The organism is Lutimonas vermicola, assembly GCF_038433205.1.
Classification (GTDB): Bacteria; Bacteroidota; Bacteroidia; order Flavobacteriales; family Flavobacteriaceae; genus Lutimonas; species Lutimonas vermicola.
In genome coordinates, this window is record NZ_JBCDNA010000001.1 from 1,326,446 (window position 1) to 1,378,610 (window position 52,165).

Annotated in this window: 46 protein-coding genes (1 of these 46 only partly in view); 24 read left to right on the forward strand and 22 right to left on the reverse strand. The window is 37.6% G+C overall.

The annotated features are described in order from the left end of the window. The 7 genes from lolA1 to AABB81_RS05960 form a co-directional block, all read right to left on the reverse strand. Positions 1–17, reverse strand: partial view of an outer membrane lipoprotein periplasmic chaperone LolA1 gene (lolA1, locus tag AABB81_RS05930; protein WP_342159251.1) — the 5' end (the start) only. It extends 649 nt beyond the left edge of the window; the window shows 17 of its 666 coding nt (coding positions 1–17); its start codon is at positions 15–17; its stop codon lies beyond the left edge, outside the window. Further along, the gene (locus AABB81_RS05935; protein WP_342159252.1) at positions 4–2,430 is read right to left on the reverse strand and encodes an FtsK/SpoIIIE family DNA translocase; all 2,427 of its coding nucleotides are present in this window, start codon (positions 2,428–2,430) and stop codon (positions 4–6) included. The genes lolA1 and AABB81_RS05935 overlap by 14 nt, the downstream gene beginning before the upstream one ends. A gap of 67 nt (positions 2,431–2,497) precedes the next feature. After that, positions 2,498–2,869: a diacylglycerol kinase family protein gene (locus tag AABB81_RS05940; RefSeq protein WP_342159253.1), complete on the reverse strand. Its 372-nt coding sequence runs from the start codon at positions 2,867–2,869 to the stop codon at positions 2,498–2,500. 42 nt (positions 2,870–2,911) lie between these two features. Continuing rightward, positions 2,912–3,412: a thiol peroxidase gene (tpx, locus tag AABB81_RS05945; protein WP_342159255.1), complete on the reverse strand. Its 501-nt coding sequence runs from the start codon at positions 3,410–3,412 to the stop codon at positions 2,912–2,914. Between the two features lie 97 nt (positions 3,413–3,509). Next, entirely contained in the window at positions 3,510–3,767 is a 258-nt protein-coding gene (locus AABB81_RS05950) for a DUF6952 family protein (RefSeq protein ID WP_342159256.1), read from the reverse strand. Positions 3,768–3,791: 24 nt separating this feature from the next. Next, positions 3,792–4,100 carry a thioredoxin family protein gene (locus AABB81_RS05955; protein ID WP_342159257.1) on the reverse strand — a complete coding sequence of 103 codons (309 nt, stop codon included), beginning with the start codon at positions 4,098–4,100 and terminating at the stop codon, positions 3,792–3,794. 41 nt (positions 4,101–4,141) lie between these two features. After that, the gene (locus tag AABB81_RS05960; RefSeq protein WP_342159258.1) at positions 4,142–4,780 is read right to left on the reverse strand and encodes a peroxiredoxin; all 639 of its coding nucleotides are present in this window, start codon (positions 4,778–4,780) and stop codon (positions 4,142–4,144) included. A 270-nt stretch (positions 4,781–5,050) separates the two neighbouring features. Between AABB81_RS05960 and AABB81_RS05965 the strand changes: the two genes are divergently transcribed. Further along, positions 5,051–6,913: a helix-turn-helix domain-containing protein gene (locus AABB81_RS05965; protein WP_342159259.1), complete on the forward strand. Its 1,863-nt coding sequence runs from the start codon at positions 5,051–5,053 to the stop codon at positions 6,911–6,913. Between the two features lie 127 nt (positions 6,914–7,040). Then, positions 7,041–7,727: a hypothetical protein gene (locus tag AABB81_RS05970; protein ID WP_342159260.1), complete on the forward strand. Its 687-nt coding sequence runs from the start codon at positions 7,041–7,043 to the stop codon at positions 7,725–7,727. 132 nt (positions 7,728–7,859) lie between these two features. Here the strand turns inward: AABB81_RS05970 and lpdA are convergent, their stop codons facing one another. Beyond that, positions 7,860–9,248, reverse strand: coding sequence for a dihydrolipoyl dehydrogenase (gene lpdA, locus AABB81_RS05975; RefSeq protein WP_342159261.1), 1,389 nt, complete (start codon positions 9,246–9,248; stop codon positions 7,860–7,862). 63 nt (positions 9,249–9,311) lie between these two features. After that, complete coding sequence (locus AABB81_RS05980) at positions 9,312–10,547, reverse strand: ABC transporter permease (protein WP_342159668.1); 1,236 nt, start codon at positions 10,545–10,547, stop codon at positions 9,312–9,314. Between the two features lie 74 nt (positions 10,548–10,621). Between AABB81_RS05980 and AABB81_RS05985 the strand changes: the two genes are divergently transcribed. Next, positions 10,622–11,821, forward strand: coding sequence for an exo-beta-N-acetylmuramidase NamZ family protein (locus tag AABB81_RS05985; protein WP_342159263.1), 1,200 nt, complete (start codon positions 10,622–10,624; stop codon positions 11,819–11,821). A gap of 24 nt (positions 11,822–11,845) precedes the next feature. On the opposite strand, the gene AABB81_RS05990 is transcribed toward AABB81_RS05985, so the two are convergent. Then, a complete protein-coding gene (locus AABB81_RS05990) occupies positions 11,846–12,340 on the reverse strand; it encodes a YkgJ family cysteine cluster protein (protein WP_342159264.1) in 495 nt (164 codons plus the stop codon). A gap of 92 nt (positions 12,341–12,432) precedes the next feature. On the opposite strand from AABB81_RS05990, the gene argS reads away from it, so the two are divergent. Continuing rightward, complete coding sequence (gene argS, locus AABB81_RS05995) at positions 12,433–14,199, forward strand: arginine--tRNA ligase (RefSeq protein ID WP_425287334.1); 1,767 nt, start codon at positions 12,433–12,435, stop codon at positions 14,197–14,199. Between the two features lie 125 nt (positions 14,200–14,324). Further along, on the forward strand, positions 14,325–14,855 hold the full coding sequence (locus AABB81_RS06000; protein WP_342159266.1) for a DUF4468 domain-containing protein: 531 nt from the start codon (positions 14,325–14,327) through the stop codon (positions 14,853–14,855). A gap of 3 nt (positions 14,856–14,858) precedes the next feature. On the opposite strand, the gene AABB81_RS06005 is transcribed toward AABB81_RS06000, so the two are convergent. Then, positions 14,859–16,136: a UDP-N-acetylmuramoyl-tripeptide--D-alanyl-D-alanine ligase gene (locus AABB81_RS06005; RefSeq protein WP_342159267.1), complete on the reverse strand. Its 1,278-nt coding sequence runs from the start codon at positions 16,134–16,136 to the stop codon at positions 14,859–14,861. Positions 16,137–16,208: 72 nt separating this feature from the next. Next, a complete protein-coding gene (gldJ, locus tag AABB81_RS06010) occupies positions 16,209–17,879 on the reverse strand; it encodes a gliding motility lipoprotein GldJ (RefSeq protein ID WP_342159269.1) in 1,671 nt (556 codons plus the stop codon). A 135-nt stretch (positions 17,880–18,014) separates the two neighbouring features. Between gldJ and porU the strand changes: the two genes are divergently transcribed. The 6 genes from porU to AABB81_RS06040 all read left to right on the forward strand — a co-directional run bounded on the left by porU (position 18,015) and on the right by AABB81_RS06040 (position 25,678). Then, a complete protein-coding gene (gene porU / locus AABB81_RS06015) occupies positions 18,015–21,869 on the forward strand; it encodes a type IX secretion system sortase PorU (RefSeq protein ID WP_342159270.1) in 3,855 nt (1,284 codons plus the stop codon). Positions 21,870–21,906: 37 nt separating this feature from the next. Continuing rightward, positions 21,907–23,052 (forward strand): type IX secretion system outer membrane channel protein PorV, encoded by a 1,146-nt coding sequence (gene porV, locus AABB81_RS06020; RefSeq protein ID WP_342159272.1) that lies wholly within the window; start codon positions 21,907–21,909, stop codon positions 23,050–23,052. Between the two features lie 123 nt (positions 23,053–23,175). Beyond that, entirely contained in the window at positions 23,176–23,661 is a 486-nt protein-coding gene (gene cdd / locus AABB81_RS06025) for a cytidine deaminase (protein ID WP_342159274.1), read from the forward strand. Continuing rightward, on the forward strand, positions 23,658–24,035 hold the full coding sequence (locus AABB81_RS06030; protein ID WP_342159275.1) for a group III truncated hemoglobin: 378 nt from the start codon (positions 23,658–23,660) through the stop codon (positions 24,033–24,035). Before cdd ends, AABB81_RS06030 begins: the two co-directional genes overlap by 4 nt. A 98-nt stretch (positions 24,036–24,133) precedes the next feature. Continuing rightward, entirely contained in the window at positions 24,134–25,195 is a 1,062-nt protein-coding gene (locus tag AABB81_RS06035; protein WP_342159276.1) for a 3-oxoacyl-ACP synthase III family protein, read from the forward strand. Positions 25,196–25,270: 75 nt separating this feature from the next. Further along, positions 25,271–25,678 carry a DUF5362 family protein gene (locus tag AABB81_RS06040; RefSeq protein ID WP_342159277.1) on the forward strand — a complete coding sequence of 136 codons (408 nt, stop codon included), beginning with the start codon at positions 25,271–25,273 and terminating at the stop codon, positions 25,676–25,678. A 3-nt stretch (positions 25,679–25,681) separates the two neighbouring features. Here the strand turns inward: AABB81_RS06040 and pepE are convergent, their stop codons facing one another. After that, positions 25,682–26,392, reverse strand: a complete 711-nt coding sequence (gene pepE / locus AABB81_RS06045; protein ID WP_342159279.1) for a dipeptidase PepE — start codon at positions 26,390–26,392, stop codon at positions 25,682–25,684. Positions 26,393–26,488: 96 nt separating this feature from the next. On the opposite strand from pepE, the gene AABB81_RS06050 reads away from it, so the two are divergent. After that, complete coding sequence (locus tag AABB81_RS06050; protein ID WP_342159280.1) at positions 26,489–27,265, forward strand: carboxypeptidase-like regulatory domain-containing protein; 777 nt, start codon at positions 26,489–26,491, stop codon at positions 27,263–27,265. A 41-nt stretch (positions 27,266–27,306) separates the two neighbouring features. Here AABB81_RS06050 and AABB81_RS06055 read toward each other — a convergent pair whose 3' ends face one another. Further along, entirely contained in the window at positions 27,307–27,915 is a 609-nt protein-coding gene (locus tag AABB81_RS06055; protein WP_342159281.1) for a DNA-3-methyladenine glycosylase family protein, read from the reverse strand. A gap of 74 nt (positions 27,916–27,989) precedes the next feature. On the opposite strand from AABB81_RS06055, the gene AABB81_RS06060 reads away from it, so the two are divergent. Together AABB81_RS06060 and AABB81_RS06065 are read left to right on the forward strand one after the other, a co-directional pair. Next, on the forward strand, positions 27,990–28,487 hold the full coding sequence (locus tag AABB81_RS06060) for a DUF6702 family protein (RefSeq protein ID WP_342159282.1): 498 nt from the start codon (positions 27,990–27,992) through the stop codon (positions 28,485–28,487). Between the two features lie 66 nt (positions 28,488–28,553). Further along, positions 28,554–30,821: a M1 family metallopeptidase gene (locus tag AABB81_RS06065; RefSeq protein WP_342159283.1), complete on the forward strand. Its 2,268-nt coding sequence runs from the start codon at positions 28,554–28,556 to the stop codon at positions 30,819–30,821. 364 nt (positions 30,822–31,185) lie between these two features. Here the strand turns inward: AABB81_RS06065 and AABB81_RS06070 are convergent, their stop codons facing one another. After that, positions 31,186–31,644 carry an Lrp/AsnC family transcriptional regulator gene (locus tag AABB81_RS06070; RefSeq protein ID WP_342159285.1) on the reverse strand — a complete coding sequence of 153 codons (459 nt, stop codon included), beginning with the start codon at positions 31,642–31,644 and terminating at the stop codon, positions 31,186–31,188. 165 nt (positions 31,645–31,809) lie between these two features. Here AABB81_RS06070 and AABB81_RS06075 point away from each other — a divergent pair, with 165 nt between their 5' ends. Continuing rightward, complete coding sequence (locus AABB81_RS06075; RefSeq protein ID WP_342159287.1) at positions 31,810–33,024, forward strand: aminotransferase class I/II-fold pyridoxal phosphate-dependent enzyme; 1,215 nt, start codon at positions 31,810–31,812, stop codon at positions 33,022–33,024. Positions 33,025–33,066: 42 nt separating this feature from the next. Here the strand turns inward: AABB81_RS06075 and AABB81_RS06080 are convergent, their stop codons facing one another. Together AABB81_RS06080 and AABB81_RS06085 are read right to left on the reverse strand one after the other, a co-directional pair. Then, positions 33,067–34,020: a phosphoribosylaminoimidazolesuccinocarboxamide synthase gene (locus tag AABB81_RS06080; RefSeq protein WP_342159288.1), complete on the reverse strand. Its 954-nt coding sequence runs from the start codon at positions 34,018–34,020 to the stop codon at positions 33,067–33,069. Positions 34,021–34,041: 21 nt separating this feature from the next. Continuing rightward, on the reverse strand, positions 34,042–34,986 hold the full coding sequence (locus AABB81_RS06085; protein ID WP_342159290.1) for a PhoH family protein: 945 nt from the start codon (positions 34,984–34,986) through the stop codon (positions 34,042–34,044). A gap of 152 nt (positions 34,987–35,138) precedes the next feature. On the opposite strand from AABB81_RS06085, the gene AABB81_RS06090 reads away from it, so the two are divergent. From AABB81_RS06090 to AABB81_RS06115, 6 genes are all read left to right on the forward strand, one after another. Further along, positions 35,139–35,969: an SAM hydrolase/SAM-dependent halogenase family protein gene (locus AABB81_RS06090; protein WP_342159291.1), complete on the forward strand. Its 831-nt coding sequence runs from the start codon at positions 35,139–35,141 to the stop codon at positions 35,967–35,969. 11 nt (positions 35,970–35,980) lie between these two features. Continuing rightward, complete coding sequence (locus AABB81_RS06095; protein ID WP_342159292.1) at positions 35,981–36,283, forward strand: putative quinol monooxygenase; 303 nt, start codon at positions 35,981–35,983, stop codon at positions 36,281–36,283. A gap of 19 nt (positions 36,284–36,302) precedes the next feature. Beyond that, positions 36,303–37,025, forward strand: coding sequence for a gliding motility-associated ABC transporter permease subunit GldF (gene gldF / locus AABB81_RS06100; RefSeq protein ID WP_342159293.1), 723 nt, complete (start codon positions 36,303–36,305; stop codon positions 37,023–37,025). Between the two features lie 15 nt (positions 37,026–37,040). Next, positions 37,041–38,687, forward strand: a complete 1,647-nt coding sequence (gldG, locus tag AABB81_RS06105) for a gliding motility-associated ABC transporter substrate-binding protein GldG (protein ID WP_342159294.1) — start codon at positions 37,041–37,043, stop codon at positions 38,685–38,687. A gap of 120 nt (positions 38,688–38,807) precedes the next feature. After that, positions 38,808–39,650, forward strand: coding sequence for a DUF2911 domain-containing protein (locus tag AABB81_RS06110; RefSeq protein WP_342159295.1), 843 nt, complete (start codon positions 38,808–38,810; stop codon positions 39,648–39,650). Positions 39,651–39,658: 8 nt separating this feature from the next. Further along, positions 39,659–40,150, forward strand: coding sequence for a DUF2911 domain-containing protein (locus tag AABB81_RS06115; protein WP_342159297.1), 492 nt, complete (start codon positions 39,659–39,661; stop codon positions 40,148–40,150). A gap of 61 nt (positions 40,151–40,211) precedes the next feature. Here the strand turns inward: AABB81_RS06115 and AABB81_RS06120 are convergent, their stop codons facing one another. Beyond that, positions 40,212–41,879, reverse strand: a complete 1,668-nt coding sequence (locus AABB81_RS06120) for a sodium:solute symporter family protein (RefSeq protein ID WP_342159298.1) — start codon at positions 41,877–41,879, stop codon at positions 40,212–40,214. 120 nt (positions 41,880–41,999) lie between these two features. Continuing rightward, complete coding sequence (locus tag AABB81_RS06125; protein ID WP_342159299.1) at positions 42,000–44,516, reverse strand: PIG-L family deacetylase; 2,517 nt, start codon at positions 44,514–44,516, stop codon at positions 42,000–42,002. 366 nt (positions 44,517–44,882) lie between these two features. Between AABB81_RS06125 and dnaN the strand changes: the two genes are divergently transcribed. The 3 genes from dnaN to AABB81_RS06140 all read left to right on the forward strand — a co-directional run bounded on the left by dnaN (position 44,883) and on the right by AABB81_RS06140 (position 47,752). Next, positions 44,883–46,001 (forward strand): DNA polymerase III subunit beta, encoded by a 1,119-nt coding sequence (gene dnaN / locus AABB81_RS06130; RefSeq protein ID WP_342159300.1) that lies wholly within the window; start codon positions 44,883–44,885, stop codon positions 45,999–46,001. Positions 46,002–46,229: 228 nt separating this feature from the next. Next, positions 46,230–46,925 carry a hypothetical protein gene (locus AABB81_RS06135; RefSeq protein ID WP_342159301.1) on the forward strand — a complete coding sequence of 232 codons (696 nt, stop codon included), beginning with the start codon at positions 46,230–46,232 and terminating at the stop codon, positions 46,923–46,925. A gap of 131 nt (positions 46,926–47,056) precedes the next feature. Next, the gene (locus tag AABB81_RS06140; RefSeq protein ID WP_342159303.1) at positions 47,057–47,752 is read left to right on the forward strand and encodes a hypothetical protein; all 696 of its coding nucleotides are present in this window, start codon (positions 47,057–47,059) and stop codon (positions 47,750–47,752) included. Between the two features lie 11 nt (positions 47,753–47,763). Here AABB81_RS06140 and AABB81_RS06145 read toward each other — a convergent pair whose 3' ends face one another. The 3 genes from AABB81_RS06145 to AABB81_RS06155 all read right to left on the reverse strand — a co-directional run. Further along, a complete protein-coding gene (locus AABB81_RS06145) occupies positions 47,764–48,240 on the reverse strand; it encodes a cupin domain-containing protein (RefSeq protein WP_342159304.1) in 477 nt (158 codons plus the stop codon). Between the two features lie 156 nt (positions 48,241–48,396). Continuing rightward, the gene (locus AABB81_RS06150) at positions 48,397–49,497 is read right to left on the reverse strand and encodes a nickel-binding protein (protein ID WP_342159305.1); all 1,101 of its coding nucleotides are present in this window, start codon (positions 49,495–49,497) and stop codon (positions 48,397–48,399) included. Positions 49,498–49,713: 216 nt separating this feature from the next. Next, positions 49,714–52,165: hypothetical protein (locus AABB81_RS06155; RefSeq protein WP_342159306.1), on the reverse strand; the 2,452-nt coding region annotated here is incomplete at its 5' end.

Sequence of the window (52,165 nt, forward strand, 5' to 3'; positions counted from 1 at the left end):
AATTTACGATTGTTCATCTTTTAATAATTGTTGTAGCGAGGCCATATCTGTTATAAGGACCTGTCGGGCCTTACTTCCTTCAAAAGGGCCAACAATATTGGCCGCTTCCAATTGGTCTATGATCCTTCCTGCTCTGTTATATCCTAATTTTAATTTTCTTTGCAATAATGAGGCTGACCCCTGCTGTGCTATCACGACAAGTTGAGCTGCCTCCTCAAATAATTTATCCCTGCTCTCGATATCTATGTCAAGACCCGTGCCAGTTTCTTCTCCCACATATTCAGGCAAATTAAAAGCAGTGGGATAGGCTCTTTGAGATCCAATAAAATCGGTGAGTTGCTCTACCTCCGGGGTATCAATAAAGGCACATTGTAAACGCGTTAATTCATTACCCGTTGAAATCAGCATATCTCCCTTACCGATAAGCTGATCTGCACCCTGGGAATCAAGTATGGTTCTCGAATCAATTTTTGACGTCACCCTAAAAGCTACACGTACCGGAAAATTAGCCTTGATGATCCCGGTAATAACATTTACTGAAGGCCTTTGGGTGGCAACGATCAAATGAATTCCGATGGCCCGGGCAAGCTGGGCAAGTCTTGCAATTGGCGCCTCTATTTCTTTCCCTGCAGTCATGATCAAATCAGCAAATTCGTCAATGACCAGCACGATATAAGGTAAGAATTTATGACCATTTTCTGGATTGAGCTTACGGTCAATAAATTTCTTGTTATATTCCTTAATGTTCCTTACATAAGCGTTTTTAAGGAGATCATAACGATTGTCCATTTCGATACAAAGTGAATTAAGCGTATTGATCACCATGGTTGTATCAGTGATAATGGCCTCTTCTGTATCAGGTAATTTGGCCAGATAATGTCGTTCAATTTTATTAAATAAGGTCAATTCTACCTTTTTAGGGTCCACCAATACAAACTTTACTTCGGCCGGATGCTTTTTATATAATAAAGAGGCTAACACCGCGTTAAGGCCTACCGATTTCCCCTGACCTGTTGCCCCGGCCATCAATAAATGCGGCATTTTTGCAAGATCCACAACAAAAGTTTCATTAGAAATGGTTTTTCCCAAAGCAATCGGCAGATCCATTGTTGTATTCTGAAACTTTTGCGATGACAAAACAGATTTCATTGAAACAATCGAAGGTTTTTTATTGGGTACTTCAATTCCAATGGTTCCTCTTCCGGGAATCGGAGCGATGATTCTGATACCCAAAGCCGACAAGGATAAAGCAATGTCGTCTTCAAGGTTTTTGATCTTGGAAATCCTTACCCCGGCGTCGGGGACAATCTCATATAAAGTAACAGTAGGCCCAATTGTTGCCTTGATGCTGGCAATACCGATCTTATAATTGTTCAGGGTTTCAACGATCCTGTTTTTGTTATTTTCTAATTCCTGTTTATTTATATGAATATTTTCATTCGAATAGTCCTTCAATAAATTGAGCTCCGGAAACTTATATTTTGAAAGCTCGAGCTTAGGGTCAAATTCACCAAAGTCTTTGATCAAAGTATTGGCAAGGTTCTTAGCCGTATGTTCTTCAAGAACAGGCCCTTCAACAAGAATCTCTATATCCTCTTCTGAACCCGACTCAATGCTGCTGTCATCCACTTTTTGTGACGCTTCTTTTTCGTTACCGGATACCTGGGTTTCCAAAATAACCGCTTCTTCTTCAACTTCATCGGGGCTGATTGTTTCAAAAGAATCCAACTCCAGGTCTATGTCGGCTTCAAGACTATCATATGTAGTTTCTGCGATGAATCCTTCTTCGGTAACATCATCAGCAAGTAACACCTCTTTTTTTACTTTGGGTTTTGACTTTGGAATCAAGGATTTGATCTTTGCAGGCGTCACTTTAAAATTAGTTATTAAAAAAACAAATAAAGAGATCAATAAAAATAGAAATACACCGATGGATCCTATATAAATTTGAAGAAACTCATTGATTTCAAATCCAACCTTGCCACCTAGCAAGGGATACTCAGGTTTTAAATAAGCCAGGCCAAGAGACAACCATATCATGGCAATCATACTGTTGAACCAGGTTCCATACAACTGTTTGACTGAGATATGGAGGATAATATAAAGCCCTGTGAAGAATAAGAGAATAGGAAAGATAAAAGTCGCTATTCCAAAACCGTCGTACACAAAGAAATCACTCAAATTTGCTCCTAATTTTCCAAGCAAATTATTTGCATTTACCGATCTATCTGAAAACCGATCCAGAATGCTCTGGTCAGCTTTCCAGTGCTGCAGAAATGAATAAAATGAAATCAGAAGAAAAATAGAAACGGAAAAGATCAGAACTCCAAAAACCAAATGGGTTTGCGGGCTTTTAAAAAAGCTTACAATCCTTAATGGTTTTTTTACTTTTTTCTTAGTTCTGGAAGTTGTTTTTTTCCCTTTAGGCATAAGTCACAAAAATACATAAATAATTTAGCTTACAAACCTACGTATTCAAATCGAAAATAAATGAAATCTAAAGAATTTTAGGCAAGTAAATAATCAAACCAATAATAATTGCCGTGATGGCCGCAAAGGTAACAGCTCCGGCAGCTATATCTTTAATAAAACCAATCTTTTTATTGTAGTCTATATGTATAAAATCGCAAAGTTTCTCAATACAAGTATTCAAAGATTCCGCTACCAGAATCAATCCAATAGCGAAAACCTGAAATATCCATTCTATTGTTGAAATATCAAACCACCACCCCAAAAAGGTAACCATTACGGCGATTGCTAATTGCACCATAATACTGTGTTCGGTACTGATCAAAAACCAAACGCCCTTTATAGCGAATTTCAAGCTTTTAATCCTCCCTTTGATAAAACCATTTTCCTGATGATTCATGGATGCCCTTTACACGTAACATGTTGAAACGTGTGTATAAGTTTATTTCAAAGCTTCTAAAGCAGCTTCGTAGTTTGGTTCCTGAACGATTTCCGGCACCTGTTCTGTATAGGTCACTATCCCATTTTCATCAAGCACAACAACAGCTCTGGACAGTAATCCTTTCATAGGTCCTGTCTTGATGGTACATCCGTATTTACGCCCAAATTTTCCAGAAACAAAGTCAGATAGCGTGATCGCATTGTCTATACCCTCGGCAGCACAAAAGCGCGAATGAGCAAAAGGCAGGTCTTTCGATACGTTTAAGACTACCGTATTGTCATTATTAGCGACCTTTTCATTAAACTTTCTCAATGATGCGGCACAAATACCGGTATCTATACTTGGGAAAATATTGATCAATACTTTTTTTCCTTTAAAATCTTTCAATTTGGCCTTGGAAAGATCAGTTTTAACCAATTTGAATTTAGGAGCCTTTTTACCAACTTTTGGTAACTTTCCACTTGTTTTTATCTCGGTTCCTTTAAGCGCTATTTTTGTCATAATTTTATTATTTTAAATTCTAAACCAAAGTTACGTAAAATAAAAAACTCCCTAAACAATTAGGGAGTTTTTGTAAAAAATTAACCTAATAATCATATCACTGATCAATAGAACCCATGACTCTTTTCATAAATCCGTTCAGCGCCTCCTTTTGAGGAGTTCCCTTTTTCACTTCTGAATGAACCTCTAAGGCTCCATACATGTTTGAAATCAACTCCCCGATCACATCTAATTCCTCATCTTTTAGAGAACTCACCTCTGTAAGATCTTCCAAAACTTCTAAAGCCTCTACCAAATAATCTTCATCATTATTTTCAATAAAGGTATTCAGGTGTTTGATAACGGGTAATTTCATAATGGTTTATTTAGGTTTAATCGATTAAACAATTTCATCTACAAGATCCTTAAGCACGTCAAACTTATTTGTTTGGGTTTGATTAACCTTACTGCCATTGACAAAAGTTGCAAACGTAGGCAAATTGTCGACTTCAGCCAGTTTTCTCGACTCAGGAAACTTTTCAGCATCGACTAAAACAAATTCCATTTTTTCATTTTCGCCGGCAAGCTTTTTAAATTTTGGTTTCATGATCCGGCAATTACCACACCAGGTAGCCATATATTGCACTACTACTTTTGGGTTGCTTTTTACAAGCTCAGACAAACTGTCGTTATTTAATTCTGTTAGCATAATTTAATACTTGTAACGGCCTTACGACCAGTTTAATTCAATTAATGTGTACTTAAGTAAGATGCAACGCCATCTCTATCGGCCTTCATAGCGTCTTTTCCTTCTTCCCAATTTGCAGGACAAACTTCTCCTTTTTCCTGAACATGTGTATAGGCATCAATCAACCTCAAGTACTCAGCTACATTTCTTCCTAATGGCATGTCATTAACACTTTCATGAAAGATCTTTCCTTCCTCATCAATCAAATATGTGGCTCTGTAAGTCACATAAGAGCCTTCTATCATCACATTTCCGGTTTCTTCATCAAAACTTTCTGAAACAACATCCAAAATTCCTAATTGAGAAGAAAGATTGCGGTTTGTGTCGGCCAATAATGGAAAAGTCACTCCTTCTATACCTCCATTATCTTTAGACGTATTCAACCATGCAAAATGAACTTCGGCTGTATCTACTGACGCTCCTATTACAACTGTGTTTCTCTTTTCGAATTCGCCCAAGGCATCCTGAAAAGCCCTGATCTCTGTTGGGCAAACAAACGTAAAATCTTTTGGGTACCAAAAAAGCAACACTTTTTTACCGTTATTCACTGCTTCCTCATATACATTGATTTTGAATGTATCTCCCATCTCATTCATCGCATCTACATTAAAATTTGGAAATTTTTTTCCTACTAAAGCCATAATTTATTTATTTTCTGATTATTAATTTTATTGTTTTTAGGTGTTGCAAAAGTACACCAATACTGCACTTTCACAGCAGGTCTTTCATCTCAATTTTTTATATCCGCATAGATTTTATTTATCGCATAAAATTCACTGTCCGGTATGGTATAAAACCCTTTAATTTAAACTTCAAAGGGATCATTGACATATGGTGTTTTTGAAGCTAATTATTTGTGTTTTCAGAATTTTTATAGTAACTTTTAAGTTTCCAAATTATGATATAATCCTATGGATGAAGCCTTTATACATAAAGTAAGGTCTGCTCTTTTCGATCATATGGAAGACGAGAGTTTTGGAGTTGCGGAACTTTCCAGGAAAATTGGTCTCAGTAAATCTCAAACCTTAAGGAAAATTAAACGCGCCACAGGAAAGACGGCGAGTGAATTTATTCGAGAAACAAGGCTTCAGGAAGCTGCTGAATTGCTCAAAAACCAAAATTTTACGGCCGCCGAAATTGCCTATCGGGTCGGTTTTGGAAGTCCCTCCTATTTCAACAAGTGCTTTCACGACCGCTACGGAATGACACCCGGTGAATTTAAACTTCAAGCCAAGGTGATTGAATCGGCTGATACACCTTTTATACCCTATACCCAAAAATCACATGGCAAGACCGCATTGATCGTGTCAGCTCTAATTATTTTGTTCACGGCTCTATTTCTTCATGATAACTTTTTTAACAAGGAGCTGATAAAAACCGAACAAAGAGACTATTCCATAGCTGTTCTGCCTTTTCTTGACCTAGCCGAGAATGATAATTCAGATTACCTGGCTGACGGGATTACGGAGGCCATAACGCTGGAGCTTGCAAAAAACAGAACGATACGGGTTATTTCAAGGGGATCTGCCATGAAATTCAAAGGTGCCAAGAAATCATATGGTGAAATAGCACGTGAACTAGATGTAAATCTGCTTCTGGAAGGTTCGGTACTCATCGACAATGACAGCTTGAGTGTCATAGCACAACTCATAGAGCCTTTCCCCAGGGAAAAACACTTATGGGCAGGGAATTACAATCTAAAATTTGAAAATATCCTCACCATTGTCAGCGGTATTTCTTCTTCCATATCCAAAGAGATCAACCTGGCTGTGCTTCCGAAAGATCAAAGGGCAGAGAACTACCCTGTAAATCCTGTGGCTTATGACCTATACATGAGAGGACGACACCTCTACAACCATCAAACACCTTCATCAGTTCAGAACGCCGTATCCTATCTCAACCGTTCCATAGCCGTTGACTCTAATTTTGCTCCGGCCTTTGCCTCATTGGCGGAATCTTACATCCTGCTCCATAAATTCTTTCAAAATGAAGAAGAAAAGAATCGCTTTGAAACGCTTGGTAGATTAGCTATTGACAAAGCCCTGCAAAAAGGACCCTACCTTGCCGAGGCTTATATTACCAAAGGGAACATTCTCGGGAAATTTGACTGGGATTGGGAAGGAATGAGGCAAATGACCGAAAAAGGTTTGGAACTGGATCCCAATAATTCATACGCACATACGCAGTTATCGAAATACTTTCTCTACAAAAATAACATGCCCAGATCAATCCAGGAGGCGCTTATAGCCGAAAAGCTGGACCCCCTGAATCCACGTGCCGGGCGAATAGTTGCTGAGCAATATTTCTATGATCGTCAGTTCGAGAAATCGCTGGAACAGTTTAAAAAGGTGCTGGAACTTCACCCGGAAGACACTTTTACCTATAACGGTTTAGGCATCGTTCAATGGGTTTTGGGAGAAAAGGAAAACGCAAGGATGACATTCCTGAAATTCCAGCAACTGATGAACAACCATAGCATGGAAGAAAAATTTGAATCTTCATCCTTTGACGAGGCGATAGAGTACTGGTTGTCAAGGGCCAAAAAAAAGGAGCCCCTATATTGCTCAAACCCTTCACAGGTTGCCATGGTCTCTGCATTTATGAATCAGGATGCAGAGGCCCTGATCTACCTGGAGGTAGCCTATGCGCAGCATGACGGGGACCTGCCCTCTATGCTTCTTCGTCCCATGTTCGAACCACTTTATCAAGAGCCAAGATTTTTAGATCTTGTGACAAAAACAGGTGTGGCATTGAATGTACCCATAATGCAATAAATTGACAGGAATCAATGCTGTAAAATTGAAAGCCATGCTTTAAAATTACAAGTTTTGAGTTATGAATGGTACGTCGTGCGTTCTGCAGCATCCGATCTTTGAAGTAATAATTTTAAAATATTTTATTATGAAAAAACTACTTCTTTTTACAATGACTTTATCCTTTACGCTCTTGGTTTGCAGCTCATGCGATAGAGATGCAATTGATGAATCAATAGAGTTCAACAATTCTTTTGAGACACAAAAAGTCAACAATCCGAAATATACCGGATTTAATGAATTCGGTTACAACTGGCAAGCGCATCATTTTAACGGGACACTCATTAACGCAGTTTTTGGAGATTTTATTGACGAAAACGGAAACCCCGCAATGGGTATGGATCCATATACAGGACATGATGAAGCTTATTTAGCCGCATATCCCTTTTTAAGTGATCCGAGCAATGCAATCTTCTGGAGTTTCAGAAATATCAATCTGGTCATGCATTGGAACAAAGCACTTATTTCAGACCGGGGTGTTTATCCAGATAGCTGGTTTGACAGCAACGGCTGGATTACTTTTCACTACAGCGGGACTGTTGAAAATAAAAATTGGTCACAATTTCAAAAACTTGTGGCCGCAAGATCTTCTGATGAACTCAGAGGCTATACTTGGTTCGACCAAGATGGTAACGAACTGGGGTATGCTTCCGATTGGCCTGATCTAATAATCGTTCAGATCAGATCCACCGGAGAGCCTCCATTTCCATTCCTGCCAGGATCCTATAATAGCCCTGTTTCACCAGGTTTAGGAAAATATAAAATTCATAATTAATAAGCATGAACCCATTAACTTTTGGTCAATGACCTGTCTTATCATCAAAAATCAGGCAGATATCCCCTCAACAGAAGAGCCTGGTACTTTGTGAAGTACCAGGCTCTTATTTTATGCTGAAAATTGAATCAGTTACAAATGAATCACCTCGTCATAGGCATCGGCAACTGCCTCCATAACAGCCTCACTCATGGTAGGATGTGGATGAATAGCCTTAAGGACTTCGTGCCCTGTAGTTTCAAGTTTTCTTCCCAAAACTGCCTCTGCAATCATATCCGTAACTCCCGCTCCAATCATATGGCAACCCAGCCATTCTCCATATTTTGCGTCAAAGATTACTTTGACAAAACCTTCCTTGTTTCCGGCTGCAGAAGCTTTTCCCGAAGCTGAGAATGGAAATTTGCCAACTTTGATATCGAAACCTTTTTCCTTGGCCTGATTTTCTGTCAAACCAACACTTGCTATCTCAGGACTGGCATAAGTACAGCCAGGGATATTTCCGTAATCTATCGGTTCGGGATTCAATCCTGCAATTTTCTCCACACAGGTAATTCCTTCAGCAGAAGCCACATGAGCCAGAGCCGGTCCCGGAACCACGTCTCCGATTGCATAATAACCGGGCAGGTTCGTCTGATAATAATCATTTACCAGGATCTTATCCTTGTCGGTTACGATACCCACTTCTTCCAAACCTAGGTTTTCAATATTGGATTTAATACCAACAGCCGAAAGAACGATATCGGCCTCAAGGCTTTGCTCTCCTTTTTTAGTAGATACTGTTGCAACGATCCCTTTTCCGGAAGTGTCGACTTTGGTCACACTTGAATTGGTCATTACCTTGATACCTGATTTTTTAAGGGATCTTTCAAATTGCTTTGATATTTCCTCATCCTCAAGAGGCACAACGTTAGGAAGAAACTCTACAATCGTTACTTCAGTACCTATGGAATTGTAGAAATAAGCAAATTCAACTCCTATTGCCCCTGACCCAACAATGATCATTTTTTTTGGTTGTTCGGGCAAAACCATAGCCTGTCTGTAACCAATCACTTTTTTACCGTCAATGGGCAAAAAAGGCAATTCTCTTGATCTTGCACCTGTTGCGATGATCACATGATCTGCACTATATTCTGTTACTGCTCCTTTATCATCAGTGACATCTACCTTTTTTCCAGGCTTTATTTTTCCAAATCCTTCAATGATATCAATCTTATTCTTCTTCATCAGGAATTGAACTCCCTTGCTCATGCCTTCCGCAACACCGCGACTCCTTTTTATTATTGCCGGAAAATCCTTGTCGATCTCTTTGGCTTTTAGCCCATAGCTATCAACATGTTTTAAGTATTCATAGACCTGAGCACTTTTTAAAAGTGCCTTTGTCGGAATACAACCCCAGTTGAGGCACACACCACCAAGTTCAGATTTTTCAACCACTGCAACTTTAAACCCTAATTGAGAAGCTCTAATGGCGGTTACATATCCTCCCGGTCCACTTCCAATAACAATAATATCGTATTTCATATGTTTAAAAAATTTTATTCGTACAAGCTAGAATCCGTTTCTATCGATTTTAGGAATGCAAATTTAATCAAATTTTATGGCTTTTACAGGACTAATTTTACTAACAATGAATGAAGGTACAATTAACATGAGTACACAAAGAAACAAGGTTCCTGAATTGATCCATATCAGCGTCGGTATGCTCAGATAGACTGGCGCCTGGTTGACGTAATAAGTTTCAGGATTCAGGGTAATCACTCCAAAATGTTTCTGAATCATCAATAGCCCTACCCCTATTAAGTTGCCCCAAAACAAACCCTTACCAATTAAAAATGATGCATTGTATAAAAATATTTTACGGATACTCCAGTTGTGATTTCCCAGGGCCTTGAGGATACCAATCATTTGAGTTCTTTCGAGTATTAAAACCAGCAGGGCAGTAATCATATTAATACCCGCAATAAGAATCATTATGGCAATGATCACTATAATGTTGGTATCAAACAATCCCAACCATTCAAAGATGGCAGGAAATTTCTCCGCCGTTGTAAAAGCATTTAAAGACGGGTCTATCTGCTCGTATACCTCAAAACCGGTTTCTTTTAGTTTGTCAAAATCATATACGAATAACTCAAAACCTCCAATTTGATCTGTATCCCATTTATTGATCCTTTGGATATGCTTGATATCTCCAATGATAAAGGCCTCATCAAATTCTTCAAAACCCGAATCAAAAATCCCGCAAACCTTGAATTTCCTTGAATTTGGTGCTTGATTAGGATCATCCTTGACAAAAAACATATGGAAATCATCCCCGGTTTTTATGCCAAGACGAGCTGCTGTCTTTGCAGAAATCAACACGTCATTCGAAGTTTTATTTCCGAATACAGGAAGTTTCCCATCCATTAAGTATTCAGCAAAGAATGACCAGTCATAGTCTTTGTCCACGCCCTTTAAAATGATGCCTTCAAATTCATTCGGCGTTCTTATGATTCCGGCTTTGGTAGCGTAAACCTGGACTTTTCTCACATTGGGCACGCTTTTGAATTCAGGATAAAAATCCTGGTCCCGACTCACGGGGGTTACCGTTACCTTTGAATTATTTGCATCATAATTACTAATCTGAATATCTCCATTAAATCCGGATATTTTTTCCTTAATCTTTTTTTGAAGCCCAACACCGGTGGCCACAGAAAAAAGCATCACTACAATTCCAATGGCTATGGCAAGAATAGAAATTTTTATAATAGGAGACGAAACACTATTTTTGCGTTCCTTGGAGGCGATGATACGCCTGGCTATAAATAACTCGTAATTCAATTGAAATGAAAAGATTAATTCAGTCCAAAAATACATATTTAATTTTAGTAACTGAATTAATCGTTTTCCTTTTTATGATCAGTTCAATTGGTCAAACAGGAGCCAAAACTTTTGGAGAAAAGGAGGCCTTTACCCATTGGTCAGGAATCCAACAGGACAGTTTAAAAATACTCCCTGCTGCTGATCTTATGAATATATATCTACCTTTTCTAAAAGGAAAGAAAATAGCAGTGATTGCAAATCAAACAAGCGTGATCAGCACAGGATCTTTGCCAGGCACATCATATTATACTCACCTGATCGACACACTTTTAAGTTATGACATTCACATACAAAAAGTTTTTGCCCCGGAGCATGGATTCAGAGGAAAAGTTGATGCCGGCGAAATAGTTGCTGATGATAAAGATATTAAAACGGGGCTCCCCATCATTTCTTTATACGGCAATAATAAAAAACCAAATGCCGCGCAACTCAACGACATTGATCTTGTGCTTTTTGACATTCAGGATGTTGGTGTAAGATTCTACACCTATATCTCTACGCTGAGCCTGGTTATGGAGGCCTGTGCTGAACAAGGCATTCCCCTGATTGTTTTAGACCGGCCCAACCCCAACGGCCATTACGTTGACGGGCCAGTGCTTGAATCAAAATACAGTTCCTTTGTAGGTATGCACGAAGTACCGCTGGTTTACGGCATGACCATTGGTGAATACGCACTTATGGTCAATGGTGAAAACTGGCTCAAAGACAGTTTACATTGCGAACTCAGGGTCATTCCCAGCCTTAACTACAGGCATAAAAGCGTTTATAGTTTACCGGTAAGGCCCTCGCCTAACTTGCCTAACGACAAATCGATCAACCTTTATCCAAGCCTTGGTTTATTCGAAGGAACATCAATCAATGCCGGAAGAGGAACCGAATTCCAGTTTCAACGATATGGAGCACCTTTTTTCCCGATCGGTGAATTGACCTATACCCCTGAATCCAATTTTGGCTCAAAATTCCCCAAATTCAAGGGGGAACTTTGCAATGGGATCGACCTGAGTGATACGCCAAGAATGGACAAGGTTGATTTGACCTGGCTTATTGATGCTTACCAAAAAACGCCAAGAGATAAAACCTTTTTTGGGGAAACCTTTACAGTTCATGCAGGAAATGAAAAATTGAGAAAACAAATAGAAGCTGGAAAAACAGCCGATGAGATTCGTCAAAGTTGGTCAGCTGAGCTGGCAAAATTTAAAAAGATCAGAGAAAAATACCTCCTCTACCCCTAGAATCAGCCTGGTTTTTTATTAATGCTACAGGGGGAGTTTAGATTTCAAAGTTTCAACCATATTAAAAACAGCCGGACATATTTCTGTATTTTTGAGCGTAAGATCTGTGAGCTGAATGAATTTCTTGCGGTTTGTATGGGGGTATTCACTGCAGGCCTTTGGTCTAATGTCGTAGATAACACAAGAATTATCCTTATCCAAAAACGTACAGGGTACGCTTTTTAAGACCATAAAATCATCTTCATCCCTTTGTAAATATTGATTCACAAACTGCCCCTCTTTCATTTTGAGGTATTTGGAAATTCTTGAGATATCCTTTTCAGTAAAAATTGGGCTGGTGGTTTTACAGCAATTTGCGCAGTCCAAACAATCTGTATGTTCAAACTCCTCTTCATGGATCTCGTTCATCATATAATCCAGCCTCTTTCGTTGCTTACGCTTCAGTTTGGTGAAATATTTCTTATTCTCCACCCATTTTTCCTTTGCCTTTGCAGGCAATTCTTCTATAATTTTATCCATTTCCATTACGGCTTGCATCAAATGTAATATATCTTATCCATTATCAAGTTAAAATAATTATTTTTGCCGCTCTAAACATTGTATATACCGTGATTCAAAACATACTCGATCCCATAGCCAAGGAAGGGATCAAATCTATTTATAAGATTGATCTTGAAAAAATAGAATTTCAAGACACAAGAAAAGACTTTGAGGGTGATATCACCATTGTTGTTTTCCCTTTGTTAAAACACATTAAGGGGAACCCTGTTGAGATTGCCAATCAAATAGGGAATTATGTTAAAGATCATTCTGATATCGTAAGCGGATACAACGTTGTAAAGGGTTTCCTCAATCTTGTTATCAGTGATGCTTATTATATTGACTATTTCAATCAAATTCCTGATTTTAAAGATTTTGGAATCGTCAAAGACAAATCAGGAGCCATCATGGTTGAATATTCGTCACCCAATACCAACAAACCCCTTCACCTTGGTCATATCAGAAATAACCTGCTTGGTTATTCGGTAGCTGAGATCTTATCAGCCTCAGGGAAAAAAGTGTACAAAACACAGATCATCAATGACCGGGGTATTCATATTTGTAAAAGCATGGTCGCCTGGACAAAATTTGGTCAAGGTGAAACGCCCGAAACAACAGGCTTGAAAGGTGATAAATTAGTAGGAAACTATTATGTGAAGTTTGACAAGGAATATAAAAAAGAAATTAAAGACCTGATAGCAAAAGGTAAAACAGAAGAAGAAGCCAAAAAAGAGGCGCCTATTCTGCTCGAAGCTCAGGAAATGTTACGGCAATGGGAAGCCGGTGATCCGGACACAGTGGCTTTGTGGAAAAAAATGAATCAATGGGTCTATAAAGGGTTCGATCAAAGCTATAAAGAACTCGGAGTTGATTTCGATACAAATTACTATGAAAGTGACACCTATTTATTAGGGAAAGAATTCGTGGCTGAAGGATTGGAAACAGGTGTTTTCTTTAAAAAGGATGATGGTTCTGTATGGATTGACCTTACTGATGAAGGCTTAGACGAAAAAATTGTCCTTCGCGCTGATGGAACCGCTGTTTATATGACGCAAGACATAGGGACCGCTATTCAAAGGATCAAAGATTTCCCTGATATTGAAGGGCTGGTCTATACCGTTGGAAATGAACAGGACTACCACTTTAAGGTCTTGTTCCTCATCCTAAAAAAAATGGGTTTTGAATGGGCACAAAACCTTCATCATCTCTCTTATGGCATGGTTGATTTACCAGAAGGGAAAATGAAGTCCAGAGAAGGTACGGTTGTTGATGCTGATGATCTGATGCGCGAAATGACAAATACTGCAGGGGAAATTTCTCAAGAATTAGGCAAACTTGAAGGGTATTCGGATGAAGAAAAGCAACGTCTTTACAAAATCATTGGCTTAGGAGCCTTAAAATATTATATCCTAAAAGTTGACCCTAAAAAACGTATCCTTTTCGACCCAAAAGAATCAATTGATTTTAACGGAAATACAGGGCCTTTTATACAATATACCTACGCCAGGATACAGTCGATTTTGAGAAAGGCAAAAGTTGATTCCAAAGAGATAATAGCCATCGACACCTTACATCCCAAGGAGAAAGAATTGGTTAAATTGCTTCAAAGTTACCCGGTGATCATTCAAAATTCGGCTGAAAACCTGAGTCCGGCTCTAATTGCGAATTTTACCTATGAACTTGTAAAAAGCTATAATTCCTTTTATCAAAGTGTACCTATTTTCGGGGCGGCAAATGAGGACGAAAAGACTCTCAGGGTACAATTGTCATCTGCGGTGAGCAGTGTTATCAAATCTTCATTTAAGCTCCTCGGAATTGAAGTTCCGGAAAGAATGTAGGATAATGTCAACTGTAAAAAAAAAAAGAGCTTTTTTGATTAGTAAAATAAATATGCTAACTTCGTAAGCTTATTACTTATAAAAATACACTGTTCTTTAGGTGTATTTTTTTGATTTAAATTATTATGAAAAAAAGAAAAATAATTACCCCCCTTATTTTATTTTTATCTTTTTATTTTGGTCAGGCTCAGTTGATTATGATTGACGGTGAAACCGGAGAATACAGATACGAAGATGTGGTTCGGGCAGAAGGAATTAGCAGTACAGAGATCAAATCCAGAGCGAAATCCTGGTTGACAAATTACTACACTCAGATAGACTCAATGTATACTGATTCAATGGGTGTTAAGCAATTAAATACCTATCATTTTGAATGGAAATTAATCAGTAAAACGATTAAGGTGAATCTTTTCTTCGATGTATCGATCAAAGCCAAGGACAATCGTTATAAATATGATTTTAGCAATTTCAGGGTTGGCAAAAGGGTAAAAGGAGATTTACAGGCAATTGACCTGAAAACTTATATTGAAAGATTTCCTACAGATTATCAGATCCTTGTGGAAGAACCCGTGGATACAGAGATGACCAAGGCTATTAACAGTTTGAATTATTTTATTGTTAACAATAAGATGGAAGTTCAAGAAGATGACTGGTAATAATTACAGATATTCCAAAATCCTTTCAAGTGCCATTCCCCTGGAGGCCTTAACCAAAAAAGTAGTTTTTGAAAAGGATTGATGTTTAAAATGATCTGTAAAGGCATCAAATGAATTAAACTGATAAACTTCTGCCCCCTCCACCGATAAATCCGCAAAAGTTTCTCCTATCAAATAAATTCGGTCAAGACCGAGTTTGACTGCTTGGTCAGCAATATTTTGGTGTTCCTCCCTGCTGTCGACCCCCAATTCGAACATATCTCCAAGTACGGCTACTTTTTTCTTATCAGATAGAGTTCCAAGATTATTCAGGGCCGCCTCCATACTATTGGGGTTGGCATTATAAGCGTCTAAAATAATCTTATTGCCGGCATGATGTATGATTTGTGACCTGTTATTCTCAGGAATATATCCTTCAATGGCTATTTTGATTTTATCAGTTTCAACACCAAAATAACTTCCAATACATACGGCTGCAGCTATATTTGAAAAATTATAATTCCCGATGAGGCGGCTTTTTATTTCCATACCCTGAAAGCTGATATTTACAAAAGGGTCAGCTCCGAGAAAAGCGATTTTGCAAACACCATCCGACGATCCAAACACAATCCTTTCCATTCCTTCAGTTCGCTCCATTTGAATGGGGTCATCCTGATTTACAAAAACCTTCTTCCCCTGCTTCTTCAAATGTCTGTACATTTCTGTCTTACCTTTAATCACACCCTCAAAACTTCCAAAACCTTCGAGATGAACCCTGCCAAAATTTGTTATATATCCAAAATCGGGTAAGGCTATATTGCACAAGGCTTCTATTTCATGCTGGTGATTAGCTCCCATCTCAATCACACCAAAGTCATGATCGGGTGTTATAGAAAGAAGGGTGAGCGGGACACCTATATGATTGTTGAAATTACCTTTGGTCGCATAACAATTAAATTTTTTATCCAGTACGACATGAATCAACTCTTTTGTGGTTGTCTTTCCATTGCTTCCGGTTAATGCAATAATTGGGACTTTCAGTTGCTGCCTGTGATAACGGGCCAGATCCTGTAAGCAGGTTAAAGCGTCTTCTACCAAGATCATTCTATCATCAACCTTATATTGCTTCTCATCAATAACAGCATAACTGGCACCTTTTTTCAAGGCTTCCATCGCATACGCATTGCCATTAAAATTGGCACCTTTTAAAGAAAAATAGATCGCATCTTTTGCTTCATCCCTTGTGTCTTTAAAGACCTTATAACTCTCCTTATAAAGCGCATAAATTTTTTCTATTCTCATAAAGTAAATGTAAAAAAAAACTCAATATCAGTTTATGATATTGAGTTTTTATATTTTGTGTTCTAAAGAATTTTATTTTGATTCTTTTCTTCTTCTCGAGTGAGACATCTGACCTAATTTATCTGTCGCACACCTGAAGCCGATAAAATTAGTGGCCATATATTCTGGTAAATACCTTCTTTGAGCAGGATCTAACCAGAAAGCTCTGTCTTTCCATGATCCACCTTTAAATACTCTTGTCTGATCACTGATCAATGTATTTCTGGTTTTGGTATCATACTGCTGAATAATCAGTCCACTTTCGCCAATTTGTCTTGGTATCTTTGGTGAGTTGTACATTCTTGGCTTCTCTTCTGACTCATCTTCATCTCTGAAAAATTGTTTAGTCGAAGCAAGGTCTCCATCTCCACTGTCAATATTATAGGCTTTTTCATAATTATTTCGCATAAAGGCATCTCTCTTGGTAACCGGAACATATTTAACACTTCCCGGAAGGTCTCTTGGTACAATCTTTCCGTTATCAAGCGTATCAAATTCTACACTGTTATAATCTACAATGACAACATTTCCTTCCTTGTCAATTTGCTTCTTGTTAAATACGTTTCCTCTGAAATAACTAAAGTCATTCGCATCATTATCAATGATCGGCCTGTAGACATCAGCAACCCATTCGGCAACGTTTCCACTCATATCGTATAATCCAAAAGCATTTGGTGAATACGACTTTATTTTCATGGTGATATCGGCGCCATCATTACTCCATCCGGCTAAACCGCTATAATCTCCTTTTCCTTGTTTAAAGTTGGCCATTTGGTCACCTTTATACCTTCTTGATTCTTCTCTCGTCGAGGTTCCGTTCCATGAATATTTTTTTCTTCCCCGAAGAGAATTGTATTCTCTGTTCTCAATTTCAGCCTTAGCCGCATATTCCCATTCAGCCTCTGTTGGCAGTCTGAAACGCTGTGCCAGAATACCGTCTGAAGTTTTTACATGACGACCTGTAAACGAACCTTCCGTTTTCTTCTCTTTTTTGGAAAAATCTCTGATTCCTTTGTAATAAATACTTGAATCTCCGTCGAACAACAAATTCGGGTTCGTTAAATAAGTCTCGGTATCAAATCGATTGGCTCCTTCAACATCTAAAGAATCCATATCAAATAAAGTGTGTAAAACTCCTTTATCTATCAGAATCTTTTCATTAACCCTGTCAGTCCTCCATTTACAGTATTCTGCTGCCTGTCTCCAGGAAACCCCGACAACAGGATACTCAGCATAAGCCGGGTGTCTGAGATAGTTCTCGGTGAGCAATTCATTAAAACCTAAGGTATTTCTCCATACCAATGTGTCAGGCAATGCAGCCTGATAAATTTTTCTGTACGTATCGTCAGAAGGTGGAAAAACTTTTTCCAAATATTGTAAGTACAATAAATATTCGATGTTCGTTACCTCTGCTTCATCCATATAAAATGAACGTACCTGCTGTCTTACCGGAGTTGTGTTCCAATCGAACATGACGTCATCTTGTACACTACCCATGGTAAATGTACCTCCCTCGATCAAAACCATTCCAGGTGGTGGTCCTTGCTCCTTGTAATTGGAATTAGCCTGAAAACCACCGTACTTGGGATTGTTATACTCCCAGCCCGTTAAAGTGGAAACACTCTTATTACTTTTAGAACAACTCGCAAGAAGTACGGTTGATAATAATATGAGTAGAACTTTGTTACTGCTAAACTTTTTCATAATTATTGATTGACTATTTTTTAGATAAATACAAAAACTATTGATATGGAATATGAATTGTCATTACAAATAATTTCCAGTTTCAATGCTTGTATAACGATTGTTTTAATTCTTTATTATGTATACTCTTGTAAAATGTTTAATTTTGAACGTTTTCGTACCTGTATGTCCTTAAAAAAGTATTTTCCTTTTTTGATCTTCTTTTTTCAATGCTTGTTTTCATATGCACAAATTTCTGAATCCAAGACATTTACTCTTTCCTGGAACGATGTAAACTCAATCCAGCTTACCAAAGAGAAATCGATCACTTTGCCACTTGTGGAGGGAAACTTCTTTGACGAAAATAATATTCCAAGGTCCACTCATATATTTAACGTGCAAATCAACACAATCGTACAGGAATATAAAATAAAAAATGTTAAATTTTCAACAGTCTCCCCTGCTCTTTTAAAGAACATCCAAATTCATGCCATACCAACAGAGATCAAGAGTGAATTTCAGATCACAAAAATAAAGAATAAAACTGTCGCCGTTCTCAGTATTACCCCCATGGTCAATCAGAATGGCAGCATACAAAAAATAAACTCCTTTACCCTTGATTACTCCCTAAGTAATCAGAGCGCTTTATCGGCTAATAAAAGCAATACATCCCGAGTAACTAACCGCTCGGTTTTGGCGAATGGTACCTGGTACAAATTCAAGATCGACACCACAGGCGTATTCAAAATTGACAAAGAGTTATTACAGAAGATCGGTATCAACACCTCAGATCTCGATCCGAAAAACATTAAAATATACGGAAATGGAGGAAAAATGCTGCCACAGCTCAATGCTGATTTCAGATATGACGACCTGCAGGAAAACGCAATTTTTGTTGAAGGAGAAGAGGATGGCGTTTTCGACAATGACGATTATATTCTGTTTTTCGGACAAGGACCTCATCATTGGGAAATAAACAGAGCTCAGTACACCCTTTCAAAACATAATACCAATATCTACAGTGATTATGCCTATTATTTTATCACTGTCGATCAGGGAGCTGGTAAAAGAATAAATACCATCAACCCCATCGATCAGGAAGCTGATTTTAGAATTGATACGTATCACGAATTTGTGTTTCATGAACAGGAACGCGTAAATCTCCTGGCTAATGGCCAGCAGTGGCTTGGTGAGGACTTTAGTTTTGAAGATGTGCAAAACATCAATTTTCAATTGACCGACCTGAAATTTGACGAGCCCGTTGTTGTCAAAGCAAGAGGCGTGGCAGTCTCCAGCAGTAATACGCAGATGAACTTCAGGGTCAACGGACAGGATGTAATGGATCTCAACTTCTCTTTGATACCGAACAATTCACTCACAAAAGCCTCGTCTGATGAAAATACAGCAACTACTTTTCTGAATAATGACTTGATCGATGTTCAAATCAGCTACAACAATGGAGGCAACCCTTCGTCCAGGGCATTTTTGGATTTTATTGAAGTCATCAGTACCCGAAACCTTATTGCCCGGGGCCCGCAATTTTCTTTTCGGAATACCGGCGCTTCAGATCCTTCCTCGGTTTATGAATATACGGTTCAAAATATTGCTAATATTAGTGCTTTGTGGAATATTACTGACCCCGTCAATCCTGAAAGAGTCCTCAACGAAGGAAATGCCAATGATTTTATTTTTAAGGCTTTTGGAGGCGAAAACGAATTTATTATTCTTGGGACTGAGCCATTTTTGATTCCTGAAACCCTTGAAAATAATGAGGTAAACAATCAGAATTTACATGGGATCAAAGACATTGACTACCTTATCGTAAGTCCGGACTATTTGATGTCTGAAGCTGAAAGGCTCGCCGGCTATCATTTTGAAAATTCGGGATTAAAAGTGGCAGTTGTAGATTTGGAAAAGATTTACAATGAATTTGGCTCGGGTTCTCCTGACCTTACAGCGATAAGAGATTTTATAAGGTTCTTATACCTCAATGCCTCCGGTGACCAGAGCAGAATCAGGTTCGTATGCCTTTTTGGAGATGCCTCTTTCGATTTCAAAGACAGGATTACCGACAATAACAATATAGTCCCTGCATTTCAATCGTATGAAAGTTTCAATCTTGCTACCGCCTATGTAACGGATGATTATTTTGGAATGATGGATGACCAGGAAGGGACCCTGGGAAGTGCTGACATGCAGGATGTTGCCATGGGCCGATTCCCTGTTACTTCTCTTAAAGAAGCAAGAGACATGGTTGACAAAACATTAAATTATTACGGTACAGCCTCTCTGGGAAGCTGGAGAAATACCGTTACTTTTGTTGCAGATGATCCCGACAACTCCGGCGAATTTATTTTACAACAGGCCCTGGATCAGATCACTCAGGAAATAGAACAGACAAAACCTTCTTTTAATATTAAAAAGATTTATGCCGATGCGCATCAGCAAGAATCTTCAGCTGGAGGTGAACGTTATCCCACGGTCAATGAAGCGATCAACAACGCTGTTGAATCAGGTACATTGATTCTCGACTACTTTGGGCATGGAGGTGTTAATGGATGGGCAGAAGAACGGATTCTTGAAGTTCCCCAAATACAGAACTGGAATAATTTTAATTCGCTTCCTTTGTTTATTACGGTAACCTGTGAATTTGCAAGATTCGACAATCCTATAAGGCCCACAGCAGGAGAATTTACGCTTTGGAATTCGGGTGGAGGAACCTCTCATTTGATTTCTACGACCCGGGAAATATTTATCAGTGTTGGAGAGGTTTTTAACCGTAATCTTATGAGGAACATCTTGAATTTTCAAGAAGAAGACTACAGTATTTCTGAAGCATTGATGTACACCAAACATGAATCTTTTACCGCACAACGATTCTTTATCTACAGTTTTGGGGACCCGGCCATGAAAATGGCACAGGCAAAACCAAATATCCGGCTCACAAAAATGAATGATGAGGATCTCAGCCAAAGCAAGGACACTTTGAAAGCCTTATCCAGAATTACACTTGAAGGTGTAATCAAAGACGAAAATGATCAGTTGATCGATAATTATAGCGGGACTCTAAATGCCACTATTTATGACAAAGCTTTGGATAAAGCAACACTCGACAATGACAATCTTGGTAAAAAAATGGAGTTTAAAGCTATTGAAAGCAAGATCTTTAGTGGCAGGGCAAGTATTAACAATGGCTCTTTCTCCTTTGAATTTATCGTGCCAAAAGATATTCGAATCGCTTATGGCAAGGCCAAAATCAGTTTATATGCCGAAAATAAGGTTTCAGACAGAACCGGAGCCGATCTTGACATCATCATTGGCGGCATTGACCCAAACGCCCCTTCAGATACTGAAGGGCCCGAAATCAGGCTTTTTATGAATGATGAATCCTTTGTAGATGGCGGTAATACAAATTCTTCACCTGTACTTTATGCCCTTCTCGAAGACAATTCAGGTATCAACACCTCCATCACGGCTGTCGATCATGATATCATTGCCATTTTAGACGATGACAACAACAATCCCTATGTATTAAATGACTATTACGAAACCGAAATAAATGACTTCCAAAAGGGAAAAGTCAAGTTCCCGTTTCGCGATCTTGAAACAGGTTTACACACGATTAAATTTAAATGTTGGGATACGTACAATAATCCATCAGAATCAACGTTAAGTTTTATTGTAGTCAATGACAACGACTTAATATTAAGTAATGTATTGAATTACCCGAATCCGTTTATAAATTATACCGAATTTTGGTTTAATCACAACAAACCAAACGAAACACTGGATGTTCAGGTTCAAATTTTTACGGTTTCAGGTAAACTAATAAAAACCCTTAACCGATCTGTGCAATCAGACGGACTATTATCCAGGGAAATTTCCTGGAATGGTCTTGACGATTTTGGCAACAAAATTGGTAAGGGCGTTTATGTATACAAACTTCATGTTAGATCTCAAATATCAAAAGCAAAGGCAGAAAAATTTGAAAAACTTGTCATTTTACAATAACAAATTAGATCTGAATCCCTAAAATCCTAATTATTAGATGAAAAAAATAAGTCTAATTGCAATCGCTACTTTCATCGGACTCTTTAATGCTTATGCCCAAGATGAAGTAAATCCAATTACAACTGCAGCACCCTTTTTATTAATTGCACCTGATGCCAGGGCCGGAGGTTTGGCTGATATGGGCGTCGCAACATCCAGTGATGTAAGTTCACTTCACTACAATGCTGCAAAATATGCCTTTGCAGAATCTCAATGGCAAATTGGATTAAATTATACACCTTGGCTAAGGAACCTGACCAACGACGTGAGTCTTACCAGTTTATTTGTAGCCAATAAAATTAACGAAAGAAGCGCCTGGTCAACAAGCCTTACCTATTTTTCTTTGGGATCCATTGAACTTACTGATGGCTCAGGTATTAGCCTTGGTTCAGAAAACCCAAATGAATTTGCCATAGACGGTGCCTATTCCTTAAAATTAAGTGAAGTCATATCCATGGCAGTAGGTTTGAGGTTTATTCATTCAGACCTTGCCGTTCGAGTTGACAATAGTGAAATACAGACCGTAAATACTTTCGCTGTTGACGTTTCCATGTTCTATCAAAGTGAAGAAAAGAGCTATGGTGACTTTAACGGTCGATGGAGAGCCGGAGTCAATTTGTCAAATATGGGGCCAAAAGTAGAACTTGTTCTTGGAGGAGAGGAGAGTTTTATTCCCACGAACTTAAAAATGGGAGGTGGCTTTGATTTTATACTCGACAATGCCAACACGATAACCACGAACCTGGAAATTAATAAATTACTTGTACCAACTCCGCCTATAAGGGATAATGCCTCAGGAGAAATCATCTCAGGAAAAGATGATAATGTCGGTTTTCTGAAAGGTATGGTTCAATCATTTTATGACGCACCAAGAGGTTTTGAGGAGGAATTGGAAGAAGTGATATGGGGTGCCAGTGCAGAATATTTGTACAATGAAGTTTTTTCTGTAAGAGCCGGGTATTTCCATGAATCGGCCAACAAAGGAAACAGGCAGTTCTTTACCTTGGGTACAGGGTTTAAATTTAGGAGCACAACATTGGATGTTTCTTATTTGATCAATGCCTCGGATGTTAACAATCCGTTGGAAAGCACTTTGAGATTTTCATTGACCATCAACCTTGGTGATTCATACGCATATTTCTAAAGGCGCTTATCAGAGTTGTGTTTAAAAGCTTTTGATCCAATAATTCTTATCAGTTTATTGCTTTGAGTTTTAGGGATGAAAACCTTATATTTAAGGCAAATAAATTCTTTTAACTGCTGATTTATGCATAATCATGAAATTTCAATAAAGTTCACAATTTTCGAAAGTTTAGAGGAACTATCTGATAACGATAAGGAACTTCTTCAAAAAGCAATTGATGTTAGAGATCATGCTTATGCCCCTTATTCTGATTTCAAGGTAGGCGCGTCCGTTCTTTTGGACACCGGGGAAATTTTCTTGGGAAACAATCAGGAAAACGCGGCTTATCCTTCCGGGATTTGTGCCGAAAGGGTTGCCATTTGGAGTGCTATGGCCTCTGTGCCACATGGTAAAATAAAAAAAATATTTATTTCTGCCTGTTCCGGAAAAACAGTCGTCGACAGGCCTGTTGCCCCTTGCGGGGCTTGCCGTCAGGCTATTGCAGAATATGAAACAAAACAACTTTCAAGTATAGAGATCTTTTTTACCGGGGAGACTGGAAAGATCGTAAAAGCTAACTCGATTAAAGACTTACTGCCCTTTATGTTTGACAATTCGATGTTGCTATGACAAAAGATATTGCCACCCGTGAAGATCTTTTTATCATAGTTAATGACTTTTACAACGATCTTTTTCAAAGCAAGGAACTATCTCATTTTTTTGAGGCTTTTAGAAACGAAGAGGCATTGGGCCATCATCTCCATACGCTTGTTGATTTCTGGGACAATACCCTGTTTTATTCAGGGACGTATCAAAAGAACGCCATGAAGCCGCATTTGAGAATCAATCGAACAAAAGGGATGTCTGCTGCAGATTTTGACCTGTGGATTAAATTATTTAACAAAGCAGTTGATAAAAATTTTACAGGGCAGAATGCAGATACTATAAAAATGAGGGCCCTGTCTATTGCCACGGTCATGAAGCTTAAAATGAATATTTACTGAATCCCTTGATTTTGTCCATTTTCACGCTGTAAATTTCCAAAACTTGTTAATATGGTTTATATTTGAAAATTATTTGAATGCTGTTTTAAATCTATTTTATGAATTCAATTATCACGGGAACAGGTAGTTACATTCCAGATGTTATTAAAAAAAATGCGGATTTTTTAGATAACTCATTTTATAGTGATACGAATGACCCCTTAACTGATGAAAATGACGTCATTATTCAAAAATTTAAGGGTATTACAGGTATTGAAGAAAGAAGGTACCTTCCAGCCGGGTTGCTTAACAGCGAGATTGCAACTATAGCTGCTAACCTGGCCATTGAGCGGGCAGGGATTGATATAGAAACCATTGATCAGATTATTTTTGCCCATAATTTCGGAGACCTCAACAATCTTAACAGACAGTCGGATATGCTGCCCAGCCTTGCCTCAAAAACAAAGCATCTTCTTCGAATTAAAAATCCTGATTGTGTTGCCTATGATATTATATTTGGATGCCCCGGCTGGCTTCAAGGAATTATTCAGGCCGATCAATTCATTAAAACTGGCCTGTCAAAAAGATGCCTTGTCATTGGTTCTGAAACCCTGTCAAGAATAATTGACCCTCATGACCGTGATTCTATGATCTATGCGGATGGGGCGGGCGCATGCATTTTGGAAAAAGGACATGACTCTAACAAAGGAATCTTAAGCTATGCAAGCCAAACTTTTACTTTTGAAGAATCAAATTATATATTTTTTGGTGAATCAAACAAAACAGATGAAGAGGTGCACACGCGCTATTTAAAAATGCACGGGCGAAAGATCTACGAATTTGCGCTAAACAATGTGCCACTGGCTATGAAACAGGCACTTGATAAATCAGGGGTTCCAATCGACAAAATAAAAAAGATTCTGATTCATCAGGCCAACGAGAAAATGGATGAGGCAATCATCAAGAGGTTCTATCGCCTTTTTAAAACAAAAGTTCCTGATGGCATAATGCCAATGAGCATAAATATATTGGGAAACAGTTCAGTAGCGACAATTCCCACCCTACTCGATTTGATCCTCAATGGAAATTTTAATGAGCACCATATTGCAGAAGGTGATGCGATAATGTTTGCTTCGGTGGGAGCAGGCATGAATATTAATGCCGTGGTTTATCAGTATTAATTTTCAAACATTATGTAATAATGCTCCTCTTTATTTCGTAAATATGTTACTTTTGAACGAAAATTAAAAACAATCATGCAACTAAGCGAACAAGCCAAGAAATACCTTCTAGAAGCCTCAAAATGGGCGAATTTCATTGCAATTGTCGGGTTTATAGCCATTGGATTGCTGATTATTATGTCATTTTCAATAGGCACTATACTCGCCAATTTACCCGAAGGTTCACTGGGTGGTTTATCACCTAAATTTTTCTCGTTTTTCTATTTGATCGCGGCAGGTGTTTATTTTATCCCGGTGTTTTTCCTGTTTCAATTTGGACAAAAAACAAAACAGGCCCTGATGCAAGATGATCACAATCTGCTCACCTTTGGTTTAAAGAAATTACGATCACACTATAAGTTTATCGGCATATTATTCATCGTCTTTATCTCTCTCTATATATTTCTTATATTATTTGGGGCTTTTGGGGCACTTATCTCCTGATCATCAGGTAAGTAATATACCTAAATCGCTATCTGTTTCTATTTCAAACGGATTCATGTTTCTTCTAAATACCACGGCGCTAAAAGGTCCTTTTAAAAGCATTTTTTCTCCTTTTACCGAAATCCAGCTGCCCTCCCTGAGTCCTAAAACAGTTTCAGAGTTATAGACGTGAAACTCCTTTATCCGGGTAGGTCTTGTTTCACCTTTGTGGGTGGAGTTTTTGATGGGGTCGAGATAATGTGCATTAATGTTAAATGGAATCAGGTTCAAAGCATCAAGAGAGGTTGGATGAACAATGGGCATATCGTTAGTTGTTTTTACATTGGGAGCAACAATATTACTGCCTGCACTCGTGCCCAAATAGGGCGTGCCTTTATCTAAAACAATTCTCAAGGGATCAATTAACTTCTTTTGCTGCAAGGCCTTTAACAAGACAAAAGTATTCCCCCCCCCGACGAAAATTGCTTCGGCCTTTTCAATGGCCTTTTCAGGGTCATCAAACTCATGGATACCGTGCACGGCAATGGATAAAGATTGCATGGATTTGGCAACTGCTTCAGTATAAGCTTCATGTGATATACCTCCAGGCCTCGCATAAGGAATAAACAGCAAAGACTTGATGGATTTAAAATGCTCCCTTAGTTCGGGAAGTAAATATTCGAGGAATCCGCTTCCGTAAATTGTTGAGGTGCTGGCTATAATCAGGTTTTTCATGATCTGTTTTTCAACAAAATTACCCAAACAATTGCTTTAACAAAATATTATCACTCATTAATATTATTTTTAATTCCAGAATCGTTTCTTTGAATCATGAATCAGTTTTACCTACTGTGTTTTCTATGTTTCGGATACCTTGTGCACGGACAGGAAAACAGGATATTGATATCAGGGGAAATAACAAATGATTCAATCCAGCTTGAAAATGTTCATATCATCAATAAAAACTCTCAAAAAGGAACGATATCCAACCCATTGGGTCAGTTTAAAATTTCGGTCACCGATAAAGACACTTTAATGATCTCTGATATTCAATATCAAAATAAGATCATTGTTGTAAATCAAGATCATTTACTGCATAAATTTATAGGGATCAACCTTTTCGAATTGACAAACGAACTCGACGAAGTGATCGTTCAACAGTTTGATGATATGTCTGAGGAACTTGGCCTGCCCAATGCCGGTAAAAAACCATTGAACAAACTCGAAAGAAATCTCAATGCTTACAGTCAGAAAAGCACTCCCGTTGTGATTCTTGAAGCACTCCTTTTTAAACCTGGCGGCATAGATGACATTTATAACATTGTATCCGGAAACAGAAAGCGCGATCGAAAATTAAATGAATTGATCCAAGAAGATCGTCTCAATGAACAGAATAAGGGATATGTAAAAATAATAAGGGAGTATTTTCAAGATAACTTCTTTATCAACGAAGTGAAAATTCAAGAAAATGATATCAACAACTATATTTATTTCTGCCTGCCTCAAGGCATAGGACCTTTATATGATGAAGGCCGCCTGATCGAAATTATTGATATTTTTTTGAAATCAAAAGAAGCCTATTTAATGTCTTTGGAAACAGTTGATTGAAAAGTGTGTGCTAAGCGCAGAAAAATTTAAATATGATCAGTTTAACTGTCTTTCAATTTCCATAAATACTTAGAAGCCATTGTTTTATGTGGCTCCCATTGTAAGGCTATTGCCTCCATTCTCTCTATAAGTTCCTTTTTTTCCAGCTCGATGTTGTACAATTTTTTCATGGCATTCTGTATACCCAGATCATTTGAAGGAAAAACATTAGGCCGGTCCATAGGAAACATCAGGATCATTTGTACAGTCCACCTGCCTACCCCCTTTATCTGAGTTAGATATTCAATAATCTCTTCATCCGACTTTTTCTGTAAATTATCAAAACTTATATCATTCGACAAATTGAACTCGGCTACATTCTTGACATAATTTACCTTGCTGTTGGACAAACCTATACCCCTAAGAATCTGGTGTTCCTTAGCTAAGAGGCTTTCAGCGTCTGGATATCCGTCAACAAATAGACCGGTAAAGCGGTTCCAAATAATTTTAGCGACTTTGGTCGATAACTGCTGTGAAACAATGGAAGACAACAGAGCGTGATAGATGTCAATGCTTAGCTCAGACCTAATTTCTGTATTTAGGGCAACAATGGCCTGATAAAGCACATCATCTTTTCTCAGGTGTTCAATAATTTTATGATTTGCAGTCAAGTTTAACTTTTTTTTAAACAATATTTTAAGGAGTCTGGTTAAATTTGCAGCACTAAAATAATACTTTTCTTTCAATGAGGTATTTTCATAAAATTATATGGCTGCTGATCATTCCGTTGCTGGCCTTTGGGATGCATAAAAATTATATAAGTCTCACCAAAGTTGATTATATAAAAGAACAAAATACTGTTCAGATTACCATGAAATATTTTCTAGACGACATTGAATTGGCTCTTGAAAAAATTCATGATCAACCCATGGAGCTGGCGGGTAAAACCGAAAATAAACTAGCTGACAAGTATTTGGAAGACTATATAAGGCAAAAATTCAGGATTTGGATCAATGAAGAGGTATATAGATATACTTTTTTGGGAAAAGAATACGAAAACGACCAGGTGTTCTTTTATTTAGAACTTGAAGGTATTGAACAGATCAATTCCATTTCAGTACAGAACAGCATGTTATTTGAAGAGTTTGAAGATCAACAAAATTATATAAAATTAGATATGGATGGAGTTCAAAAAACATTCATTCTTGTGAGGGCAAATGATAGAGAAATATTAAAATTATAACCCTTACTTTTATTCATTATAAAATTCCTAATTTCTGTTGAAATGACAGAACCAACCAAAAAACTCATGAAAAAAATCACACTGTTTATCCTTGCCCTTTTTATGACTGCGATATCTTTCGCCCAAGAAGCAGAGCCTGTTAAAGAAAATCCGCAAGGACATTATAACATAAGTAAATTCAGGCAGTTAAAACAAGAATTACCTACGCCAAATTCTTATCGAACTGCCTCCGGTGCGCCTGGACACGAATACTATCAGCAAAAGGCTGATTATAAAATGGATATTGTTCTGGACGATGAAAACCAAAGAATATACGGGGAGGAAGTCATTACCTATTTTAACAATTCCCCTGATCAACTTGATTATTTATGGGTACAGCTTGATCAAAACATCAGGGCTCCTGATGCAATCACAAATGACGTTAAAGAAGGGGCGACTGACAGCTATTACAATCCTGAAAAATTCACGCAAGAATTTCTTGGGGAACCTTTTCAAGGAGGATTCAATATTGACTATGTAAAAAATGATGCAGGCCTTGATATGAATTACACGGTCAATGGCACTATGATGCGAATCGATCTGCCTGAAGCTTTAAAATCAGGTGAAAAAACAAGTTTTAAAATAAAATGGTGGTACAATATAAACAATCATCTTATTGACAGAGCAAGATCAGGCTATGAACATTTTGAAGATGGTAACAACAACTATGTGATTGCCCAGTTCTTTCCAAGAATGGCTGTATACAATGACGTGGAAGGATGGCAAAATATGCAATTTTTGGGAAGGGGTGAATTTGCTTTGGTTTTTGGAGATTATGAGGTCAACATTACTACACCGGCAGACCATATTCTCGATGGTACCGGGGTGATCACCAATCGTAAAGAAATGCTTACTCCAAAACAATGGAAGAGATACGAAAAGGCCTTGACTTCATATGATGAACCTGTTGTAATCGTTACTCAGGAAGAAGCAGAGGAAAATGAGAAAGAAATTGCCAAAAAGACCAAGACCTGGAAATTGAAAGCCAAGAATGTTCGTGACTTTGCCTTTGCCACTTCAAGAAAATATATTTTAGATGCGCAGGCTGTAAAAATTGGTGATCGCACGGTAATGGCTATCTCATTATATTCCAAAGAAGGTAATCCTCTATGGGAAGAATATTCTACAAGAGTAGTAGCGAGCACCTTAAAATCATACTCTGCACAGATGTTTGATTATCCTTATCACAAAGCCATTTCAGTTCATGCAAAACGTCAGGGTATGGAATACCCAATGATTTGTTTTAATTATGGAAGGCCAAAAACGGACGGGACTTACACTGAAAGAACAAGAAATGGAATGATTGGAGTAATCATTCACGAGGTAGGACACAACTGGTTTCCAATGATTATCAATTCTGATGAGCGCCAATGGGGATGGATGGATGAAGGGTTGAATACATTTGCCCAACTATATGCTGAACAAGATTTTGAACCCGGCTTTCCTTCTAGAGGATATCCAAAAAATGTAGTGGACTATATGGCTGGAGACCAAATGAGAATTGCCCCTATCATGACCCAGCATGATAATGTTTATAACAGTGGTGCCAATGCTTATTCGAAACCTGCTGCAGGCTTATATATGTTGAGAGAAGTTATTTTAGGACATGACCTATTTGATAAAGCCTTCAAAACTTATGCAGAACGCTGGAGGTTTAAACATCCTACACCTGCTGATTTCTTCAGAACTATGGAAGACGCATCCGGCACAGACCTTGACTGGTTTTGGAGAGGATGGTTTTATACAACTGATTATAATGATATCGGTATAAAGGAGATCAAAAAATATCAGGTTACTGAAGAACCTACAGAAGCAGCATATAAAATAGCAAGAAGATACGGAATGACAATTGATGAATTAGGAAAAAACCTGTATCTGGTTGAAATGGATGTAACAAAGAGCAACACTGGTGCACAATCGACTTCCCTACAAGATATTCCAACATTAAACGAATATCTAACAAGTAATTTTTCAAAGGATCAAAGAGCTGCCCTCAGAGACACCAGATACTTCTATGAATTGATTTTTGAAAAACCAGGAGGGCTGGTCATGCCAATTTTAGTGGAAATCACTTATGCTGACGGGTCTAAGGAAAATAAAAAATATCCTGCAGAAATATGGAGGTTTAATGATAAAGAAGTCAAAAAGATATTGGCCACTGAAAAGGAAATCACCGGAATCAAAATAGATCCAAATCAACTTACATCAGATGTAAACCTTGATAATAACAGCTGGCCAAGAAAGGAGAGTGAGTCAAAATTTGATGCCTTTAAAAAACAAACTATTTCGCAATAAATAATATCTAAATTATTCAATATTATAAACGCTACCATCAGGAGAATACTTTTAACTGTTTTCTTAATGTGCTCAATATGGATGGTTAGTCAAACATTTAAAAAGTGACGGTTTTTTCGATGCTTCGAAGTATCCGGTAGCTTTTCTTGCCACTGTGGTACAAAAAGGAAAAACCCTCTGCTTTAAGAGTGAGACTTTTACAATAGACCGGTCAAAATGGAATATCACATTTAAGTCCAAGTCTTTTTTTAGTGATCCGGGGATAAATTTATTTATGATGACGTAGAATTATCGGTTGATGTTCTTGCCGTTAACTGATATTTTATTCATGCTACAATATAAAAAGGTCCTCAAGGGCCTTTTTTTATCTGAACTCTATGGCATGCGTGTTTTTGACCTCGTTAATGATAAAAGTGCTGTGCGCACTTCCAATATGATCGAGATATGTTAACTTATCATTTAAGAACTGATGGTATCCGTTCATATCCTTTACCGTGATTTTTAAAAGATAATCATAATCTCCGCTCACATTGTAGCATTCGAGAACTTCAGAAAACTTGATGACCTCTCTTTCAAATTTCACGAGGTACTCATGTTTGTGTTCTTGTAGTTTAATCTGACAAAAAACAACGAATCCCAGATCAACAAGGTTCTTGTTGATCCGAACAGAATAGGATTCAATAATTCCTTTACGCTCCATTTTCCTGATACGTTCATAGATCGCAGTTCCTGAAAGAGACAAATGGACGGATAACTCTTTAATTGTAATTTTACTGTCCTTTTGTAAATGACTTAAAATACTTTTATCGAGGTCGTCTAACATAACTGATATATTTTCTAACAAATCATTGAACTAACTTGTGTTTCAACAAATATATCTATATTTTTTATTTTAAATAGTTTTATATTCTATATTTAGAATTTATAATTGATTTATTTACTACAATTATCTATTTTTACTAATATTTTTTAATTAAATTATATTATTATGGAATTCAATCCTGCTGACAATATCCAAGACCTGCAGTATTTTGGTGAATTTGGTGGTGTAAATCCATCGATATCCGACTCTTCAACCTATACTTTTCTAGCAGCGAAATCAATGATAGACACTTTTGAAGGCAACTTGGAAGGATGCTATTTGTATTCAAGACATTCAAGTCCGTCCAACCTCTATTTAGGGCAGGCCCTCGCTGCCATGGAAGGTACTGAAGCTGCCAATGTTTCTGCCTCAGGAATGGGATCAATTTCTTCAGTACTATTGCAATTATGCGCGCAGGGAGACCATATTGTTTCGTCAAGAACAATTTATGGAGGTACCTATGCATTTCTAAAGAATTTTACCCCAAAATTTGGTATAGATACATCCTTTATAGATATTACGGACCTTAATAAGGTAAGAACTGCCATTAAACCGAGTACAAAAATTTTATATTGTGAAAGCGTAAGCAATCCTCTTTTAGAAGTTGCGGATATCAAAGCCTTGTCTGAAATTGCCAAAGAGCATCATTTAAAGCTTGTTGTGGATAATACCTTTTCTCCCTTGCAAATTTCCCCTGCTGTTTTAGGGGCCGATATAGTGATCCATAGCTTGACTAAATTCATCAATGGCACCAGTGATACCGTGGGCGGTGCTATATGTGGTTCAAATGAATTCATTGAAAGTTTAAGAAATGTAAATAATGGTGCAAGCATGTTGTTGGGCCCGGTAATGGATAGTTTGCGTTCGGCGAGTGTTCTTAAAAACCTCCGCACCTTGCATATAAGAATGAAAAAGCACAGCGAAAATGCCATGTATCTTGCAAAAAGATTTGAAAAAGACGGGTATAAGGTGATGTATCCCGGCCTTGAAAGTCACCCTCAACATGGTCTTTATACCTCCCTATACAATCAGGAATACGGATTTGGAGGCTTGCTTACCCTGGACGCAGGGTCGCTGGAAAAAGCAGATGAACTCATGGAATTGATGCAAAAAAGGAATTTGGGTTATTTGGCAGTAAGCCTTGGGTTCTACAAAACGCTTTTTAATGCCCCGGGCACGGCTACATCTTCAGAAATACCTTTGGAAGAGCAAAAAGAAATGGGGCTTACCGACGGGCTTATCCGATTTTCTATAGGACTTGACAATCACATAGAAAGAACTTACAAAGAAATGAAACACTGTATGGAAAGCCTAAACATATTGACCCTGTCCCGGCTATAATTGTTTACTGAGCAAGTATTGCCTTTAAATCAAATCTCCTGGTTAGTCAAGGGATTTTAAAAAGGTCAATACGTTTTGTTCAATCCTCTGTAACATATTATTCGTGCTGGCCTTCTTAAAAGGTTTGCCTGTGATATTTTCGTATAATTCAATATATCGTTCTGAAATTTCCTGAATCTTGGCATCTGACATTTCTGGAATCACCTGGCCTTCCAGGCCCTGAAAACCGTTGCTGATGAGCCATTGTCTTACAAATTCCTTTGACAGCTGCTTTTGAGCCAGTCCCTTGTCTTGTCTTTCCTGATAACCATCGGCATAGAAATACCGTGAAGAATCAGGGGTGTGAATCTCATCAATTAACACGATGCTTCCATCCCTGGTTTTTCCAAATTCATATTTGGTATCCACTAAAATTAAATCTCTTTGTGAAGCAAGTTCCGTTCCTCTTTGAAAAAGCTTTCTTGTATAATCTTCAAGAATCAAGTAGTCATCCTCTGAAACTATTTTTTGGGCTATGATATCCTCTCTTGAGATATCTTCATCATGCAAACCATCATCCGCTTTTGTCGACGGGGTTATAATAGGTTGAGGGAATTTATCATTCTCCTTCATTCCATCAGGCATAACCACACCGCAAAGAAGTCGCTTCCCTTCACGGTATTCTCTCCACGCGTGACCGGCCAGGTAACCTCTGATCACCATTTCAACCTTAAAGGGTTGGGCCAAATGTCCAATGGCAACATTTGGGTCAGGACAGCCAATCAACCAGTTCGGCACAATATCTTTAGTTGCTTCCAGCATGCTTTGAGCTATCTGATTCAATATTTGGCCCTTATAAGGAATTTGACGAGGCATGATGACGTCAAAGGCCGATAATCGGTCACTGGCGATCATGACCAGATATTTATCTCTGATATTGTATACTTCCCTAACTTTTCCTTTGTAGACATTCCTTTGTCCGGGAAAGTTGAAATCTGTATCATTAATGGTATTCATGGCTATTGAATTAATCGTTTTCTAGTCCGTTTCTATATTTTTATAAGCACTAATAATATCTTTGACCAATTGATGTCTTATGACATCCTTTTCATCAAGATGAACAAATCCGATCCCCTTGAGGCCCTTTAATGCCAACAAAGCTTCCTTTAAACCGGAAATTTGACGTCGAGGCAGATCTATCTGACCAGGATCACCATTGATAATGAATTTAGCATGCTTCCCCATTCGGGTCAAAAACATCTTCATTTGGTTGTGCGTTGTATTCTGAGCTTCATCCAATATGACAAAGGCACTGTCTAGGGTGCGCCCTCTCATAAAAGCCAAAGGGGCTATTTGTATGGTTCCGTTCTCAAGAAACGACTCGAGCTTTTCAAAGGGAATCATATCCCTTAAAGCGTCATATAAGGGCTGCATATACGGATCCAATTTTTCTTTGAGGTCCCCGGGTAAAAAACCTAAATTTTCTCCAGATTCAACAGCCGGACGCGTGAGAATGATTCTTTTTACCTCTCGCTCCTTCAGGGCCCTTACAGCAAGCGCCACTGCGGTATAGGTTTTCCCGGTACCTGCAGGCCCGATTGCAAAAAGCATGTCATTGTCATTCATCAGATCAACCATTTTCCTTTGGTTAACCGATTGAGCCTTTATTGCACGTCCTGACACGCCATGTACCAATACGCCGTCTGAAAGTTTTGAATTTTTGTGTTGTACGGCAGTTGTAAGAATACGCTCTATGCTGTTATCGTCAAGTTTGTTGTATCGATGAAAGTAGGTGACCAAAGAATTAAACTTTTTTTCAAACTCGTCAAGCATAATAGATTCTCCATAGATCCTGATCTTGTTTCCTCTTGCCACAATTTTTAACTTGGGAAATGACTTCTTTACCAACTCTATATTGCGATTATGAGGGCCAAAAAATTCATTCGGAGCAATATCCTCCAGTTCAATAATTCTTTCGTTCAATCCTAAAATGTTTAGATTAAAAATTAAGCCTTAAGTGCTTTTATACTACTATAATTTCATTAGATTTGTACAACAAAAATAGCACATTTTAGCAGCAAAACACCAATTGTTAAAAATAATATATTCCCTTATCTGGAATCATTAAAAAAAATATGCCAATCATTACTTTAACAACCGATTTTGGTACTAAAGATCACTTTGTTGGTGCTGTAAAAGGTTCTATCTACACTGAATTGGAGGAAGTTAGAATTGTTGATATCTCTCACGATATCACGCCGTTTAGTATTACAGAAACTGCATACATTCTTAAAAACACTTATAAAAACTTTCCCCCGGGAACTATCCATATTGTCGGCGTGGATTCAGAGGTCAGCATTGAGAACAAACCCATTGCGATAGAAATGGAAGAGCAGTTTTTTATTTGTTGCGACAATGGAATTCTTTCGATGATCACTAACGAGATCAACCCGGATAAAATTGTCGAGATAACCATACAGGAACCCATCGATGTCGAATTGCCTGTTTTAGGGATGTTTATAAAAGTAGCATGTCATATCGCACGGGGAGGAACGCTAGATGTGATTGGTAAGAGAATCACTGAGATCAAGAATATTTTAGAGATACGGCCACAGGTTAACGCAGAAAAAAATCAAATTGTCGGAAGCATTATTTATATTGATAATTTTGGGAATGTGATCAGTAATATCTCCAAAAACACTTTCCAAAACGTGGGTAAAGGCAGGGAATTTGAAATTATAGCGAGAAACTATAAATTCGTAAAAATTCATCAAAAGTATAACGACATTGTAGATTTCACGGTACCGATTTCGAAAAGGCAGGACGATGGTAAAAAACTGGCCCTCTTTAATTGTTCCAATTATTTAGAAATTTCAATTTACAGGAGTAATTTAAAGACTGTCGGTGGTGCTTCAAATTTACTCGGACTGGACTATCGGGACAACATTACCGTTCGTTTTATCTAATAATTAAAAATATGCTTGTTAGAATTGTAAAAATGACCTTTGACCTTGACAGAATTCCTGAGTTTCTAGAGCGTTTTCACAGCATCAAACATAAAATTATGGCATTTGATGGTTGTGACTTACTTGAGCTTTATCAGGATAAAAGTAATAAGGCTGTATTTTTTACTTACAGTTACTGGAAATCAGAAGAAGACTTAAACCGCTATAGAAATTCAGATTTTTTTAATGAGGTGTGGAATAATACTAAAAAAATGTTCGCAGAAAAACCTGAGGCGTGGAGTGTAGATAAAATTGTAAGTTTGCCTCAACCTTAAATTCATAATTAAAAAGCAGATGTTAGCTATTTTAAAAAAAGAACTTAATTTGTTTTTCGTCACTCCTATTGGATATTTGGTCATCGCCATGTTCCTGTTGATCAACGGACTTTTTTTATGGGTTTTTAAAGGGGATTATAATGTATTGAATGCAGGTTTTGCAGACCTGAACAGCTTCTTTTTTATCACGCCCTGGTTCTTTATATTCATGATTCCTGCAATAACAATGAGAACATTTTCGGATGAGATCAGATTAGGAACCATAGAGATTCTAAAAACCAAGCCTATTCGTAGCTGGGATATTGTTATCGGTAAATACCTCGGATCTTTATTGCTTGTTTTTGCTGCCCTTATTCCTACCCTATCTTATGTTTATACGCTTGTACAATTGGCTGCTACTCCTGAAAACATCGATTTTGGAAGTATCATTGGCTCCTATATAGGTTTGCTGTTTTTGGCGAGTAGCTTTACGGCTATAGGAATGTTTACTTCAACTCTTTCCAATAACCAGATTGTTGCTTTTATTGCGGGCGTACTTGTTTCCTTTTTTATGTTTTACGGCTTTGAAGCACTTGAAGAAATCATAAGTCTGGAAAATTTTGATACCAAAAAACTTGGGCTTCACGCTCGGTTTGAAAATATAGGCAGAGGGGTTGTTGACACAAAAGATCTCATATATTTTATGAGTGTTACTTTTTTCTTTCTTTTTTTAACCAAATCAAATTTCGATTTAAAACAGTAACAGACAAAGGGTGCCATGAGCAAAAATAATCCATATCGTAAAGTTTTAGTTGTCCTTATCGTTCTGATTATTGTCAATTTTTTTGGTTCATACGCTTATAAAAGGTTTGATCTGACTCATGACAAAAGATATACGCTTTCAGCAGAAACGATAAGTTTAGTCGAACAAATTGAAAATCCTCTGTTGATAAAGGTCTATCTCCAAGGTTCATTTCCAGCAGAATTCAAGAGGTTACAACTGGAAACCAAACAATTGCTTATGGAACTTAATGAGATCAATGATCTGGTTAAGTTCAGGTTTATCGACCCGCTTAGTTCTACAAAAGATTTGATTGAAAAAGGCCTGCAACCAAGCCGCTTAACTGTTCAGGAAGATGGTAAAGTTTCGGAAGCAGTCATTTTTCCCTGGGCTCTTATCAGCTATGGTGATAAAGAAGGCAGTGTACCACTTTTGGTCAATGCCATTGCACCAAGCCAGGAACAACAATTACAGAACTCAATAGAAAATCTGGAATATGAGTTTGCAAATGCCATCCACAAAATAAGCGCAGAAAAAAGCAAAAAAATTGCTGTGCTTAAAGGTAATGGTCAACCTGACGACATTTATCTCTACAGCTTCCTTAAGAGTTTGGGAGAATATTACAAGCTGGCAGAATTCACCCTTGATTCAGTTGAAATTAATCCAAATAAAACCTTAAGTCAACTTTCAGACTACGATTTATCAATTATTGCTAAACCTTCACTTACATTTAGCGAGAAGGAAAAACTTGTTTTAGATCAGTATATCATGCAGGGCGGCAAAACATTGTGGTTATTAGACAATGTTTACGCCGAAATGGACAGTTTGATGTTGACAGGTAAATCACTTGCCTTTAACAGAGATCTGAACCTTACCGATATGTTGTTTAGTTATGGGGTAAGGATCAATTATAACGTGACAAAAGACCTCTATAGCGGTACCATAAGATTGGCATCCGGGAACACGGGGAATCAGCTTCAATATCAGGATTTCCTTTGGCATTATTTCCCCCTGATCTTTGCCGACAACACCCATGCGATCAGTAAAAATATCGACCCGGTATTATTGAAGTTCCCCAGTAGTATTGATACGCTTGAAAATGAAATACGTAAAACCATTCTTTTACAGTCTTCTCCGCTTGCTAAAATAATCGGAACTCCTGCCAATGTAAGCTTGAATGAAATAGCGATTGAAGCCGATAAAAACGAGTTCAGGGATGCGTTGACCAATTTTGGTGTTTTGCTTGAAGGGGAATTCCCCTCGGCCTATGCAAACAGGATGTTGCCATTCGATACAGAAAATTTCAGGCCCATCGGAATTGACAATAAAATGATCGTTATAGCCGATGGAGACCTCGCCGTTAATGAGGTCTTAAGAGGTGAACCACTGCCCCTTGATAAGGATAAATGGACAAACCAGAATTACGGAAACATAGAATTTTTGCTAAACAGTGTGCATTACTTGTTAGATGACAAGGGCCTGCTGAATCTCAGGTCAAAATCGTTGCAAATTCAATTTCTAGATAAGGAAAAGGCCTTTGAAGAAAGGACGTATTGGCAAATGTTAAATCTTGTCGTCCCACTTGTTATTTTATTTGTTTTTGGCTGGGTTTTCAATTTTTTGAGAAAACGACGATACAGCTAAATATGGTAAAGTTGCTTTAATTGCTGTCTCTTCATAAATTTTTGTTAAAATAATGATGAATTCAAAGGGTTAGCCTATAATTCATGTAATTTTAAAAATTATTAACTAAAACTAATTCTTATGCAAACCAAATTAATTACACTATTATTGCTTTTTGGCGCTTTTACAATACAAGCCCAAATCAAAACCCCACAACCAAGTCCATCTTCCAGCGTTCATCAAACCATAGGTCTTTCAGAAGTATCTGTAGATTATTCAAGGCCGGCGATGAGAGGAAGGGTCATTTTTGGAGATCTTGTGCCTTATGGAAAACTATGGAGAACAGGAGCCAATATGAGAACTAAATTCACAACTGATTCAGATTTAAAAATTGACGGAAAGGACCTGAAAAAAGGAACGTACGCGATTTTAAGTATTCCTAATAAAGATGCTTGGGAACTTATCTTTTATACTGAGTATCAAGCCGGAGGTGCTCCTGCTACGCTTGATGACAGTAAAGTTGCTTTAAAAGTATCCGCAAAGACTTATCCTATAGACAATCCGGTTGAGAACTTTACAATTGGTTTTGGAGATCTTGCCGATGGAGTTTCTGGAAACATGTATATCATGTGGGATAAAACCATGGTCGTAACAAAAATCGAGACTCCTACTGATAAGGTAGCTATAGAAAGCATAGAAAAGACTATGGCAGGGCCTTCAGCTAATGATTATTTCAGTGCAGCTTCGTATTACAGAAGTTCTGGAAAAGACCTTAACAAAGCGCTAGAATGGGTTAGCAAAGCTGTCGAAATGAATCCGGACGCTTTCTGGATGTCTCGTCAAAAATCTTTGATCCAGGCTGATCTTGGCGACAAAGACGGTGCAATTGCAACGGCAAAAGTTTCTTTGGCAGCCGCTGAAAAAGCTGGTAATGCTGATTATGTTAAAATGAATAAGGAATCCATTGCCGAATGGAGTAAATAACAGAAAAAATGAAAAATATTAATTTATTACTGGCTTTGTTTTTTATTGTCTCAACAAGTTGTGCACAAAAAAGCCCAAGAAAAGATGTTAAAGGATCTGTAAACGGAGCACAGATTACAATTGATTATGGAGCCCCTAGCGTAAAAGGAAGAACGATTTGGGGAGGATTGGAGCAATACGGACAGGTATGGCGTGCCGGTGCCAATGAAAATACAACTATTGCATTTGACAAAGATGTGAAAATCAATGGCGAGCCTCTGGCGGCAGGAAAATATGGTTTTTTCATTATTCCAAATGAATCAGGTGAATGGGTGGCCATTTTTAATAAGAAAAATGATGCCTGGGGATCTTATTCTTATTCAGAAGCTGAAGACGCTTTAAGGGTTATGGTAAAGCCTGAATTTGATGATGAGGTTCAGGAACAACTCATGTATGGCGTTGACAATTCAGGGATTGTATTTGCCTGGGATAAGGCTCGCCTTCATCTTTCAGTTGAATAAAACAGGTATAAACCTACTTATAAGCCCCGGATTACCGGGGCTTTTTTTATGATCTTTAATTTTATTTTTTAGTGGAAACCTTCTGAATGATTACAGCCAAAGTTATAACAATAACACAGCCCAGCAGATTTAACCAGAGATAGGGTAAAACACCCATAAAATAGATCCATATAATCAATACCTGTGTCATAAGGGCGGCAAGGAATACGGCATTGCCCCGAACGTATTTTATAAAAAAGGCAATCAAAAATATACCCAGAATATTTCCATAAAAAATAGATCCTATAATATTAACCAGTTGAATGAGGTTGTCAAACAAATTAGCGACACTCGCCACGATGATCGCGAGAATTCCCCATCCAAGGGTAAACCACTTTGTAGCAAACACATAATGCATATCATCATGTGTTTTCTTATCATTTCGCTTGTATAAATCCATAGTGGTTGTAGCCGCTAAAGCGTTTAATTCAGAAGCAGTTGACGACATGGCTGCCGACAGGATCACAGCAAGTAAGAGCCCTATCAGGCCCCGCGGGAGGTTATTGAGAATAAAATGAATAAACACATAATCTTTATCATTTACTTCCTGTGAAGGATCAGCCTTAAGGATCAGCTCCTTGGCAGTTTCCCTGTTGTTAAATTCCTTTGTATCAAGTGCCTTTATCTGTTCTTTGATCTCAAGATTCTCAGGGTGTGCTGCAAAGTCTAATTGTAATGCTTTTTTCTGTTCCACAACCCCAAGGTGCTGCTGTCTGAGAGCAGTGTATTCCTCTGCATATTCAGAATCCATGACAGCCCCCGTAGCTGCAGGATTAAAGTTTAAAGGAGAAATGTTGAATTGGTAAAACACAAATACCATCACTCCCACCAAAAGAATAAAGAATTGCATAGGAACCTTTAAAAAACCATTGAATAAAAGTCCTAACTGGCTTTCTCGTATTGATTTTCCCGACAAATAACGTTGAACCTGCGATTGGTCTGTTCCAAAATAAGACAACATCAAAAAAGTCCCCCCTAAAAACCCGGTCCAAATGGTGTATCTGTTGTTTAAATCAAAGGAAAAATCAAGCACTTCCATTTTTCCGCTTGCTCCTGCAATCTCGATGGCTTTTGAAAATGAAATTCCTTCAGGCAAATAACTAAGGATAATAAAGAAGGCTGCAAACATTCCAATAAAAATTATACCCATTTGCTGTTTTTGGGTTACGCTTACGGCCTTGGTTCCACCACTAACCGTATAAATAATAACCAAAACCCCTATAATGATATTCAGTGACATGAGGTCCCAGCCTAAAACCGCTGAAAGTATAATAGATGGTGCAAAAATTGTAATTCCCGCTGCAAGCCCACGCTGGATAAGAAATAAAATGGCTGCTAAGGATCGGGTTTTTAAGTCAAATCTGCTTTCAAGGTATTCGTAAGCGGTATACACCTTCAGCCTGTGATAAATAGGGATAAAAACAACACAGATAATGATCATGGCTATTGGAAGACCAAAATAAAATTGAACAAATCCCATCCCACTGTGAAATGCCTGTCCGGGTGTTGACAGAAAAGTTATCGCACTAGCCTGAGTCGCCATAACGGAGAGGCCAATTGTCCACCATTTTGCCTCGCTCCCTCCTTTGATAAAGTCGTCCACATTCTTACTGCCCTTTGTTTTCCATGAGCCGTAAATCACAATAAACAACAAGGTTACCAATAAAACTATCCAATCTAACAGCGCCATAGATCAGGAATAAACTTGTGTGATTATATAAAATATGACGATGTATACCGCATTAGCGATTAACATATACGTATAAAGTTTTTTCCATTTACCCGATACTACGTCTGAATCTTCCATAAACTATTCTTTTACCTTGTTTTCAAAATTATTTTTCCCTATTGATATCATATTCGTGAATAATTTATACGCCCCTGGAACACCTGCAGGAAGCTCCCTGAAAAACGAAAGGCCCGTATAAATATAATACCCCTCTCCGTATTTGGCCACTAACAGACTTCCATCCATCGGATCATCTCCGTTTTCCTGAAAAGAAAGAATGGGAGTGAATTCCTTTGCCCACTTATTTGGGAAGTACAATCCTCTTTCTTGCACCCAGCCATCAAAATCACTTGCTTCTATTTTGTTAGGATAATTCAGCAACTCATGATTTTTGGACAAAAAGCTTACTTTGGCATTTTCATCTGTGATACGGTCGCGTGAGAGTTCCAGGGCATAAGGTGCCAGATTATTTTCTACAACAATGTTATGGCTCGTGTTGTATTGTACGATTAAATTTCCACCCTTTTTAACATAATCAAGAATCGCAGTTTGCTTCACTTTCAGTTCGGGAACCGTATTATAGGCCCTGATTCCCATTATTACTGCATCGAAACGGCTCAACGCCGAAAAAGAAATATTTTCGGGAAGGATTTCGACAACCTGATAGCCAATCTGTTTTAAATAATCGGGAACTTCGTCCCCTGCACCTTTTATATAACCTATCAGTTGTCCTTTTTTGACCAAATTAAGCCGTACAACTTTCGAGGCTGAGGGCAAAAGGACCGATTGTTTTGGTATATGGTCGTAATTAATTTCGACCATAGACTTATCAAGATAGTCCCCGTTAACCTTTAATGAAGGCTTGATATAACCTTCACTCTGTTCAGATGTCGGTATAACTGTGAATATCAAATTTAATTCCTCTCCCCTGTAGTCCAATTTAAAATCAAACTTTTCGGGTGATACTTTCCATCCCTCAGGAACTTTTAAAGCAACAGTTCCAGAAATACTGTCTTTAAATCCTTTTACCGTAACCGGAATTTCCTTGGCCTGGCTTTCATTAAAAATAACCACTTTTGAAGCAATATCACTAACAGCATAGGGAACAATTTCAAAAGGTTGATAGACTTCGCCCTTTACAGGATCATTGTATTTGTAGACTATATCCCTTTCAAAATCGATTAATGTTCCGTTAAAATCGATAGTGAATGCAAGTTTGTACTGAGCAGGTGTAAGAGGGCTTCCTATTAAAGAAGTATCCTCTACCCGATACATTCCCAATGTTCCCTTTTTCTCAAGCCAGTATGGAGCAGTAAGTCTTGAATCTTCACCTATGCGCATATCTATCTCCTCCGAAAAGCCGATATTATTCATTAAATCATGATTTAATGAAAGGATTTCTTCCTGAGGGTGAAATGTAATCGATTTCAATTTAATTTTCTGATCGCTTCTGTTAATGACCTCAAGTTTTACTTTGAGGTTTTGATTTCTTGCGGCATATGGCTGGCTTGCAACCCCTTCGAGATACAAACCGGAACAAGCTGATATAATTTCCTTTATTTGTGTCAACTTAAAATCCTTCCAATAATCATCTGTCAATTCTTTTATTAGTGAATAGGCTTTGAGCAATTCCGGAACACTTTTCGACGGATCACTAAAATCAAAATCTCTTTGAACCTTTTCCAGAATTGATTGAATCGGTTTACCCCCCTTAACTCTGGACCAGCTTGTGTCAATACCCTCAAAAACATGGGTACTGCCAGATGGTAATGTTCCTTTCAAGAGTTGCACGTATTCCTTATCACTTCCTCTGGTCCCGGTGCTTCCGAAACCCTGGGATTTATGCATGCTTCGGCTAAGGGAAGATATTTCAGAATTTGATAAACCCAATGAAGGATAAAATACACCGGTATCGAACCATAGCATTCCCTTTTTATCTATTTTTTCGAAATTTTCACGACTTCCATAAAACCACCAGTGGGTGTTAAAAAACAACCGCTGGGTAGTCCAAGGTTTTAATCCTTCTGTTTTATAACCCGGGTCAGCAGCAAGATCAAATGCTTCAGTACCAAGAATCGCCGAAGATGTATGATGCCCGTGCGTTTTACCTGCCGATTCAGCGTTGAACCGGTTGATGATGACGTCTGGCTTAAATTTCCTGATCGTTTTAATTACGTCATTTAACACATCATCTTTGTTCCAAATTCTCAATGTTTCATCCGGATGTTTGGAATAACCAAAATCATTTGCTCTGGTAAAGAATTGTTCTCCACCATCAGTTTCTCTAGCCTTTAGCAATTCATTCGTTCTGATAACTCCAAGTAATTCTCTTATTTCGGGGCCAATCAGATTTTGACCTCCATCACCTCTGGTGATAGACAAATACGCTGTTCTGGCATGAACATTATTTGAAAAGTAGGATATTAATCTTGTATTCTCATCATCAGGATGAGCAGCCAGATATAATACCGATCCTAAAAAATTTAACTTTTTTATGGCCTCATGGATTTCAGCCGAATTTGGTTTTTCAGGTGCCTGGGAGTATATTGGAAAAGCAAGAAATACACAAATCGATATTGTCAATACATATTTAATCATATAAAATTAATTTCAAATTTTTGAACACATGTTAACACACTTACAGTTTGATATGCATAAAGATTCAGACTTAAATTAGATCATCTGCAAAATTCTACCTTGATTTAGGTCAAGTTGCAACAAATCTAAAGAAATATAGTGTTCCTTTCCCTCTATTAAGAAAATCTTAACATTATATTTTGTTGATATACAAGCCAAATAAATTTTCAAAGTTCAATATTAAAATAATATATTTGTATGCTTGTTAAATTCCCAAAAGATCAGATTTGATCTTTTAATTTTAACAATGCCCTAAAAGGAGCATTGAAGTTTAATGATCAGAAGGAATCAAGAGATAAAGATCAATACATTTTTAAATTAAAAAGCATGAAGTTTATAGTTTCCAGTTCTCAATTATTGAAACAATTACAAATTTTAGGTGGAGTTATCAATACGAACAATACCCTGCCTATCCTTGATAATTTTCTATTCGAGTTGACTGATGATCAATTGAGGATTTCTGCCTCTGACCTGGAAACTACCATGAGTACTTCGATCGATGTTGAAGCGGATGAGCAAGGAGCCATTGCTGTGCCTGCAAGACTATTGCTGGATATTCTTAAAACTTTTCCCGAACAGCCTTTAACTTTTAAGGTTGAAGATAATAACACCATTGAAATTAGTTCCGACAGTGGAAAATACGCACTGGCTTATGCGGATGGTGAAGAATTTCCCAAAGCAGTAGAACTTGAATCTCCAAGCAGTACTACGCTAAAAGCAAGTATTTTAGCCACTGGTATTTCAAAAACGATTTTTGCCTCTGGAAACGATGATTTAAGGCCCGTGATGAGCGGGGTGTTTTTCCAGTTAAGCCCTGAGAATTTGATCTTTGTTGCTACTGATGCCCATAAACTGGTAAAATACATAAGAAAAGATGTAAGCGCCAACGAGGTGGCTGAATTTATCATGCCAAAGAAACCTTTGACCCTTTTAAAGAATATTTTATCAGGTAACGACGAAGATGTGGTTATAGAATACAATGATACCAATGCAAAATTCAGTTTTGGCAACAGTACCTTGATTTGCAGGCTAATTGATGGTAAGTATCCTAACTATGAAGCTGTCATACCTAAAGAAAATCCAAACAAATTAACACTTGACAGAAACTCATTCTACAATTCCGTAAGAAGGGTTTCTATATTCTCCAGTAAAACCACCCATCAGATTCGCTTGAAAATGGCTGGAACAGAATTGAAAATTTCTGCCGAAGACCTCGATTTCTCGAATAAGGCAGATGAAAGGTTATTGTGCAGCTATGAAGGGGATGACATGCAAATAGGGTTTAATTCTCGATTTTTGCTTGAGATGTTAAATCATTTGAATTCAAATGAAATCCTTTTGGAAATGTCTTTACCCAACAGAGCAGGTATCCTTACTCCTGTTGATGGACTGGAAGAAGGTGAGGAAATCACCATGTTGGTTATGCCTGTGATGCTGAGTAATTAGAGCATCAAAATAGTTAACAATCTAATTTTCTTAAGATTAAGATTCTCCAAAATTTATCAATATTTGTTAATATCAATAGATATTGCTATATTCGCATTAAGAAAATAGTTGAATCCCCTAAAGTTCAATTTATTTTTTAGTAAAACTGATCAACTAATAATTAGGTAATTATCTAAATATTAGTTATTTATGTTATCCATAAAAAGGAAGTTGAACGAAATTGCGCCTATGAAAAGAAAACTACTCACGACTTACATCTTGTTAGCTCTTACCTATACCTCATTTGGACAAATGGATTATTCAAATGTGGAATTCAGGAGTTATATCTATAAATACAAGGAGGCTGATCCCAGGACTTCCGAATTGGGTATTGAAAAGGAACTACTTTCAGAAATTGTTAAACTTCTGGGAAAGGATATCTATTCCAAAGAAGAGCAGGACGAAATTGTTTACAAGACCTGGCTCGCGTTGGCAAAACCCAAAGTATTTGATTATGTCTTCAAGGATTTTGCGGTTTCCTCAAACAAGAACTGGGGCTCACAAAATGCAAACGGAGAGATTGTTCTTGAACCAAATCCATATCTTACGGATTGGACCGTTAGCGACGATGAGTATCCTTATTTCCAACTTGCCTTAAATAAAATTCTGGAATATTTTCAACTCATGACTTATGGAGACGACGCAGAAAGTGTGGCCTCTTCGTTTAATGAATTGTTAATTACGAAGGATTTTAAATTCTCCGATCCCAAAGACGATGACTGGGCTTATTCATATATTGAAAGTGTCAATTCAGAATTACAAAAAGAAGGATTGGTGGCCCTGGTAACAAAGGGTTATTACAATATTATTGTTTGTGATATCAATAGTAAAGATCAGCTTACGGAATTATTCGAAAAGTTTAGATGGGAATTGGTTCAACCCTGATTTCCAACTAAAGTTCCCCTCATTAATCTGCTTTATCCTTTTAAAGCAGATTTTTTTTTAAATTTACCCAATAATTGTATCTGCCAACCGTTTTAACTGGAAGCAGGTGCAATCTGTTAATTCAAGACAAGGTGAAAAAAACCGTATTATTATTTTTTGTGATTCTTTATGGTATCGTCGCCTTTCCTCAGCAAAAGGACTATACGCAGATCCATTTTAAAAGTAAATTGAGGAATTATACCAAGGTCATGCCAAAAGTAAAAGAATTTGGTATTGATAAAGATCTATTTGTTCAATTGACAGATTTACTTACCATGGAGGAGTTTACGGCACAAGAAAAGACTGAACTTTCCAATAAGTTATGGCTGGCCGTTTCAAATCCTCAAAAATTTGATTTTGTATATAAGGACTATTCCTTAAAGACCATAAAAAACTGGGGTGTTAAAATAAAATTTGAAGATCCCAATTTTGAGCCTAATCCTTATCTCGCCAAATGGACCGTTACCGAAGATGAGTTTATTTATATACATTGGGCCATAACCCAAATTCTCACTTATGAACGCCTAATGGTGTATAGCGAAAAAGCAAAAGTGGCGCAAAAAGCCATTAATGAGTTGCTGTTGTTGGAAAAATTGAATTTTTACGACGCAAAGAAAGATGAATATGCCTATGATTATTTACATCGCAACAATGCATTACTTAAAAAGCGAGGCCTGGTTATTCTTATATACAATTACCACTTCGACTATATCGTCTGTAAAATTGACGATAAAGACAAAGTGGTTGAACTTCTTGGCAGATTGAAACTGGAGTTTATCGAACCTTAGTTTCACTCTTGTTAATCTTCTATAGCAAAAGCATCTACAGGCTCTCCAAATCCAATATAAAGTATACACGGGTCTTTGCTGATACATTTAGCCTTATGCGGCTTTTTGGCTGGTCCAAAAGCATAATCACCCACATTCATGGTTTGCGTGGCCTCACCCTTATAATTCAGTGTCATTTTTCCGCTTAGAAGTATCATTCTTTCTGAAGAATTGTGCCAGTGATTCGGAATCGCGGACTTTCCTTCTACTTTGAATAAGACGTCTGAATTTGATTGTGAAGGATCTCCGTGCAATACTCCAATATTACAGCCATCAGGCATAAAAGGAGGACATGGACCCCATTCCATCGTTTTATCCTTGAATGAAGTGACTACCGAATTCTCACCATCAAAAGAATCACTCATTTGCGCACTCAGCATCCCAAATGACATAAAGCCCAAAAAGCAGTACAAAAGGTTTTTCCTTTTTAAAATTAATCGTGTTTTCATGTGTAATGTTTTAGAGGTTACTTGTTTTGGAAGTATTATCCATGAAACGGATCTACATCCCGTATAAGTAAATCTAAAACAGATCGATTAATTATATTAATAATAATCAGTCAAAAAACAACAAGATTAGTTCATTTAAAGAAATAATGGAACAGATTAATCATGATCTTTTACATAGTGGGAAGGCAAAACCCCATAGGCTTCATAAAAACATTTAGAAAAATAAGCGGGGCTATTAAAACCCGTATCAAAAGCAACCTCTGATACATTGCCATGTTGCCTGTCAAGTAATTTCAATGCCATTTGTAACCTGTAATCTTTTAAAAACAAGTTCAAAGAAACACCGGTAATGGATTTTATCTTCCTGTAAAGTTGCGATTTGCTGAGTCCTAAAGAACAACTGAAATCATCTACTTTTAGGCTTGGGTTATTCCAGGAAGCATCCAAAAAATCCATAAAAATCTTTAAAAACTTTTCATCGGAAGGATTTAAATACCTCACCAAATTCTGATCAATACTTTTATTCAAGTTCTCACTTTGATAAAGTTCCTTGACTTCTGAAGAAATTACAATTTCTCCATTCACTACCTTGGATAATCTTTCGGCCATCTCAATGGTATCTTCAAATATTCCTTCCCTTTCAGAAATCGGAATGCCGGAACTCAAGCCAATCTTTAATCTAAATGCCTCAGCATTGCCTGACAATGACCTGAATCCTGATTGAATACCAAGAGAACAGGACATCGCATCAGAAACCGATTGAAAAGAAATTAAAGAAGAAAACATACTATCCTTAACCATCCTCCCGTTAAAACTTTTAACCTGCTCTTTTAATAAGCGATGAAATGATCTCAGTTTCGTTCTACGGCTTTCACGGTTCCCTGCATTTAACTTTGACAGTGGGATGTCAACAAACATTAAAACCCTGAAGGCAGGATCCTTTATCACATTCAGGGTGTCGTTCTTAGCCTTTACGGGGTCTTCTATGCGTCCTAAAAATGACTCAACGATGTTCGGGTCCACTTCTATGATACTGTTGGGTATGGCACCGTGTGCTTTATTATGCATTTCTATTAAAGCTTCTTTATTTGGAGCCTTAATCAAACAAAATGCAGTTTTGCGGTGATCATCAAACCAATATGTCAATCCCTTACAACCAAACTCGTGCTCTATTTTTAAATCTTCCTGATGGATATTTGCCACGTGCTCTGCAGTGATTGCGTCATTGAGATCATGTCTGTCCATATAAATTGGCATAGGGTTAAGTTTTTAATATTATACAAATCTCTAATTGACCTAAGTTACATTTTTTTTTGGAATTTGATTTTATGTTTAAATCGATTTTAAATGATGTTGAAATGAATACTTTATAAGGAGTTACATGATGATCCACATGTAATGTTCCTGTCTATAAAGAAAAAACCGCCCATACGGGCGGTTTTCAAAAGGTTAGTTTATTTTGGCAAAATTATTCTAATACTTGATTGATTTGGTATTGACCATACTTCCATCTTCCAATCTCGCCTCTATCACCATTATAGTTCCGGTTTTAATTGTAGCCGTATTTAACTGAAATGATGTTTGTTTCGGAGCTTCCTGAATAATCATTCTTCCAAGTAGATCATACACCCTGATTTCATTAACAGATTTACCTGAAACAATGCTCATGATATCAAATTCATTTGAAACAGTGAATTTCTCTGTATCAACAATTTTATCAGGACCAAGATCTACATTTCTATTTAAGAATTCCAATCTGAATCTGTCTGAGAATTCACCAGTTTCCTTGGCCTCAAATTCATAATCAGAAAGATTCAAATCATGTCTAATATTCAAATAAGTATCAACCAATATAACATCAGAATCATTCATTGCACCTTCTTTTCTATTGATACTCATCTTGAACCATCCTGTTTTTTTGGTGTCGAAGCCAAGGTCTACATTTTTTGAAGCTCCGTATTTACCTAAACCTTGAATAGCGTATTTATCATTACCAATCTTGGAATAAAACTTCGAATTCTTTTTAATAAGTGAGATATTCGAATCAGCTAAATTACCTACAGCATCATAATAAAGGTCGAATCCGTCAGTAGCTTCATCTGTAAAGGCAATCAAAATATCATTTTTCTCAGAACCAATTTTTAATCGAAGAGATATCTTATCGCCCTCTTCAGATTTTGAAACGTTATTCTTGTTTTTTGAATTATTCGATTTATAGAATTGATCATTCTGAGCAATTAACTTATAACTATCATCAAAAGAAACACCTCCAAAGTCTACCGTTCGAATCATGAATCCTTGAGAGGAACCTATATTTTTGGAAACGCCATCAGTAGATCCCGCAGCATTATAAAAAATATAATCTCCGTCAAAATATTCTCCTGTATCCGGGTCTACAGCCGTTCCATGGGTCCATAAAGCAATCTCATTCACCGTTGTATTGTCAATCAGAATTCTTTGCATATCAATTGCAGCTGGATAAGGGTTACCTAATAAGTTGAAATTTTCATTATCTGTTCCGGTATCTATTGTTCCGCTAAAGAAAGTATTAATGGTAAATGGCCCGTTAAATGGGATACCAGTAAAAGTCAATGTCTGTATTCCTGGAGTAGAGCCAGGAGCGGCATAACCCTTAGCTCTGGACATACTTCCAGAGGAATTCCACCAATATTTATAATTAGAACTAGCTCCGTAAATGGGATTAACATCACCAGCTCGAAAATCGAAAATTCTACTTTGATTTACTCCTGCAAAAACAGTACTAATTTGTGATGCTAGGACGGGTGATGACCAATACGTCACATCAGTAAGATAGTCATCCAAACTTGTGGATTTTTCAATCTTTGTAATCACACCGATATTCGCATTTGGATTATAGGTAACCAAAGACTCCTGATCTCCAAAAACAAGTGATCCGTTATTCGCCAAATCACCATATACTACAATACTCGAACTGGAAACACCATTTGAATCAAATACCACATCAACTCCGCTGTTGATAGTTAAATTACAGGCAATGATATTCCCGGGTGTGCCTGTAAAAGAAGCTGATATTGTAGCCGTTCGCGATTGATCAGGTTGTAAATTTGACCAGGTCGTTCCATTATAATCTGTAGGCCCGACAACCTGGGTTCCAAGCGCGAGATTTGTATTCGAGATGGCTATATTAACATCGGATAAAAGAATAAAACTCCAATCATTAATATCAAAATCTAAATGAGGAATCTCTGTTGAACATCCTCCTTTAATATAACTGGCATTAATACCCCAACCATCTGGTGCGCTTCCAGGATCCGGAGAAATAGTTCCAATTATATCCACCCTGGAATTATAGGAAGAACTTGTATTTGTTTTTGAAATTAATATTAAATCATCGCCTGTAAAACTACAAACATCAGAAATAATCTGAGTAGCAGAACCAATATTTCCTGCAGAAGGAGCGGTAGCAGCACCATTTCTAAATAACAAGGTTTCTCCTGCAGCCATTGATGGAATCAAAGTGTTTTGAGATGGCACAGCTGTCTCAATAATTCCGGTTCTGGCAATATCATCTTCAAATAAAGCTAAATAATATTTCCCTGCCGGAATCACCTCATTAGATATATTAGTTACTTCTATCCATTGGTCATTTCCACCAAAACCATGATAATATTGACTTATCATAATTTCATTCTCCGTTGGAGGACCAACATCAATTGACCAACCTTTGGCAATAAGATTATCAAAAGATGGTTGAGCAGCAAGAGATAGTCCATCGTTGTTGATTATAGTAAGAATTCCATCAAATTGTCCAAAAGCATCTAATTGATTTACAATGGCATCAAGTTCAGCCGTAGTCAAACTATTACCCGTTAATTCAAGTCGTGTTAAAACAGCGTTATTAGATATGTCAAGAGCTGTTAAGTTATTGTCATTGGCTCTGAAA

Bases quoted from the DNA above. Each gene is read 5' to 3' on its own strand.
- AABB81_RS05935 (WP_342159252.1), bottom strand. From the start codon at position 2,430: ATGCCTAAAGGGAAAAAAACAACTTCCAGAACTAAGAAAAAAGTAAAA.
- AABB81_RS05940 (WP_342159253.1), bottom strand. From the start codon at position 2,869: ATGAATCATCAGGAAAATGGTTTTATCAAAGGGAGGATTAAAAGCTTG.
- tpx (WP_342159255.1), bottom strand. From the start codon at position 3,412: ATGACAAAAATAGCGCTTAAAGGAACCGAGATAAAAACAAGTGGAAAG.
- AABB81_RS05950 (WP_342159256.1), bottom strand. From the start codon at position 3,767: ATGAAATTACCCGTTATCAAACACCTGAATACCTTTATTGAAAATAAT.
- AABB81_RS05955 (WP_342159257.1), bottom strand. From the start codon at position 4,100: ATGCTAACAGAATTAAATAACGACAGTTTGTCTGAGCTTGTAAAAAGC.
- AABB81_RS05960 (WP_342159258.1), bottom strand. From the start codon at position 4,780: ATGGCTTTAGTAGGAAAAAAATTTCCAAATTTTAATGTAGATGCGATG.
- AABB81_RS05965 (WP_342159259.1), top strand. From the start codon at position 5,051: ATGGATGAAGCCTTTATACATAAAGTAAGGTCTGCTCTTTTCGATCAT.
- AABB81_RS05970 (WP_342159260.1), top strand. From the start codon at position 7,041: ATGAAAAAACTACTTCTTTTTACAATGACTTTATCCTTTACGCTCTTG.
- lpdA (WP_342159261.1), bottom strand. From the start codon at position 9,248: ATGAAATACGATATTATTGTTATTGGAAGTGGACCGGGAGGATATGTA.
- AABB81_RS05985 (WP_342159263.1), top strand. From the start codon at position 10,622: ATGATCAGTTCAATTGGTCAAACAGGAGCCAAAACTTTTGGAGAAAAG.
- AABB81_RS05990 (WP_342159264.1), bottom strand. From the start codon at position 12,340: ATGGATAAAATTATAGAAGAATTGCCTGCAAAGGCAAAGGAAAAATGG.
- AABB81_RS06000 (WP_342159266.1), top strand. From the start codon at position 14,325: ATGAAAAAAAGAAAAATAATTACCCCCCTTATTTTATTTTTATCTTTT.
- AABB81_RS06005 (WP_342159267.1), bottom strand. From the start codon at position 16,136: ATGAGAATAGAAAAAATTTATGCGCTTTATAAGGAGAGTTATAAGGTC.
- gldJ (WP_342159269.1), bottom strand. From the start codon at position 17,879: ATGAAAAAGTTTAGCAGTAACAAAGTTCTACTCATATTATTATCAACC.
- porU (WP_342159270.1), top strand. From the start codon at position 18,015: ATGTTTAATTTTGAACGTTTTCGTACCTGTATGTCCTTAAAAAAGTAT.
- porV (WP_342159272.1), top strand. From the start codon at position 21,907: ATGAAAAAAATAAGTCTAATTGCAATCGCTACTTTCATCGGACTCTTT.
- cdd (WP_342159274.1), top strand. From the start codon at position 23,176: ATGCATAATCATGAAATTTCAATAAAGTTCACAATTTTCGAAAGTTTA.
- AABB81_RS06030 (WP_342159275.1), top strand. From the start codon at position 23,658: ATGACAAAAGATATTGCCACCCGTGAAGATCTTTTTATCATAGTTAAT.
- AABB81_RS06035 (WP_342159276.1), top strand. From the start codon at position 24,134: ATGAATTCAATTATCACGGGAACAGGTAGTTACATTCCAGATGTTATT.
- AABB81_RS06040 (WP_342159277.1), top strand. From the start codon at position 25,271: ATGCAACTAAGCGAACAAGCCAAGAAATACCTTCTAGAAGCCTCAAAA.
- pepE (WP_342159279.1), bottom strand. From the start codon at position 26,392: ATGAAAAACCTGATTATAGCCAGCACCTCAACAATTTACGGAAGCGGA.
- AABB81_RS06050 (WP_342159280.1), top strand. From the start codon at position 26,489: ATGAATCAGTTTTACCTACTGTGTTTTCTATGTTTCGGATACCTTGTG.
- AABB81_RS06060 (WP_342159282.1), top strand. From the start codon at position 27,990: ATGAGGTATTTTCATAAAATTATATGGCTGCTGATCATTCCGTTGCTG.
- AABB81_RS06065 (WP_342159283.1), top strand. From the start codon at position 28,554: ATGAAAAAAATCACACTGTTTATCCTTGCCCTTTTTATGACTGCGATA.
- AABB81_RS06070 (WP_342159285.1), bottom strand. From the start codon at position 31,644: ATGTTAGACGACCTCGATAAAAGTATTTTAAGTCATTTACAAAAGGAC.
- AABB81_RS06075 (WP_342159287.1), top strand. From the start codon at position 31,810: ATGGAATTCAATCCTGCTGACAATATCCAAGACCTGCAGTATTTTGGT.
- AABB81_RS06080 (WP_342159288.1), bottom strand. From the start codon at position 34,020: ATGAATACCATTAATGATACAGATTTCAACTTTCCCGGACAAAGGAAT.
- AABB81_RS06090 (WP_342159291.1), top strand. From the start codon at position 35,139: ATGCCAATCATTACTTTAACAACCGATTTTGGTACTAAAGATCACTTT.
- AABB81_RS06095 (WP_342159292.1), top strand. From the start codon at position 35,981: ATGCTTGTTAGAATTGTAAAAATGACCTTTGACCTTGACAGAATTCCT.
- gldF (WP_342159293.1), top strand. From the start codon at position 36,303: ATGTTAGCTATTTTAAAAAAAGAACTTAATTTGTTTTTCGTCACTCCT.
- gldG (WP_342159294.1), top strand. From the start codon at position 37,041: ATGAGCAAAAATAATCCATATCGTAAAGTTTTAGTTGTCCTTATCGTT.
- AABB81_RS06110 (WP_342159295.1), top strand. From the start codon at position 38,808: ATGCAAACCAAATTAATTACACTATTATTGCTTTTTGGCGCTTTTACA.
- AABB81_RS06115 (WP_342159297.1), top strand. From the start codon at position 39,659: ATGAAAAATATTAATTTATTACTGGCTTTGTTTTTTATTGTCTCAACA.
- AABB81_RS06120 (WP_342159298.1), bottom strand. From the start codon at position 41,879: ATGGCGCTGTTAGATTGGATAGTTTTATTGGTAACCTTGTTGTTTATT.
- AABB81_RS06125 (WP_342159299.1), bottom strand. From the start codon at position 44,516: ATGATTAAATATGTATTGACAATATCGATTTGTGTATTTCTTGCTTTT.
- dnaN (WP_342159300.1), top strand. From the start codon at position 44,883: ATGAAGTTTATAGTTTCCAGTTCTCAATTATTGAAACAATTACAAATT.
- AABB81_RS06135 (WP_342159301.1), top strand. From the start codon at position 46,230: ATGAAAAGAAAACTACTCACGACTTACATCTTGTTAGCTCTTACCTAT.
- AABB81_RS06145 (WP_342159304.1), bottom strand. From the start codon at position 48,240: ATGAAAACACGATTAATTTTAAAAAGGAAAAACCTTTTGTACTGCTTT.
- AABB81_RS06150 (WP_342159305.1), bottom strand. From the start codon at position 49,497: ATGCCAATTTATATGGACAGACATGATCTCAATGACGCAATCACTGCA.